The organism is Frigidibacter oleivorans (assembly GCF_003993775.1).
In the GTDB taxonomy this organism is placed as follows: domain Bacteria; phylum Pseudomonadota; class Alphaproteobacteria; order Rhodobacterales; family Rhodobacteraceae; genus Frigidibacter; species Frigidibacter oleivorans.
Genome location: NZ_RJRZ01000006.1, coordinates 1 through 55,565, shown reverse-complemented (window position 1 = coordinate 55,565; position 55,565 = coordinate 1). Strand labels below are relative to the sequence as shown.

Below are 55,565 nucleotides of genomic sequence, written 5' to 3'. Positions count from 1 at the left end.
GTCCTACGCGCTGTACCCGACGATGAGCGTGGCGAAGAACATCACCTTCGGCATGAAGGTGCGCGGCGTCGATCCCGCGACGCAGGAGCGCAAGCTGAAGGAAGTCGCGGCCCAGCTGCAGATCGAACATCTGCTGAACCGGCGTCCGGCACAGCTGTCGGGCGGGCAGCGGCAGCGGGTGGCGATGGGCCGCGCGCTGGTGCGCGATCCGGCGCTGTTCCTGTTCGACGAGCCGCTGTCGAACCTCGACGCCAAGCTGCGGGTCGAGATGCGGTCCGAGATCAAGAAGCTGCATGCGCGGCTCGGCACCTCGATGGTCTATGTCACCCATGACCAGATCGAGGCGATGACGCTCGCCTCGAAGATCGTGGTGATGAAGGGCGGGGTGATCCAGCAGATCGGCACGCCGTCGGAAATCTACAACCGGCCCGCCAATGTCTTCGTCGCCGATTTCATGGGCTCGCCCGCGATGAACCTGATCCCGGCCAAGGCGCGGGCCAATGGCGGCGAGACCCGGCTGGAAATCGCCCGCGCGGGCGAGCCGCCGCTGGTGCTGGACCATGCAGCGCCGGCCGGTTTGCCCGAGGACGTGATCTTGGGCCTGCGGCCCGAGGACATCGCCGAGGCGGGCTTCCGCAGCGGCCAGCAGGTGCAGACGGTCGATTGCCGCATCGACATGGTCGAACCCGCCGGCGCCGATACCTTCGTGGTGTCGGAAATGGGCGGCAAGCAGGTGACGGCGCGGCTGCATGCCGAAACCCGGGCGCGGGCGGGCGAACATCTGCCCTTGTCCTTCGATCTGGGCAAGGCGTCGTTTTTCGACCCGGCCAGCGGCGACCGGCTGAACTGATCCCCTCGCCCCCGGGGGCCGTCGCAGTTTTGTTGACAATTTTCCTAGGTCATAGGAAGGGGAGGCGATGGACATCGCCTTCCCCTCCCCCTTGCCCGATCCCGCGCGGCCGACCCGCAGGCGGGCCGTTGCGCTGGCCGGGGGCGCGCTGGCGGGCGCGGCGCTGGCACTGCCGGCCGTGGCGGCGGGGGCGGCGGGAGCGGCGGGCGATCGCCTCGTCTTCGACCATGCCTGGGGCCGGACGGTGCTGCCAGCCCCGGCACGGCGGGTCGTGTCGCTGGGCTATACCTCGCATGACACCCTGCTCGCGCTCGGCGTCGTGCCGGTGGCGCTGCGGCACTGGTATGGCGGCGACGACAGCGGCATCTGGCCTTGGGCGGAGCCGCTGCTTCACGGCGCCCGGCCCCCCGTGCTGCGGGGCGAGGTGTCGATGGAGCGTGTCGCGGCCGAGGCGCCCGACCTGATCGTCGCCATCGGTGCGGGGATCAGCCGGGCGGAATATGCGGTGCTCGACCGCATCGCGCCGACGCTGGTCCATTCCGCCGGGACATCGCCCTATGGCACCGGCTGGCGCGAGATGACCATGGTGCTGGGCCGCGCCACCGGGCGCGACGACCGGGCCGGGACCCTCGTCGCCGAGGTCGAGGCGCGGCTGGCCGCCGCCCGCGCCCGGCATCCGGGCTGGGCCGGGCAGACCGCCGCCGCCGCCTATCACTGGGCCGGAACCTCGGGCGCTTTCCTGCCGGGCGATGCGCGGGCGGATTTCCTGGCGGCGCTCGGCTTCGCGATCCCGCCCGCCATCGCCGCGCTGGCCGGGCGCGGCGATTTCTTCCGCGACCTGTCGCCCGAGGATCTGTCGCCGCTCGATGCCGGCGTGCTCGTCTGGGTCTCGGCGCTGGCGGCCGACCCGGACCTTGCCGCCCTGCCGATGCGCCGCACGCTCGCCGCCCACCGGCAGGGGCGCGAGGTCTTCGCCGGGCCGCTGGCCTCGGCCGCGATGGCCCATGCGAGCGTGCTGTCGATCCCCTTCGCGCTGCAGGCGCTGGAAGCCGACCTGGCCGCCGCCGCCGATGGCGACCCCGCGACGCCGGTGCCCTCGGCCGTGGCGGCGGGGCTGGTGGCGTCATGAGGGCCGCGCTGGCCCTGCTGGCGGCGGCGGTGCTGCTGGCGCTGCTGGTCGGGCCGCGGCCGGTCGGGCCGGGCACGGCCTGGGCCGCGCTGACCGCGCCCGACCTGACCGATCCCGCGCATGTGGTGCTGCTGACCCAGCGGCTGCCCCGGCTGGCGGCGGGGCTGATCGCGGGGGCGGCGCTCGGGCTGGCCGGGGTGATCCTGCGCGGGCTGACCCGCAACCCGCTGGCGGAGCCCGGGATCCTCGGCGTCAATGCCGGGGCGGCGCTGGCGGTGGTGGCCGGGGCCATGGCGACCGGGCGCGGCGATGGCGGGCTGGTGGTGGCGATGGCCTTTCCCGGCGCGCTGGCCGCGATGGTCGCGGTCTTCCTCATCGGCGGCGGGCTGCGCGGCGGGGCCGGGCCGATGCGGCTGGCGCTGGCGGGGGCGGTGCTGAACGCGCTCTTGATGTCGCTGGTGACCGGCATCGTGCTGTTGCGGGCCGAGTCGCTGGAGGTGCTGCGCTTCTGGAACACCGGCTCGCTGTCGCAAGCGGCAGGCCGCCCCCTGGGCGCGATGGCCGCGGTGGTGGCGGCGGCGGTGCTGGGCGCGCTGGCGGTGGCCCCGGCGCTGGACAATCTGGCACTGGGCGAGGCGATGGCGCGGGGCCTCGGCACCCGCACCGCCCGGGCGAAGGGCGTCGCGCTGGCGCTGGTGGCGGCGCTGGCCGGGGCGGCGGTGGCGGTGGCGGGACCGATCGCCTTCCTCGGGCTGATGGTGCCGGAACTGGCGCGGCGGCTGGCGGGCGGCGGCATGCGCGCGCAGATGGGCGCGGCGCTGTGCCTCGGCCCCGCGATCCTGCTGGCGGCCGATGTGGCGGGGCGCGTCGTGCTGCCGCCGGGCGAGGTGAAGGCGGGGGTGATGACCGCGCTGATCGGCGGCCCGGTCTTCATCTGGCTCGCCCGCCGCATCCGGCCCGGAGCGCTCGCATGAGGTGGGGGGCGCTGATCCTGGCGCTGGCCGCGCTCGCCGCGCTCGGCCTGACGATGGGCGAGGTCCGGCTGGGCCTGCCCGACCTGTGGCAGGGGCTGTGGGGCGGCGACGGTCCGGGGGCGCTGACCGTTCGCATCCTGCGCGCGCCGCGGATGCTGGTGGCGCTTGGCGCGGGGGCGTGCCTGGGCCTGGCGGGGACGGTGTTCCAGACGCTGATGCGCAACCCGCTCGCCTCGCCGGACCTGATGGGCTTCACCGCCGGCGCGGCACTGGCGGTGCTGGCGGCGCTGGCCGCGGGGCTGACCCTGCCGCCGCCGCTCCTGTCCGCGGCGGGCGGGCTGGCGGCGGCGGTCGCGGTGGCGGCGCTGGCGCATCGGCGGGGCGAGGGTCTGGCGCCGCTGCGGCTGGTGCTGGTGGGGCTGGGACTGGGCTTCACCTGCGCGGCGGCCTCGGCCTTCCTGTTGCAGCGTCTGCCGGGACCCGAGGCGACCGAGGCGCAGCGCTGGATCACCGGCTCGCTGGCGGCGCGGGGCTGGGGCCATGTGGCGCAGGTCTGGCTGCCGGGGCTGGCGCTGGCGGCGCTGCTGGCGGTGCAGGTGCGGGCGCTGACGCTGCTGGAACTGGGCGACGATCTGGCCAGCGGGCTGGGGCTGCGGGCCGGGCGCGCGCGGCTGCGGCTGGCCGCGACGGGCGTGGGGCTGATGGCGGCGGCGGTGGCGGTGGCGGGTCCGGTCGCTTTCGTCGCGCTGATGGCCGGGCCGCTCGGCTCCGCGCTGACCGGCGCGCGGGGCGCCGGGGCGCGGCTGGCGGCGGCGGCGCTGGCCGGCGCGCTGATCACGCTGGCCGCCGATCTGGCCGCGCGCAACGCGCTGCCGGGGGTGACGCTGCCCCTGGGCCTGCTGACCGGACTGCTGGGCGCGCCCTACCTGCTGTGGCGCCTGTCGCGCGAGATGGAAAGGGGAGAGCTGTGAGCGCTGCACCCGAGGAGCTGCGCGCCGAGGGGCTGAGCCTCGGCTATCCGGGCCGGATGGTGATCCGCGATCTGGACCTGACCCTGCCGCCGGGCCGGGTGACGGCGATCCTCGGCCCCAATGGCTGCGGCAAGTCCACGCTGCTGCGCGCCTGCGCCCGGCTGATCGCGCCGCTGGCGGGCCGGGTGACGCTGGGCGGGGCCGATCTGCGGCGGATCGACAGCCGGGCGCTGGCCCGACGGCTGGGCATCCTGCCGCAACAGCCGCTGGCACCCGAGGGCATCACCGTCGCCGATCTGGTGGCGCGGGGGCGCGCGCCGTGGCGGGGGCTGCTGGCGGGCTGGTCGGCGCGGGATGCCGAGGCCGTCGACCGCGCGCTGGCGGCGGTGGCGATGGCCGGGCTGCGCGACCGGCCCGTGGCCGAACTGTCGGGCGGTCAGCGGCAACGGGTGTGGATCGCGCTGGCCTTGGCGCAGGAAACCGACATGGTGCTGCTGGACGAGCCGACCACCTGGCTCGACCTGCCGCACCAGATCGAGGTGCTGCGCCTGCTGCAGCGCCTGAACCGGGAAAGGGGAACGACGGTGATCAGCGTCCTGCACGACCTGAACCTGGCCGCGCGGCACAGCGACCATCTGGTGCTGCTGGGGCCAGAGGGTCTGGTGGCCGAGGGCCCGCCCGCCGCGGTGCTGACCGAACCGGCGCTGCAGCGTGCGTTCGGCCTGGCCGCGCGGGTGCTGCCCGATCCGGTCAGCGCGACGCCGATGGTGGTGCCGCTGTGAGCGCGCTTGGCGAATATCGGGCCGCGGGCGAGATCCGGCAGGGCGCGGGCGCGGCGCTGGCGGCGCTGAAGGCCCGCGCGGCGGAATGGGATCTGGAACTGCACGAGGCGGACGGGCTGCTGACGCTGCTGCTGTGGGGGGGCGAGCTGACCTGCGCCGTCTCGCCCGCCGGGGCGCGGATGGCGATCCGCGCGCCCGAACGGCGGCTGGTGCAGGTGATCCGCGACGCGCTGGCCGAACTGCTGGCGGCCGAAGGCGTGGCCGTCGCCTGGGATGCGGTGGAGGAAGGGGCGCTGGCGCCGGGTCTGGCCCTGATGCGGGTGGTGTCGGTTCGGGCACGCTCACCCGGCTTCCTGCGGGTGCGCCTGCGGGGGGAAGAGGCGGCGCGCTTCGCCACCGGTGGCCTGCATTTCCGGCTGCTGCTGCCCCCGCGCGGGCGCGCCCCGGTCTGGCCCCGGATCGCCGCCACCGGCCGCACCGTCTGGCCCGAGGGCCGCGACGCCCTGCACCGCCCGGTTTACACGCTGGCCGGTCAGGCCGGCGACTGGCTCGAGTTCGACATCTTCCGCCATGCCGGCAGCCCGACCTGCCACTGGGCCGCCAGCACCGGCCCCGGCGATACGGTCGGCGTGATCGGCCCCGGCGGCGGCTGGCTGCCCGAGGCGGACCGGCTGATGCTGCTCGGCGATGCCACCGCCCTGCCCGCCATCGCGCGGATGCTGGCGCTGACGGACCGGCCGGCGCGGGCGGTGCTGCAGGTGGCGGCCGAGGATATGGGATCGCTCGCCGCCGATCCGCGGGTGACGCGGACCGATGACCTGACGGCGGCGCTGGAGGCGGCGCAGATCGCGCCGGGCACCCATGTCTGGTTCGCCGGGCACGAGGATGCGGCCCGCCGGGCGCGGGCACATCTGGCCGGGCGCGGGATGGGCAAGCGCGACTTCACCGCCGCCGCCTACTGGAGCTAGCTCAGGCCGCGCTCAGCCGCGCATAGCGCCCGCCGCGCACCGCCAGTTCGGCATGGGTGCCGGTCTCGACGATGCGGCCGCCTTCCATCACCACGATCCGGTCGGCATGGCGGATGGTGCCCAGCCGGTGCGCGATGATCAGCGTGGTGCGGCCCACCGCCAGCGCATCCAGCGCCGCCTGGATCTCGCGTTCCGTTTCCGTGTCGAGCGCCGAGGTCGCCTCGTCGAGGATCAGGATCGGCGGGTTCTTCAGGAAGGCGCGGGCGATGGCCACCCGCTGCTTCTGCCCGCCGGACAGCATCACGCCGCGTTCGCCCACCACGGTGTCCAGCCCCTCGGGCAGGGCCTCGATCATCGGGCCAAGCTGCGCCTTGGCGGCGGCGGCGACGATCTCGGGTTCGGTCGCGCCGAGCCGGCCATAGCCGATGTTTTCGCGCAGGGTGCCGCCGAACAGGAACACGTCCTGGCTGACGATGCCCACCTGCTGGCGCAGCGAGGCGAGCGTCAGGTCGCGCAGGTCGATGCCGTCCAGCGTGATCCTCCCCGCCGTCGGGTCGTAGAAGCGCGGCACCAGCGCCAGCAGCGTCGTCTTGCCCGCGCCCGAGGGGCCGACGAAGGCCAGCGTCTCGCCCGGGGTCACCGTCAGGTCGATATCGGCCAGCACCGGGCGGGCGGGGTCATAGCCGAAGCCCACACCCTCGAACCGCATGGCGCCGGTCAGGCTCGGCGCGGGCCGGGCATGGGGGGCATCCGCGATTTCGGGTTCGGTCTCCAGCAGTTCCAGATAGCGGCGAAAGCCGGCGATGCCCTTCGGATAGGTCTCGATCACCGAAGCGATCTTGTCGAGCGGCCGGAAGAACACGCCCACCAGCAGCAGGAAGCCCACGAAACCGCCCGCCGTCATCTCGCCTCGCAGCACGAAATAGGCGCCCGCGACCATGACCGCGACCTGCACCAGCCGCATGCCCATGTATTGCAGCGCCGAAGAGGCCGCCATCACCTTGTAGGCATCCAGCTTCGTCCGGCGGTAGCGGGCGTTGTCGACGGCGAACAGCGCCTTTTCATGCTCTTCGTTGGCGAAGGCCTGCACGACCCGGATCCCGCCGACATTCTCTTCCAGCCGCACGTTGAAATCGGCGACGCGGGAATAGATCGACCGCCAGGTCGCCGTCATCCGCCCGCCATAGACCGACACGAGGATCACCGCCGCCGGCACGATGACGGCGGTCATCAGCGCGAGCTGCGCGTTGATGCCCAGCATCAGCAGGAAAGCCCCCGCGAAGGTCATCACCGCGATGAACAGGTCTTCCGGCCCGTGATGCGCCACCTCGCCGATCTCTTCCAGGTCGCGGGTGACGCGGGCCACCAGCTTGCCGGTGCGGACCCGGTCGAAATAGCGCCAGCTCAGCTTCTGCAGATGCTCGAAGGCGCGGCGGCGCATCTCCGTCTCGATATTGATGCCCAGCTTGTGGCCCCAGTAGATCACCACCGCCATCAGCCCGGCATTCACCAGATAGATAACCAGCAGCCCCGCGGCCGCCGCCAGCGTCAGCCCCCAGTCGCCCCGCGGCAGCAGCCGGTCGATGAAGGCGGATACTGCCAGCGGAAAGGCCAGTTCCAGCAACCCCGACAGCACCGCGCAGCCGAAATCGAGCCAGAACAGACCCTGCCACGGGCGGTAATAGGCCAGGAACTGGCGAAGCATGGGTGTGTCCTGTCAGCGGGGGCGCGGGCCGCATCGGCCCGCGCGGGTCTTGTCGCAACCTCAGAAGCTGCGCGCAAGCGAAAGCGAGGCGCGCCGGCCGTCGCCGTAGAAGCAGTAGGAGGCGCCCTGGCAGGACGAGACATAGGTTTCGTCGGTCAGGTTGGTCACCGCCAGATTGGCCTTCCAGCCATCGGCGAAGTCATAGCTCGCCCCGGCGTCGTACAGCGTGACCGAGGGCACCTTCAGCGTGTTCTGGTTGTCGGCCCAGCTGTCGCCCAGCCAGCGCACGCCGCCGGTCAGCGTCAGCCCTTCGGCCTGCGGCACGTCCCATGTCAGCTTCAGCGAGGCGAAGCGGTCGATCACCGAGAACGGGGTCTTGCCCTCGGTCGTGGCGTCGTTGGTCTTCTCGATCTCGACATCCATGTCGGTGTAGGCGGCGGCCAGCGTCAGGCCGGGCGCGACCTCGCCCTTCGCCTCGATCTCGAACCCGCGAGAGCTGACGCGGCCCAGTTGTTCGGTAACGAAGATGCCGTTGGTCTGCACCACGTTGTCCCGGGTGATGTCGAACAGCGCCGCCGTCACCAGCAGGTTGCGGCCGGTGGGCTGCCATTTCACCCCGATCTCGTATTGCTCGCCGGTCTCTGCCTGCTGCGGATCGCCGTTCGTCAGGGTGCCGATCTGCGGATTGAAATAGGTGGCGTAGGACGCATAGGGCGTCAGCCCGTTGGCGAATTCCTTCGCGATGCCGGCGCGCCAGGTCGTTTCGCTGTCATCCGTCTCGAACTCCGGCAGGCCCTCGGACTCGGTCCAGACCCAGTCGTGGCGCAGGTTCAGCGTGGCGATCCAGCCGTCGCCCCAGCGGATCTGGTCCTGCGCATAAAGGCCCACGCCCTGCTGCGTCGTCGTGCCGTCGATATAGGGGGCGAACAGGTCGGGCTGCGGCTGACCGTAATCGGGGTCGTCGATCGACAGGTTGGTGCCGAAGTTGAAGGCCTGTTCCTGGTCCAGCTCGAAATAGCGGCTGTCGATGCCGAACATCAGCCGGTGTTCCGCCCCGCCCGCGGTCAGAGTGGTTTCGGCCCGGGTGTCGTTCAGCAGCGCGGTCGTCTCGCTCGTCTGCGCGAAGAGCAGCCGGAACAGCGAGTCGGTCGCGTCGTCCAGCCCGTTGCCGTAGGGCGCGCTTTCATCGACCTTGGACCATGCGGCGCGGGTGGTCGAGTTCAGCGTCCAGGCGCCGAAATCCTTGCTGATGATCCCCGTGACCATGAACTGTTCGCGCTCGTACCAGTCGAGCGAGGGTTCCGAGGTGTTGAAGTCGCGGTCGATCCGGCCGAAATCGCCCGCCTCGACGGTGCCGACATAGGGCAGCCACGATCCGCCGGCGTGATCCTCGTCCACCTTCGTATAGCTGGCGATCACGGTGATGTCGGTGCCGTCATCGGTGGTGAAGGACAGCGAGGGCGCCAGCACCCCGTGGAAGCCCGCGTCGAAGGCGCCGTTGCCGTCCACCCGCTCGACCTTGCCCGTCAGCCGGTAGGCGAGCCCGCCGTCGGTCACGCGGTTCATGTCGAGCCCGGTCCAGGCGCGGCCCTCTTCATCCACGCCGATCTCTGCCTCGGTCTCGTCGATGCCGGTCGGGGTCTTGGAGACGTAGTTCAGCAGGCCCCCGGGGCTCGATCCGCCATAGAGGACCGAGGCCGCGCCGCGCAGCACCTCGATCCGCTCGACGAGGAAGGGGTCGATGTAATAGCCGCCGAAGCCGTAGGAGTAGTGCTGCAGCCCGTCCTGATAGACGCCGGTCGCGGTGGTCTGGAAGCCGCGGATGAAATGCCAGTTGGTGTCGCTGTCAAAGCCGTAGGGCGCGCCCTGCACGCCCGCGACATAGCCCAGCACCGAGTCGATCTTGTTGGCGTTGGCCGCTTCCAGTTCCTCGGCGCCGATGATCGACACGGATTGCGGGATCTCGGTCACGGGCACCGCCGTCTTCGATCCGGTCAGGGTGGCCGCGTCGACCCGGCCGTTGACCGGCCCGGTGCCGCCGTCGCCGCGCTCGATCGTCAGCTCGTCCAGCAGGATCTCGCCCGAGGGCAGCACCGTGTCCTGGGCGCGGGCGGCGGTCAGCCCGGCGGGAAGAAGCAGCGCGACAAGCGCGGTTTGCCCGAGAATGCGGGCGGCAAGGGTGGATGGCATGGGTCTGTCCCGTCTGATGTCAGCCTTGCGGCAATTGTCGAGCAATTAACTCGGGAACAGGCCTCTGGCTTGTCTCATCCTGCTGTGCATTGGACGGTCCTGCGGAAAACGCAGCCGCCGTCGGCCCGCCGCGCCGCCATGCGGCCGGGGGCAGGCCATGTTCGGCACGGAAGGCGCGGGTCAGATGCGCCTGATCGGCGAAGCCTGTGGCCGCCGCGATCTCGGCCAGGCTGCGGCGCGGATCCGCCCGCATCAGGCTGGCCGCGGCGGCGACGCGGCGGCGCGTCAGCCAGCGTTGCGGGGTCTGCCCGGTGCTGCGCTTGAATGCGTGCGAGAACCAGCCTTCGGACAGGCCCGCCGCCCGCGCCAGTTCGGCGACGGCCAGCCGGCGATCCATCCGCTGATCCGCCAGCCGGGTGACGGCGGCCAGCTGATAGGGCGTGAGCCCTCCGCCGCGCGGATCGTCCTCGTTCGCCTCCTCCTGCGGGTCGGCGGCAAAGACCTCCGCCAGCGTGGCCAGCAGCAGCCCCTCCAGCAGCAGCCGCCCCCGGCGCGGGCGGTCGATTTCCGCCGCGAGCATCCGGGCCAGCTGCCGCAGCGGTTCGCCCGCCATGCGGAACATCGGCCGGTCCAGCGCCACGGGATGGCCGAGCCCCGACAGCCGCGCCGCCAGCGGTTCCGCCTGAAGATGCAGGTCGACATGCGCGAAGTCCCGCGTCGCCGCGATCCGCGACCGGATCGGCAGGCCCGGCGGCACATAGAGCGCCGAGGCCCGCCGCAGCGCACCCCCCGGCCCGGCGAGTTCGACCGCCTCCGCGCCCTCGTCGAGGAACAGCACGATCCGGGGATGGGGCGACAGGTAATGCCCGCCACCGCCCGCCGTGCCCTGCGCATGCCACAGGTCCGCGACCACGCCTTCCCATTCCCGGAACCGCAGGGGCCGGGTCGCGCGGATCCCCTGAAGGTCCGCCTGCATGGAGGGAAGAAACCCCATCTGCCGCGCTCCTTGACCCGGGGCAGTCGCCGCCTGACCCGGTCGCGTAATTCTGAGTATTTTACTTAGCTATACGCGAGCCGCCCTTGCCGCACAAGACGGGGCAAGGGGCGTCATGGGTCAGCCGGAACCCACATCCTCTTGCGCCACGGCGACGGCCTTCAACACCGCGAAGACCGGCCGCCCGGGCGCCAGCGCCAGCGCACCGGCCGACCGCCGGGTGATGCGGGACAGCAGCGTCGCCTCGCCCGCCGCCAGCCGCACCAGCACGCCCGGCCCCTCGCCCTGCCGGATCTCGGCCACCGTCGCGGGCAACACGTTCAGCGCCGAGATGCCCTCGGGCCGCGCCACGGCCAGCATCACGTCCTGCGCGAGGATGCGCAGGCGCAGCGCCGCCCCCGGCGGTGCCGCCACCTGCGGCAGCCATAATGGCCCCGCCGGGCTGTCGAGCCGGGTCAGCCCGTCCGCCTCATGCGCGGCGACCCGCGCGGTCAGGATCGCCCCCGTCTCGCGCAGGCCGATCATCGGGGCAAGCGCCGGGTCCGACAGCAGCGCCGTCGCCGGGCCGGCGGCGGTGACGCGGCCCGCCTCGATCAGCACCAGTGTCGCGGCCAGCCGCGCCACCTCGGACATGGCGTGGCTGACATAGAGCACCGGCAGGCCCAGCCCGTCGCGCAGCCGTTCCAGATAGGGCAGGATCTCGGCCTTGCGCGCATCGTCCAGCGCCGCGAGCGGTTCGTCCATCAGCAGCAGCCGCGGCCGGGACAGGATCGCCCGGCCGATGGCGACGCGCTGGCGTTCGCCCCCCGACAGCGCCCCGGGGCGGCGCGCGAGGATCGGGCCGATGCCCAGCAGATCCACCACCCGGGCCAGGTCCGGCCCCGGGCCGGGGGGCGCGAACCAGCGGCCATAGGTCAGGTTCTGCCGCACCGTCAGATGCGGGAACAGCCGCGCGTCCTGAAAGACATAGCCCATCCGCCGGCGATGCGGCGGCAGGTTCACGCCCGCCGCGCTGTCGAACAGCACCTGCCCGTCCAGCACGATCCGCCCCGCCTGCGGCCGCAGCAGCCCCGCCACCGCATTGACGACCGAGGTCTTGCCCGATCCCGACCGCCCGTGCAGCGCCGTCACCCCCGCCGGCGCCGTGAAGGCGATGTCGAGCGTCACGCCCGGAAAGCGGTGCTGCAGCGCCACCTCCAGCGTCATGCGCCGGCGATCCGGCGGGCGATGGCGCGGGCCACCCATTCCGACAGCAGCAGCGCGGCCATGGCGATGGCGATCGCCACCAGAACCAGCCGCGCCGCCTGCGCCTCGCCCCCCGGCACCTGCAGGAAGCTGTAGATCGCCGAGGGCAGCGTCTGGGTCTGGCCGGGAATGTTGGACACAAAGGTGATGGTGGCGCCGAATTCGCCCATCGCCTTGGCGAAGGCGAGGATCGTACCCGCGACGATGCCGGGCAGGATCAGCGGCAGCGTGACCGTGGCAAAGACCCAGGGCCGCGAGGCGCCGAGCGTGCCCGCCGCCTGTTCCAGCCGCGGGTCCACCGCCTCGATCGCCAGCCGGATCGCGCGCACCATCAGCGGGAAGGCCATCACCGCCGCCGCCAGCGCCGCCCCCGTCCAGCGGAAGGCCAGCACGATGCCGAACCACTGGTCGAGGATCTGGCCCACCGCGCCGCGCCGCCCGAAGGTCAGCAGCAGCAGATAGCCGGTGACGACCGGCGGCAGGATCAGCGGCAGATGCACCAGCCCGTTCAGCAGGCCCCGCCCCGGAAAGCGCCAGCGGGCCAGCGCATAGGCGACGAGAATGCCCAGGGGCAGGCTCGCCGCCACCGCCCAGGCCGAAACCCGCAGCGACAGCGCCACCGCCTGCCATTCCTCGGGGGAGAGCCAGTCCTGCATCCGGTTCCTGCCCTGTCCCCTGCCTCTCAGTCGAGGATGGTAAAGCCCTGCGCCGCGAAGATCGCATCCGCCGCATCCGAGGACAACGCCTCGTAGAACTGCCGGTCCGCCGCATCCGCCGCCCCGGCCAGCAGCGCGGCGGGATAGGTGATGGCGGGGTGGCTGTCGGCGGGGAAGGTGCCGATCACCGTCACCGCGTCATCCGCCGCGGCATCGGTCGCATAGACGATGCCCAGGGGCGCCTCGCCGGTCGAGACCAGCGCCAGCGCCGCGCGCACGTTGTCGGCCTGCGCCACCGAAGGCGCGACGGTCTCCCACAGGCCGAGGCCTTGCAGCGCCGCCTTGCCGTATTGCCCGGCCGGCACCGCATCGACCAGCGCCATCGCCAGCCGCCCGCCCTGCAGCAGGCCCGGCAGGTCGAGGCCCGGGGCGATGGTCACCGGCGGGACATCCCTGCCATGGGCAATCAGCACCAGGCTGTTGCCCAACAGGTCGCGGCGGCTGTCCTCGGCGACAAGGCCCGCCTGTTCCACCTCGTCCATCCACTCGACGGCAGCCGAGACGAAAATGTCGGCGGGCGCGCCCTGGATGATCTGCTGGGCCAGCGCGTTCGACCCGGCATAGCTGACGGTCACGTCATGGCCGGTCCCGGCCTCGAAACCGGCGGCCACCTCGTCCAGCGCGGTCTTCATCGAGGCGGCGGCGAAGACCACCACCTGTTCCGCGCGGGCGGGCGCCCCTCCGGCGGCGGCAAGGACAAGCGCGATGGCGGCAAGGCGGCGGGTCATGGGCGGTTTCCCGGATATGTCTTGCGGAACATATCACCCCGATCCGACCGCCCGCGCAACCGCTATTTCCCGCCGGACATATCCTCGCCCGCCGGCCCCAGCATCCGCTCCAGCGCGGCAAGTTCGGGCGCGGCGGCGGCGGCCGCCCGGTCCAGCACGGCGCGATACAGCCGCAGCACCTCGTGCCCGGCCTCGGTCAGCTGCGCCCCGCCGCCGCCCGGCCCGCCCCGCGCGCTGGCCACCAGCGGGACGCGCCAGGTGGCGTTCATCTCCTCGACCAGCGACCAGGCGCGCTTGTAGCTCATCCCCATCGCCCGCCCGGCGGCCGAGATCGAGCCGCTGTCGCGGATGCGCTCCAGCAGGTCGGCCTTGCCCGGCCCCAGCATCGCGCCCTCGAACAGCAGGCGCAGCTTCAGTTCCGTCACCGCGATCCCCCCTGCCCTGCGCGCCCCGCCGCGGCCCCGTCTGCGGCCCCGTCTTCCGCCCCGTCTGCGGCCAGCACAGCGCGCCCCCGGTGGAAGGTCAAGCGCGGTTCCGATTGCCAACAGGGCGCGAAGCCTGTTTACTCGCTCCCCAGACCGGATCGAGCCCGCGCGGCGGCAGGAGGGGCCCCCGCGCGCAGCCGATGCTTCGGAAGTCCGACTTCGGGGGGAGGGACCATGCCGACGCCGACATCCCTGCACGCGACCCGGATCGAGGCCGCGCTGTCGGGCGACCTCGCCGCGCGCTCTGCCATTGCCGCGTCATGGGCGCGGTCGGCGCGGCTGCACCGGCTGGATCCGGCGCAGCGCCGGGCCGACAGCCGGCTCGACGACCGCGGCCTCGCGCAGGCGCGCGACCGGCTTGGCCCCCTGCTGCCCGCCGCGCAGCCGCATCTCGACCGGCTGTTTCAGGCGGTGGGCGGGCTTGGCGCCTGCGTGGTGCTGGCCGATCCCGAGGGTGTGGCAGTGGACCGGCGCGGCCATGCCGGCGACGACCGCGATTTCGCCGAGTCCGGCCTCTGGACCGGCGCCGTCTGGTCCGAGGCCACGGCGGGCACCAACGGCATCGGCACCTGCCTGGCCGAGGGCCGCGCGGTGACGATCCACCGCGACCAGCACTTCCTGGCGCGGAACATCGGCCTCTCCTGCTCCTCCGCGCCCGTGCATGATCCGCAGGGGCGGCTCGCGGCGGTGATCGACGTGTCGACCGCCCGCGCCGACCTGCCCGAGGCGCTGGCGGCGCTGATCGGCCCGACCGTCACCGATGCCGCGCGCAGGGTCGAGGCCGACCTGTTCCAGGCGGCCTTCCCGCGGGCGCGCATCGTGCTGGTGCCGGGGGTGGACCGGGGCACCGGCGCGCTGCTCGCCGTCGATGCCGACGATCTGGTGGTGGGCGCGACCCGGGCGGCGCGGCTGCATCTGGGGCTGACGGGCGACATCGCGGCCAGTCCCCGCCCGCTGGGCGATCTCGTCGGGCTCGACAGCCACGACCGCATCGCCGATGCCGAACGCGCGGTGCTGGCGCGGGCGCTGGCGCGCGCCTCGGGCAACGTGTCGGCGGCGGCCCGCGCGCTCGGGCTCAGCCGGGCGACCCTGCACCGCAAGCTGGGCCGCGACTGACCGGGCGAGGCGGGCCCGCAATTTCCTCCGCCGCCTGTCGCAAATCTGCGACAGCTGCCCGCCGCCCGCCGCCCCGCCCCCGGTGACGGCCGCGACCGGTGCGCCCATCCTTCCCCCATGGCCGCGAGGAGGCGGCCGAGAGGGAGACCGAGATGAACCAGCAGTCCCACGCGGATTTCCGCACCGCTTCGCCCTTTGCGGCGCGCTATGACAACTTCATCGGCGGCGCCTTCGTGCCCCCCGCCGCCGGGCGCTACATGGACAACATCACGCCGATCACCGGCGCGAAGATCTGCGAGGTCGCGCGGTCCGACGCCGCCGATATCGACCGCGCGCTGGACGCCGCCCATGCCGCGCGCGAGGCCTGGGGCAAGACCTCGGCCGCGCACCGCTCGAACCTGCTGCTGAAGATCGCCGACGTGATGGAGGCGAATCTCGACCTGCTGGCCGCGGCCGAAACCTGGGACAACGGCAAGCCGATCCGCGAGACGGTGAATGCCGACATCCCGCTGTCCATCGACCATTTCCGCTATTTCGCCGGCGTCCTGCGCAGCCAGGAAGGCACGATGTCGGAAATCGACCATGACACCGTCGCCTACCACTTCCACGAACCCCTGGGCGTTGTCGGCCAGATCATCCCGTGGAACTTCTCGATCCTGATGGCGGCGTGGAAGCTGGCCCCGGCGCTGGCCGCCGGCAACTGCATCGTGATGAAGCCTGCCGAACAGACGCCCGCCGCGATCATGGTTCTGGCGGACCTGATCGGCGACCTGCTGCCGCCGGGCGTGCTGAACATCGTCAACGGCACCGGGGCCGAGGCGGGGAACGCGCTGGCACGGTCGAACCGCATCGCCAAGATCGCCTTCACCGGCTCGACGGCGACGGGGCGCAAGATCATGGAGGCCGCGACCGTCAACCTGATCCCGGTGACGCTGGAACTGGGCGGCAAGTCCCCGAACATCTTCTTTTCCGACGTGATGGCGCAGGACGACGCCTTTCTCGACAAGGCGGTCGAAGGCTTCGTGCTGTTCGCCTTCAACCAGGGCGAGGTCTGCACCTGCCCCAGCCGGGCGCTGATCCAGGAAGACATCTACGAGGCCTTCATCGAACGCTGCATCGCCCGGGTCCGCGCCATCAAGCAGGGCGACCCGCGCGAGATGGACACGATGGTGGGCGCGCAGGCCAGCCAGCAGCAGCACGACAAGATCATGTCCTACCTGCGCATCGGGGTCGAGGAAGGGGCCGAGGTGCTGGTGGGCGGCGATGCCGCGCGCTTCAACGGCGACCTGTCGCAGGGCTTCTACATCCAGCCGACGATCCTGAAGGGCCACAACAGGATGCGGGTCTTCCAGGAAGAGATCTTCGGCCCGGTCGTATCCGTCACCACCTTCAAGGACGAGGCCGAGGCGCTCGCCATCGCCAATGACACGATGTACGGGCTCGGCGCCGGCGTCTGGACCCGCGACGGCACCCGCGCCTACCGCTTCGGCCGCGCGATCGAGGCGGGGCGGGTCTGGGTGAACAACTACCACGCCTATCCGGCGCATGCGGCCTTCGGCGGCTACAAGCAGTCGGGGATCGGGCGCGAGACCCACAAGATGATGCTGGACCACTACCAGCAGACCAAGAACATGCTGGTCAGCTACAACCCGAACAAGCTGGGCTTCTTCTGATCCTCCCCAAGGCCGGAAGCCCGAAGCGGGGGCGCGGCACTGCCGCGCCCCCGACGACGTGATCGCTCAGCCCATCCGCTCGCTGGCATGGCTGCCGGGCGAGGCGGGGAAGACCACGGTCTTGTCGCCGTTCAGGAAGACGCGGCGATGGATATGGGCGTGGATGGCGCGGGACAGCACTGATGCCTCTACGTCCCGGCCGAGGCTGACATAATCCTCGGGCGACTGCGCATGGGTCACCCGCACCGTGTCCTGTTCGATGATCGGCCCCTCGTCCAGATCGGCGGTGACATAGTGGCTGGTGGCGCCGATCAGCTTCACCCCGCGCTCGAAGGCCTGCCGGTAGGGGTTGGCACCCTTGAAGCTGGGCAGGAAGCTGTGGTGGATATTGATGATCCGCCCCGACATCTCGCGGCACATCTCGTCGGACAGGACCTGCATGTAGCGGGCGAGCACGATCAGTTCTGCCCCCGTGTCCCGCACGATGCGCATCTGCGCCGCCTCGGCCTCGGGCTTGTTCTCCTTCGTCACCCGGATGCAGTGGAAGGGGATGTCGTGGTTCACGACGACCTTCTGATAGTCCATGTGGTTCGAGATCACGGCGACGATGTCGATGGGCAGCGCCCCGATCCGCCAGCGATACAGCAGGTCGTTCAGGCAATGGCCGAAGCGGCTGACCATGATCACGACCTTCATCTTCGCCGCCTCGTCATGGAAGGCGTGGACCATCCCGAAGGCGGCGGCGATGGGGGCAAAGCCCCGGTCCAGCGCCGCCAGCGTCGCGCCGTCCTCGGACACGACGCTGACCCGCATGAAGAAGCGGCCGGTGGCGAGGTCGTCGAACTGGGCGCTGTCGGTGATGTTGCAGCCCTGCTCGGCCAGGTAGGTGGCGATGGCCGCGACGATGCCGCGACGGCTGGGGCAGGTGACGGTCAGGCAGAAGCTGTTCATCGGGGTCTCCGTAACGGGTCGGACGGGCGGCGGGTGCCGGGACGGCCGGATCTCAGGCAGCCCTCCCCTCCGGCGGGGGCAGGCCATCGGCGCGGCAGGCGGCGGTCAGGCTGTCGGTCAGCAGGCGGGCGATGGTCATCGGGCCGCCTCGCGCGTCACGATCCGGGCCAGCGCGTGCCACAGCGAGCCCGCCGCCGACCGCATCCCGAGCATCGCCACCCGGTCCCCGGCGCGGCGGATCACGAAGACCGGCAGATGTTCGAACCCCGTCCGCTGTGCGCTGCCCGGGCGCAGGCGCGCGGGGTCGAGGTTCACCAGCCGCGCCAGCAGCCGGTCCATCGCCGCGCCGTCCGCGGCGGCAATCTCGAAACAGGCGAAGGCATCCGTCTGCTCGGTCACCGAACATCCGGGGCAGAGCGGGGCCAGCTCGGCCGCGATGTCGCTGTCGGCGCGGCCGGGCCGCTCGATCATCCATTGTCCCGGCCCGGTCCAGAAGGCCGCGACCTCCGCCCCCGCCTGCCACTGCCCCGGTCCGGGCAGGGCCAGTCCGAAGGGCGCGGGCTCCGCCGCCCCCTGCCGCAGCGCCAGCGAGGCGAGGCCCATGTCCCCGATCTCTCGCAGGGTATGGCCGCCCGCCTGCAGCCGGGCGGGGGTTTCGCCGCCAAGCGCGGTCACCGGTCGCAGGTCAGTCACGCAGGCGTCCTCCCTCGGGGTCGATGAAGGGCAGCGGCACCACGCGCAGCGCCACCTGCTGTCCTTCCAGCGGGTTGGCGGCGGTGACGACCTCGCCCAGCCGGTCGCGGCCGCAGGCGAGGAAGCCCAGACCGATCGCCGATCCCAGATGCGGCGAATGGCAGGCCGAGGTGATCCAGCCCTCGTCCGTCGCGGTGTCCTGCGCGCGGCCGGGGGTGAAGAGATGCGATCCCGCCACCACCGGATCGGCAGGATCGACCGGCTGCAGCCCCACCAGCACCCGATCCTCGGCCAGCAGACCCTCGCGCCGCGACATCACCGCCCCGACCGCGTCCTTCCTGGCCGACACCATCCGCCCCATGCCCAGCATCTGTGCCGTGGTCTGGCCGTTCAGTTCGTTCCCCGCGGCATGGCCCTTCTCGATCCGCAACACGCCGAGCGCCTCGGTCCCGTAGGGCGTGGCCCCCAGATCCGCGCCCGCCTGCAGCAACCGGTCCATCAGCGCCGCGCCATAACGCGCCGGCACCGCGAGTTCATAGGCCAGCTCGCCCGAGAAGGAGATGCGGAACAGCCGCGCGCGCAGCCCGCCGCAGACGGTGAGCGTGGCGCAGGCCATGAAGGGGAAGGCCGCGTTCGACAGGTCGAACCCGTCCACCACCCGCTCCAGCAGCCGGCGCGCTTGGGGGCCCGCCACCGAGATCTGCGCCCAGGCGTCGGTCGTCGAGATGATCTGCACGTCCAGTTCCGGCCACAGGCATTGCCGGGCGAATTCCATGTGGCGGTAGATCGGCCCCGCCTGCGCGGTGGTGGTGGTGACGACGTAGTGATCCCCGGCCAGCCGCGCGCAGGTGCCGTCGTCCCAGAGATGCCCGTCCTCGCGCAGCATCAGCCCATAGCGGACCATCCCCACCTTCAGGCTCGCCATCGGATTGGCATAGAGCCGGTCGAGGAAGGCGCCCGCATCCGCGCCCTGCACGTCGATCTTGCCCAGCGTGGTCACGTCGCACAGGCCCACGCCGGCGCGGGTGGCCAGCACCTCGCGGTCAACGGTCTGGCGCCAGTGCGTCTCGCCCGGCCGGGGGAAGTATTGCGCCCGCATCCAGGCGCCGACCTCGACGAAGACCGCGCCCTGCGCGGCGGCCCAGTGATGGGTGGGCGTCAGGCGGCGGGGGCGGAAGTCCGGCCCCGTATCGCCCCCGCCCAGCACCGAGATCGGCACCGGGGTATAAGGCGGGCGCCACATGGTCGTGCCGGTTTCGGCGATGCCGCGCCCGGTCAGTTCCGCCATCACCGCCAGCGCGGTCACGTTCGAGGTCTTGCCCTGGTCGGTGGCCATGCCGAGCGTGGTCCAGCGCTTCAGATGCTCGACGGAGCGCATGTTTTCCTGATGCGCCAGCCGGATGTCCTTCACCGTCACGTCGTTCTGGAAATCGACCCAGGCCCGGCCCCTGCCGGGCACATGCCAGATGGGCGAGGCTGCGGCGGGCGCATCCTCGGCCCGGGGCAGGTCGGGCAGCGGCGCCGCGATCCCCAGCGAGGCCAGCGCCCCGGCCGCCGCCGCTGCGCCCGAGCGCAGCGCGGCATGGGTGCTGCCCTGCCCCGCCGCCGCACCGGCGACGGTCAGCCCGGGCACCGCGCCATCGGGCGGAAGGAAGCATCCCGTCGCCGCGTCCCAGACCGGGCGGGCGCGATGCTGCGCGGCTAGGTTCAGGTTCGGGTTCCAGCCGCCGGTGACGCCCAGCGTCGCGGCCGCGATCCACTCCGTCCGCTTCGCTGTGGTCACGGCGATGCGGGTCAGGCCCAGCCGGCCCTGCGTATCGGTGACGACGGCGCCCGGGATCAGCCGGTAGGGGCCCTGCGCCCGTGCCCCGTCGCGCGGGTCGATGACCGCCGCCACCTCGACCCCGCGCGCCATCAGGTCCAGCGCGGTGCGGTGGCCGTCATCGGTCCCGGTGAACACCGCCACCGGCCCGGCGGGACAGGCGGCCCAGCGATTGGCATAGGCCCGCAGCGCACCGGCCAGCATGATCCCGGGCCGGTCGTTGTTGCGGAAGGGGATGTGCCGCTCGATGGCGCCGGCGGCCAGCACCGCCCGCCGCGCCGTGATCCGCCACAGGGTCTGGCGCACCCGCCCGCCCGGGTCGGGCAGGTGGTCCGCGACCCTCTCGACCGCGCCGAAGATGCCATGATCGAAGGCGCCCCAGACCGTCGTGCGCCGCAGCACCGTCAGGTTGGGAAGGCTCGCCAGTTCCCGCTCCACCCGGTCGATCCAGTCGGTCGCGGGCAGGTCGTCGAGCGTGTGGCTTTCCGCCAGCAGCCGTCCGCCCAGGCGCATGTCCTCGTCCGCGAGGATCACGCGGGCGCCGGTCCGGGCCGCGGTCAGCGCCGCCGCCAGACCCGCCGCACCGCCGCCGATCACCAGCAGGTCGCAATGCAGGAAGCCCTTGTCATAGGCATCCGGGTCCGGCTGCATCGACAGCCGCCCCAGCCCGGCGGCCCGGCGGATCAGGGGCTCGTAGAGCCGTTCCCAGAAGGCGCGCGGCCACATGAAGGTCTTGTAGTAGAACCCCGCCGCGAAGAGCGGCGACAGCAGGTCGTTGACCGCCATCAGGTCGCGGCCGAGCGAGCCGACATGGTTCTGGCTGGCGGCGGCGAGGCCGTCGCACAGTTCCACCACCGTGGCGCGGGTGTTGGGTTCGGCGCGCGCACCCGTGCCCAGCGTCACCAGCGCATTCGGCTCCTCCGGCCCGGCGGCGAGGACGCCGCGCGGGCGGTGATACTTGAAGCTGCGGCCCATCAGCCGCACGTCGTTCGCCAGCAGCGCCGAGGCGAGCGTGTCGCCCGGATGGCCGGTGAAGGCCCGGCCGTCGAAGCTGAAGCGCAGCGTGCGGCTGCGGTCGATCAGGCCGCCCGGCAGTCTCATGCCGCACCCCGGTTCCGCAGGACGAGGTCGCGGGCCAGTTCGGCGCCGAGGATCTCGTGGGTGACCGTGTCGCGCGTCACCACCAGCCAGGACCGGTCGCCCTGTTCGTGGAACCACAGTTCCCGATGCAGGCCCGCCGGGTTGTCGCGCAGATAGACATGGTCGAAGAAGGAAGCCTCGGCGTCCTCGGCCAGCCCGTCCGGACGGTCGAGCAGCCGCGCATCGCCCAGATAGGTGAACTCCTGCGCGTCGCGCGGGCCGAGCAGGGGATGGGGGATCAGCATCGCATCGCCTCAGTGAAGGTTCGGTTGGGCGCCCACGCCCTTTTCGTCGATCAGCCAGCCGCGCCGGAACCGGTCCAGCCGGTAGGCGGCGGCAGTGGGATGCGGTGTGTCGGTGGCCAGCAGATGCGCGAAGGCATGGCCCGAGGCGGGCGTGGCCTTGAACCCGCCATAGCACCAGCCCGCATTCAGATAGAGGCCTTCGACCGGGGTGCGGTCGATGATCGGCGAGCCGTCCATCGACATGTCCATGATCCCGCCCCAGATGCGCAGCAGCCGCGCCCGCCCGATCATCGGCATCAGCGCCATGCCGCCCTCGGCCACGTCCTCGATCACCGGCAGGTTGCCGCGCTGCGCATAGGAGTTGTAGCCGTCGATATCGCCGCCGAAGACCAGCCCGCCCTTGTCGGACTGGCTGACGTAGAAATGCCCGGCGCCGAAGGTGATGACCCCGTCGATGACGGGCTTCAGCCCTTCGCTGACGAAGGCCTGCAGCGCATGGCTTTCGATCGGCAGCCGCCCCAGGCCCGCCAGCGCCATCACCCGGCTGGTGGACCCGGCGACGGCCACGCCGACCTTGCCCGCGCCGATGAACCCGCGCGAGGTCTCGACCCCGCGGACCCGCCCGCCCTCGATGCGGAACCCCGTCACCTCGCAGTTCTGGATCAGATCGACGCCCGCCAGATCCGCCCCCCGCGCATAGCCCCAGGCGACGCCGTCATGCCGCGCGGTCCCGGCCCGGCGCTGCAGCAGCCCGCCCTTGATGGGAAAGCGCGCGTGGTCGAAGTTCAGCCAGGGATACATCGCCCTGACCCCGTCGCGGTCCAGCAGTTCCGCATCCGCCCCGGCCAGCCGCATCGCGTTGCCGCGCCGGCGATAGGCGTCGCGCTGTCCGTCGGAATGGATCAGGTTCAGGATCCCGCGCTGGCTGACCATCGCGTTGAAGTTGAATTCCTGTTCCAGCCCCTCCCACAGCTTCATCGAGAATTCGTAGAAGGGTTCGTTGCCGGGCAGCAGATAGTTCGACCGGATGATCGTGGTGTTGCGGCCGATATTGCCGGACCCGAGCCAGCTCTTTTCCAGCACCGCGATCCGCGCCTGCCGGAAGGTGGTGGCAAGGTAATAGGCCGTCGCCAGCCCGTGCCCGCCGCCGCCGACGATGACATAGTCGTAGCCCGGCTGCGGGTCGGGGTTGCGCCACAGCGGGCGCCAGCCGCGATGGCCGGTCGCGGCCTCGCGCAGGACGCGGAAGACGGAAAAGCGCATGTCAGATGTCCAGCGTGTTGTCCCGTTCCCATTGGGACAGATGCGAACAGTAGGACGTCCATTCCTGCGTCTTCAGCTTGACATAGGCGGCCGAAAACCCCTCGCCCATCGCCGCGCAGAGGTCCGCATCCGCCTCATAGGCGCGGATCGCGTCCAACAGGTTCAGCGGCAGCTTCGGCGCGTCGGTGACCTTGTGGCCTTCGGCATACATGTCGATGTCGTGGCGCGGCCCCGGATCGGCCTTCGACCTCAGCCCGGACAGGCCGGCGGCGATGATGACGGCCTGCAGCAGATAGGGGTTGGCGGCGCCGTCGGGCAGGCGCAGCTCGAACCGGCCGGGGCCTGGGACGCGCACCATATGGGTGCGGTTGTTGCCGGTCCAGGTTACGGTGTTGGGCGCCCATGTCGCGCCGGATACGGTGCGCGGCGCGTTGATCCGCTTGTAGCTGTTCACGGTCGGGTTGCAGATCGCGGCCAGCGCCGAGGCGTGCTGCATGATCCCGCCGAGGAAGTGGCGCCCCTCGTCGGACAGGCCCAGGTCCTTGCCGTCGTCGGCAAAGGCGTTCCGTCCCGTCGCCGTGTCCCAGACCGAGATATGGGCATGGCAGCCGTTGCCCGTCAGCCCCATGATCGGCTTCGGCATGAAGGTCGCGCGCAGCCCGTGCTTTTCGGCGATGGACCGCACCATGAACTTGAAGAAGCTGTGCTTGTCGGCGGTGGCCAACGCGGTGTCGAATTTCCAGTTCATCTCGAACTGGCCGTTCGCATCCTCGTGGTCGGCCTGATAGGGCTCCCAGCCCAGATCCAGCATGCAGTCGCAGATTTCCGCGATCACGTCATAGCGGCGCATCACCGCCTGCTGGTCGTAGCAGGGCTTGGAAGCGGTGTCGGCGGCGTCCGAGATCGCCTTGCCCTCGGGCGTCAGCAGGAAGAATTCCGGCTCGACCCCGGTCTTCACCTCCAGCCCCATCGCCGCCGCCTCGTCCACCAGCCGCGACAGCACCTGCCGCGGCATCTGGTCCAGCGGCCCGCCGCCCGCCATCACGCAGGTCGCCGGCACCCAGGCCACTTCGGGCTTCCAGGGCAGCTGGATCGCGGCGGGCGCATCGGGCACCGCCAGCATGTCGGGATGGGCGGGCGTCAGGTCCAGCCAGGTGGCGAAGCCGGCGAAGCCCGCGCCATCGGCCTGCATGTCGGCGATGGCGGCGGCGGGCACCATCTTGGCCCGCTGCCCGCCGAACAGGTCGGTGTAGGAGATCATGAAATACTTCACGCCCTTGTCGCGGGCGAATTGCGCCAGATCGGCCATCTTTTTTTATCCTGTCCCTGTTGGAGGGCCGGGCGCAGGGGAGGCCGCGCCCGGCCCCGGATCAGAAGCCGGGCTTGCCCGGGTACCAGTTGGTGCCGGCCAGCGGCACCTGCGCCATCGCCGCCGCCTCCATCGTCAGCGCACACAGATCCTCGGGTTCGAGGTTGTGGACATGGCTCTTGCCGCAGGCCCGGGCGATGGTCTGGCATTCCAGCGTCATCACGTTGAGGTAGTTGCGCAGCCGCCGCCCGCCCGCCACCGGGTCCAGCCGCGCCATCAGCGCGGGGTCCTGCGTAGTGATGCCTGCCGGGTCGCGCCCCTCGTGCCAGTCGTCATAGGCGCCATAGGTGCTGCCCAGCTTGCGGTATTCGTCTTCCCAATGCGGGTCGTTGTCGCCCAGCGCCACCAGCGCCGCCGTCCCGATGGAAACGGCATCGGCGCCCAGCGCCAGCGCCTTGGCCACATCGGCGCCGGTGCGGATGCCGCCCGACACGATCAGCTGCACCTCGCGGTGCAGGCCCAGATCCTGCAGCGCCTGCACCGCCGGACGGATGCAGGCCAGCGTCGGCTGGCCGACATTCTCGATGAACACGTCCTGGGTCGCGGCGGTGCCGCCCTGCATCCCGTCCAGCACCACGACATCCGCCCCGGCCTTCACCGCCAGCGCCGTGTCGAAATAGGGCCGCGCGCCGCCGACCTTGATGTAGATGGGTTTTTCCCAGCCGGTGATCTCGCGCAGTTCGAGGATCTTGATTTCCAGATCGTCCGGCCCGGTCCAGTCGGGATGGCGGCAGGCGGACCGCTGGTCGATGCCCACCGGCAGGTCGCGCATCCCGGCGACGCGTTCGGTGATCTTCTGGCCCAGCAGCATCCCGCCGCCGCCCGGCTTCGCCCCCTGCCCCACCACGATCTCGATCGCGTCGCAGCGGCGCAGGTCGTCGGGGTTCATGCCATAGCGGCTGGGCAGGTACTGGTAGACCAGCTTTTCGGAATGGCCGCGCTCTTCCTCGGTCATGCCGCCGTCGCCGGTGGTGGTAGAGGTTCCGGCCAGCGTCGCGCCCCGGCCCAGCGCCTCTTTCGCATGGGCCGACAGCGCGCCGAAGGACATGCCGGCGATGGTGATCGGGATCTTCAGCTCGATTGGCTTCTTGGCGAAGCGCGTGCCCAGCACCACCGAGGTGTCGCAGCGTTCGCGATAGCCCTCCAGCGGATAGCGGCTCATCGAGGCGCCGAGGAACAGCAGGTCGTCGAAATGCGGCACCCGCCGCTTCGCCCCGCCGCCGCGGATGTCATAGATGCCGGTCGCCGCCGCGCGCCGGATTTCGGCATTCACCTCGCGCGAGAAGGTCCAGGACTGGCGCGGGTCCGTCATCGGGGTTCTGTCCATGGCGGGCTCCTCAATAGGCGTCGGCGTGGTCGATGTGGAAGTTGTAGAGCCTGCGGGCCGAGCCATAGCGGCGGAACTCTTCGGGGCGGGCATCGGCGCCGGCGCGGGCCAGCAGGTCGCGCAGCAGGTCCAGATGCTCGGGGCGCATCTCCTTTTCCTCGCAATCCGCGCCGAGGCTCGCCACCCTTCCGCGCACGAACAGCTGCGCCTCGTAGATACTGTCGCCCAGCGCGTCGCCCGCATCGCCCAGCACCACCAGATTGCCGCGCTGCGCCATGAAGGCCGCCATATGGCCGATGCTGCCATGCACCACGATGTCGATGCCTTTCATCGAGATGCCGCAGCGCGAGGACGCATTGCCCTTGATCACCAGCAGCCCGCCGCGCCCGGTGGCGCCGGCATACTGGCTGGCATCGCCCTCGATGGTGACGGTGCCGGACATCATGTTCTCGGCCACGCCCGGCCCGGCCGATCCGGTGACGCGGATGCTGGCGGCCTTGTTCATGCCGGCGCAGTAATAGCCGGTCGAACCCTTCACCGTCACGTCCAGCGGTCCGTCCAGCCCCACCGCCAGCGCATGGGCGCCGCGGGGATTCTCGATGGTGTAGGCGGCATTGCCGCGTTCGCGCGCCGCCGCCTGCAGGGTGGCGTTCAGGTCGCGCAGCCCGGTCGTGGCAAGGTCGATCACTTCCATCTCAGCGCTCCCAGAAATAGACGGTGGCGGGCTCCGGCTCCCACACCCGGGCGGCGTCGATGCCCGGCAGGTCGGCGAAGGCGCGGTATTCGCTGGCGAAAGCCACATAATCGTCGGTCTCGGCCATCACCGCGGGCTTGCAGGCGATGGGGTCGCGCACCACGCCGAACCCGTTGCGGGTGCCGACGACGAAGGTGAAGAAGCCGTCGAGGTCGCTCAGCGTGCCTTCCAGCGCCTCGCCCAGATTGGCGCCCTCGGCCAGCCGGGACGAGATGTAGCAGGCCGCCACCTCGGTATCGTTCTGGGTCTTCGGGGCGAAGCCCTTCTGCGCCAGCCGCCGCCGCACCTGATTGTGGTTCGACAGCGAGCCGTTATGCACCAGGCACTGGTCCTCGCCGGTGGAGAAGGGATGCGCGCCCAGCGTCGTCACCGCGCTTTCGGTGGCCATGCGGGTATGGCCGATGCCATGGCTGCCCGACATGCCGCGCAGGCCGAAGCGGCGGGCCACGTCGCGCGGCAGGCCCACCTCCTTGAAGATTTCCATCCGCTCGCCCGCGCCCATGATCCGCAGCCCGTGGCGATCCAGGAAGGCCTCGGCCGCGGCACGGGCGCCAGCGGGCAGCTCGATCACGGCATGGGTGTCGAGAATGCGGACATCGACCGGCGCGCCCGTCGCCTCGGCCAGCTTCCCGGCCAGCCCGGCAAAGGCCGTATCGGGCGTGTCCGACTGCACGGTCAGCTTCAGCCGCGCCGCAGTCGTCGTCGCGTCAGCCCCCGGCGTGCCGTAAATGGCGATCCCGGCGCTGTCGGGGCCCCGGTCCGTCATGGTGATGAGCATGTCGGTCAGCATCGCCCCCAGCCGGGGGTTCAGCGACTCGTTCTTCAGGAACAGGCCCACAATCCCGCACATCGTCGTCTCCGTTTCCGGCGCCCTGATGCGCCGCAGAGACTGGATAGCAGGAAGCTGTCTTGCCCCTCAAGACATTTCTTTTCGTATTAGGAAAGTCTTCGCGGAGGAGCCGGGGAGGTTGGGGGGCCCGGATCAGCCCGGGATGCAGCACAGCACCGTCAGCACGCCGATCGCCGCGACCGCGGCCCAATCCAGCCACCAGCCGGCCGGCAGCGACGCGCGGCCTGCACCGGCCGCGTCCCCCGTCGGGGTCGGCGCCGCACATTGCCGCCAGACCGCCTCGAGACGCTGGAATTCGGCTTGCAGCGGGTCATGGCACGGCCGGCGGAAGCCGATCACGTTCTGCGGTGCGGCGGTTCCGGCTCCGGGCCGGCACAAGACGGGTTGGGCCTGCATCTGTCTCTCTTTTCGAATGTCCGGGGCCGCGCTCATGCCTGCAGCGCCTGCAGGGCGTGGCCGTTGGCGGCTGCACGCTCGGCCAGCTTGCGCGCCCGGGTGCCGCGCGCCTCGAACCGTGCCAGGGGGCGTTCCATCGCCCGTCCCAGCTCCGGCAGGATCGACAGCAGTTCCTCGCGCGTCCCGACCTCCAGCGAGGCGAGCGCCTGCGGCCCCGGGTGCAGGCTTTCCGTCAGCGCGCCGTTCGAGCGGACCAGTTCATGGCGGTCGAACATCAGGTGCCAGTATTCCAGCGCCTTTCCCGGCAGAACCTCGGTCACGCCGGGCAGGCCCAGCAGGTCCTTGGCCGGGACCAGAACCTCCGGCCGGTCGAACATGCGCAGCGCGATGCGCGACTGCACCAGCACGCGATGTTGCCGCGACAGCACCAGCGCCTGCTCCGGCAGCCCGTTGCCGAGCGCCCCGGCCTCGATCCGGATCGGGCGCAGCCGGGCCTGTGCCAGCAGTTCGACATGCGCGAGGCAGCGGTGCCCGATCCAGCGCAGCCGTTGCGGACCGCCGTCCTGGGTCATGACCATGTCGCCGGGACGCAGGAATTCGACCGCGATGCGACCGATCGCCGTCTCGATCAGGGTGCCGGTGGTGAAGCAGATGACCCCGGTGGTGGCGGTGGTCAGCAGGTCGGGCGCCACGGGCGCGCCGCCATCGGCCAAGACCACGCCCCCCGCCGCGTCCAGCACGCCATCCGCCTGATCCGCCTTCAGCCAGGCCAGCGGGTGCGTGTAGGTCCGGTCCGGATGCGCGGCGTTCCAGTCGGCCAGGCGCGCCTCGTTGTACCAGGAGCCGAGGCCCACGAAATCGTCGGCCGCGAAGTCGGTGACCGTCTCGCCCTCACCGTGGACGATGAAGACATCCGCCCCCTCGCCTCCGGTCAGCCGGTCGGCGCCCTGCGTGCCGTCCAGCCGGTCGTTGCCGGCACCGCCCAGCAGCGTGTCGTTGCCGGCGCCGCCGGTCAGCGTGTCATCCCCGGCGCCGCCGTCCAGCAGGTCGGCCCCCGCCCCGCCATCGACCAGATCGTTGCCCGCATCGGCGTGCACCGTGTCGGCCCCGCCATTGGCGAAGATCGTGTCAGTGCCGGCGGTGATCCTGTCGCCCTGCAGGTCGGTATAGCCGAGGCCCATGACCTGCCCCTGATCCAGCCCGTCCACCTGGCCGTTGGAGGCGGCGGGCAGGTTCAGCGGCGCATCGGGGTCGATGTCGAAGGTGACCGAGAGGCCGGACAGCAGCGGCAGGCCCGAGGGCGCGTAGAGGTAGATATGCCCGCCCGCGGAAAAGGCGCTGACCGGCCGCGCGTCAAGCTCGATCCCGATGAGAGAGAGGGTCGCCACCGTCCCGCTGCCGATATAGTCCAACGGCTGGGCCGCGCCGCCGCCGATCGACAGGCTGGCGACACCGTCATCGGCCTGGCTCAGCTGGCCGTCCGTGGCGGTGACCGTCCCCTGCAGCGGCCCGGTCATGCCGTTGATGACGCTCATGCCGACCAGGTCGCCCGAGGTCAGCGACAGCAGGCTGCCGTGGTAGAGGTAGAGCGAATTCAGCGGGGCGGTCACGGACATGGGATCATCCCTCGGGTTCGGGGCGGCAGAGCGATCGGGCGGCGATCGGGCGGCGATCAGCCGGCGAGCGGGGCGAAGGGGCGGGGCTGGCGGCGGACCTGCCGCGCCGGGCGGAACAGGCCGATGGGGCCGGCGGCCAAGGCGCGGTCGGTGCGGTCCGGCCGGCCGCCGGCCAGCCGGTCGAAGGCATCGGGCGATGCCGGCGCCGACGCGGCAGAGCGGTGCGGGTCGGCCAGAAGCTGCAGCAGGTCGATGGCGTAGGGCATGGTTCCTCCGATCCGTGCGGAGCCTGTCCGACGGTCAGTTGAGATCTGGGGGACGTGTTGAAACCGTCATGCGCCGCCGGGCGCCCGCCGGTCAACGCAGGCCCGTCGGCTCCATCCGCCAGTCGGGGACCGGGCCAGCCGAAGCTCTGGGGCATCCCATACCTTCGGCTGGTCCTTCCCGGCCCGGACGTCCGGTGTCCGGCCCGTCGGCGCCGCACAGCACGGCGCTGGACAGCACCATGCCGACCTCGCCCCCCGCCAGCAGCGCCACCCCGGTCAACCCGCGCAGCCGTGCCATCAGCCCCCGCAGCGGACGCAGCAACACCAGCTGCTGGCCGACGACCTCGTCCACCGGCACCGCGACCGAGCGGCCAAAATGCGCCAGCGTGACGATGACCCGCCCCGCCGCCTCGGGCCTGCCGTCGCGCCAGGGCGGCGCGATCCGGTGCAGGGGCAGGATCGCGCCCGAGGCGAGGCGCAGGATCTCGTCCCCGCCGCCGGCCGACAGCCGGCGGATCGCGCCCTCTTCGGGCTGCAGGATGCCGCTGATCGATTCGACCGGCAGCACGTAGCGGACCCCGCCGACGCCCACGACCATGCCCTGCATCACCACGAGGCTGATCGGCAGCGTCAGGTGCAGCCGCGTCCCGCCGCCGGGTAGGTCCACCTGCCGCAGGTCGCCGCCCGTGCGTTCCACCTCGCGCATCGCGGCATCGACCGCTGCGGCTGCGGTTCCCGCGCCGCCGCCGCTGTCATCGAGCGTCACCGCCAGCCGGTCTTCGCCGCGACGGGCGGACAGGTGCATCCGCCGCGCCGGGCTGCGCGGCGGCGTTCCCGCTGTCAGCGCCAGCACCAGGGGCCGCAGCACCCGCTTCAACGTCTCGAGCTGCGCCACGTCGACCGACAGTTCGCCGCCGCTGACGGTCAGGCGCACATCCGCACCCCGGTTGCGCGCCTCGGCCGACACCAGCGCCCCCAGCGGCCGCAGCACCACGTCCAGCGGCCGGGCGCGCCGGTCCGCCGCCATCTGCTGCAGCTCGCCCATCTGCCCCAGGATCTGGGTTTCGGGCAGCAGCAGCGCGCGCAGGCGCCGACCCAGATCCTCGGCATAGCGGCGCAGGCCCGCCGCCGCGGCGGCGGAGTCGCGCTGGCTGGCGCGCAGGAATTCGTCGATGCGGGCGGAAGGGTCCTCTTCGACAAGATCGCCGATCATGCCGTGCACCATCGCCTGTCCGGCGGCGATCTCGCCGATCCGCTCCAGCATCTCGATCGGGATGTCGCCGGCCAGCGCCACCGACTGCGCCGGATCGGCCGGACCGTCGCCCGCACCGCCGCCCGGATCTGCCTCCCCCCCGGCCGCCGGTGCGCCATCCTCCGGGCCGGCCGCGACCTCCAGCCGCCGCATCAGCGTCAGCCTGCCGCCGCCGGGGTCCATCAGCGCCAGCGCCTCGGCCAGGTCGGCCTCGGACAGCGCGGACGCGATCAGGAAGTCGAACAGCGTGTCCCGGCCGCGAAACACCGTCACGTTGGTGATGGCCCGGATCGCGCCGGCGCCGATGAAGCCGAACAGCCGCTCTGCAATCTGTTCGTCGTCGTTGACGTCGGCGCGGAGAATCCAGAAGCCCAGCCCCTCGGCCAGCGCCTGCGAGGCCGCGGCGACGCTGTCGGGGGACAGCACCCGGTGGAATTCGGGGGGCAGGCCCAGCCGCCGTTCCACCGCCGTCGCGGTCAGCAGGCCGCTGGCGGTGAAGCTGATCTCGCTCGCCTCGGCAAACAGCTGTTCCAGCCGCGTGGTGTCGGGCACCTCGCCCTCGCGCAGCGCGTCGAAGACCAGTTCCAGCGTGGTGACGAAGCCCTGCGCGATGCGCAGCAGGATGGCGTCGGCCGGGCGGCCGCTGGTCTGGCCGCGCTCGAACAGGTCCAGCAGCGACATCGCGAGCTGCGCCGCGGTGTCGAGCCCGTAGAAGCGGCAGGCGTGGTGGATCAGCCGCGTCAGCCGCGACAACGCGCGGGTGGCCGCATCGCCGCTTTCGGCCCGCTTCAGCCGGTCGAGCGTCGCGCCCATCTCGTCCAGCGTGTCGAAGACATGGTCCGCGCACCAGCCGGCAAGGATGGAGGCCGGACCCTGCGCCGAGGCGGCGCCCCGTTCGATCACCTCGACCGAGGCGAGTTCCTCGTAAAGCTGCAGTTCCGCGCGGCGCAGGGTCGCGGGCGTGCCGGCGGCAAGGATCAGGTCGCAGGTGTCGGCGATGCGCGGATAGCCGCGCGCGGCGGCCTCCGCCACCACCAGCGCCACGGCCTCGGCCAGCCGCTCGGGATCGGGACGTTCTGCCACCGACAGGTCGATGGCGTGGCGGGCGATTGCGGACAGCGGACCTTCGATCCGCGTCAGGAAATCGTCCGGCGCCGGCCCGCCTCCGGAACCGGGACGGCCGTCCGCGGCAAGGGCGGGGGCATCCGCCTCTGCCACGGCCGGGGCCGTCGGCGGCGGCGCGGCGTCGCCCCGGTCCAGCAGCGCGCGCATCGCCGCCGTCAGGGCGGCCAGGGCATCGGGCGACAGCGGCGAGGGAAGGGGGTCCAGCAGGGACAGCCACTCGGCAAGGCCCAGCTGGCGCGCGGCATGGGCCAGATCGGCCAGCGCGCGGCGGGAGGCCGCGTCATCGGCCGCCGCGCATGTGGCAAGCGCGGCTTCGGCCATGTCGTGAAAGATCGCCAGATAGGCCATGTCCACCGCCACCGGCGTGACGGCCTGGGACGGCGCGTCGGACACGGAAGCCGCCGCGTCAGGTGCCGCGGACTCCCCTCCCTCGGCATCCGGGGCGCGGGATCGATCCGGCGCGTCCGGGCCGGCGTCGCCTGCCCCGGCCTCGTCCACCGCGCCGCTGCGCGTCGTCTCCACCTTCTGCCGCAGCCGCGCCAGCAGATCGGCGCACAGCGCGGGATCGGCGTCCTGCCGGCTGGCGGCGCTGATCTCCAGCATCTGGCGCAGGGCGTCGCCGGTCTCGACCAGCAGCCGGTGCATCGCGCGGTCGAAGGGCTTGCCCTCGTCGCGCACCAGTCCGATCAGATCCTCGGCCAGATGCGCGCAGCTTTCGATCACGCCCAGACCGAGGACGCGGGCATTGCCCTTGAAGGTATGGATCGCCCGGAACAGCCCCGCGATCGTCGCGGCATCCGGGGCACCATCGTCTGAGGCGCCATCGTCGGGATCCAGCGCCAGCAGCGCCGTTTCCATCGCATCGAGCGCCTGCGCCCCGTCATCGGCATACAGCGACCAGATCTCGTCCATCTCGTCAGACATCGTCCACCCTTTCGTCCCGTCCCGCGCTTCCTCGTCCGGGCGCGGCCCCCGTCGCGCCCCCGGATCGGCCGGGGCCGCGGTCAGGCCGCCATCAGCACCCGCATGGTCCGGGCCAGTTCGTCGCCGATCTTTTCCTCGAGATCGTGAGAGACAGTGCCCGACGGTTTGGCCACCACCCCGTCGGCGCCCAGTTCGCGCGCCTTGGCGGCATGGGGCGAACCCGACACCACCACCGAGGACAGCATGCAGATCTTCGCCCGCGTCTTCAGCTTGGCGTGGCGCAGGAATTCGAGCCCGTCCATCACCGGCATCTCGATGTCGAGCAGGATGAGGTCGACCTCGGCGCCCTCGGCCAGCCGGTGCAGCGCCTCTTCGCCGTTCGAGGCCTGCGCCACGACCTTGAAGTCGGGCATCCCCTTGATGAAGCTGTTGATATAAAGCCGCATCATCGCGGCATCATCGACGATCATGACTCGATGTGGCATGGGTTCGCTCCGTCTGCATAAGCTTGTGGCGACGGCGGGGCGGCATCGCGCGCCCGCCGCCAGAAGTGTCAGAAATTGCCGAAGCCGCGTTCGTCATGGTCGGCGGACTTGCCGTTGACATGCGGCCGCCGGGCTGCCGGCTGTCCCGCAGGCAGGGGCGCCGGCGCGGTGGCCGCCGCGCCGCCCGCCCCCGCCAGCATCAGCCGCAGCTGCGCGAGCAGCTCGGGGCTCAGCTGGTCGAGCGTGGTGATGGCGGATTTCGGCGGTTCGATCCGGCGCAGGGTGAAGCGGTCGAAATCCCGCCGCATCGAATCCGTCGCGGTCGCCATCTCGGTCGTGCTGGCGGCCAGTTCCTCGGCCTGCTGGCTGGTGGCGAGCGCGGATTTCGCGATCTCGGCGATGGCCACGTTGATCTGGGTGACGCCGCGCGACTGTTCCTCGCTCGCCACGGCGATGTCGCCCACGAGCCTTTGCACCTCGGTGATGTCCTCGGCGATCCGGCTGAACGCGGCGCGGGTCTCGTCGGCGATGCGCACGCCGGCCTGCACGCGGGTCGAGGCGCCCTCGATCAGGTCCGAGGTTTCGCGCGCGGCCTTTGCCGAGCGTCCGGCAAGGTTGCGGACCTCCTGCGCCACCACGGCGAAGCCGCGGCCATGCTGGCCCGCGCGCGCCGCCTCGACCGCGGCGTTGAGCGCGAGGAGGTTGGTCTGGAAGGCGATCTCGTCGATGACCTTGATGATCTTGGCGATGTCGAGCGACGAGGCCCGGATCCCCTCCATCGCCTGCACCATCTCGAAGATCTTGTTGGTGCCGTCCTGCGCGACCGCGGCCGATCCGGCGACCAGCCGTGCCGCGGCCTCGGCCGCGGTGGCGTTGGATTTCACCTGGATGTTGGTCTGTTCGGCCGAGGCCGAGACCTCGTCGACCGAGGAGGACTGGATCTGCGAATTGGTGGCGAGCGTCTGGCTCGACTGCGCCATCTGCTCGACGGTGCCGGACACCTGCCGGACCTGCTGCGAGGCGTTCGAGATGGTCTCGTTCAGCTTGATGAACGCGTCTTCCATCATCTCGGCGATCCGGCGGTAGTCGCCGACGAAGGCCTTCACCTGCACCTGCGCCGACAGGTCGCCCGTCGCCACCGCCCGGCAGAATTTCTCGATCTCGAGCGTCACCGCCTTGAAGGCGGCGCGGATGTTCTCGATCGCCTCGTTGATGAAGCCGCGCTCGCCCGAGAACTCCTCGATCTCGGCGTCGAAGCGGCCCTGGGCGAATGCGCTGACGCAGGCGAGGATCTTCCGCTTGGTGTCCAGATGGCCGCTCACCATCCGGTTGGCACCGGCGACGACGCGGGAGAAATCCTCGTCGAACCCCTCGAGCGACATGAAATGACTGATGATGCCGGCGTCATGGGCCTCGACCATCGCCTTGATCTCGGAAAACAGCAGGTCGAACTGGCGCCGGCTGTGCAGCGACTGCGTCACGTCGCGCAGTTCCACGAGGATGGCCACCATCTCGCCTTCGACATGGGACATCGGCGTCGCCTTGAAGTCGATCGTCCGGCCGCCGACGGTGAACCTGCCGTCATGCGGGCGCGACAGCCCGTCGAGGATCCGGCGCTGGTGGGCCGGATCCTTGTGGAACAGGTCGACGCTCCGGCCCACGACCTGCCGCGCGGTGAAATGCGGCAGCTCGCTGCGGATCGCATCCTCGACCGCCTCGAACATCTGGTAGGCGGCCTCGTTGGCATAGCGGATGACATAGTCGGCATCGGCGATCATCAGCGGGGTCGACACGCTTTCGAGAGCCTGCAGCATCGGAACGCGGTCCCAGGCGGCCTTGACGGCGGCGTTGGCGGCAGTGGTGGGGGTCGTCACGGCGGTTGTCCTTTCTGATCTGGTGGCGGGGGTCCGGTCGTCTGCCGGGGCGGCCTTGCTCGGGGTTGGGTCATGGGGGGCGGGCGGCGTCGCCCGCGCGGTGGCGGGCTCGGCCGGGGTTCCGTCCGGCGGCGCGAGCGGGTCCTGCGTCAGCCGCACCCGCCGGCGCGGGGCCGTCCGGGCCGGGGGTGGCGTCGGGGTGCCGGTCATGCCGCCCTCCGTCCGCCGGGGGCCGCGTGCCCCGCGGGCATTGCGGCCAGCATCGCGGCCAGGGCGCGGAAGTCCCCGGCCCCGGCGCTGGCGGGCGCATGGCCGAAGATCGTCCGTCCCCGGCCCGCGGCCTCGGCCAGCTTGACCGAGCTGCGGATCGCGACGGGCAGAAGCCGGCTGCCGAACCGCTCGGCCAGCAGGCCCTGCACCTCGCGGTGCAGGGCGAGCCGCGGGTTGTGGCGGCACAGAAGGATGCGCAGCCGGTCCTGTCCGATCCCGGCCGGCGTCAGCCGCTCCAGCAACCGGCCCAGCCCCGACAGGCCCAGGAAATCCGGTTCCAGCGGGCAGATCACCAGATCGGCGCGCGCGGCGAGGTCGGCGATGCCCCCGGACCAGCCCGGGGCGCTGTCCGCGACCACCCAGGCGTCGGCGCCGAACGGGTCCCCGGCATCCCCGAGGTCCGTCCCGGCGACCAGCGACAGGCCGGGCTCGCCCGCGACGGCGAAGCGCCGGCCGGCGGGGGCCTGCGCCGCCTCGGGGGCAAGGCTGGCGGCGAGGTGCATCTGCGGGTCGAGATCGGCCAGCAGCAGCGTGGCGGCATGGCCGCCGCGCAACAGCGCCGCGCCCAGATTGGCCGCCACCGTGGTCTTTCCGACCCCGCCCTTCTGGTTGTGGATCAGGATCTTCATGCGCCCGCCTCCGCCCCCGGCATGGCCACAGGGGCCGGCACGGGTTCGGGCGGCAACATCTCGGCGGCCGGTATCCCGATCTCGGCATCCGACACCAGCACGGCGGGATCCAGCAGCACCGCCACCCGCTCGCCCACCCGGCCGACGCCCGCGATCACCGGCCGCTGCGTCACGCGGCCGAACTGCCCCGCGCGGTCGATCTGCGACGGCGGGATTTCCAGCACCTCGCGCACGCCGTCGACGATCAGGCCCACCGGCGCGTCGTCGAGCTCCATCACGATGATCACCGTGCGGTCGTCATAGGCGCGTTCCGGCATGCCGAAGCGCAGCCGCACGTCCATCAGCGGGATCACCTTGCCCCGCAGGTTGATGACCCCCCGGACATAGCGCGGCATGTCGGGGATCGGCATGATGCGCTGCATGCCGACGATCTCGGTCACCAGCGCGATGCCGACGCCGTATTCCTCGTCCGACAGGACGAAGGTCAGATACATGTCCGAGATGGTCTCCGCTTCGCCCTCGGGCGCGGAAAGCAGGTCGGTGGAAACGTCTTGCTGGGTCATTCCCCTATCCTTCATCTGTCTGTCCTTCCACGGCGGCGGGCCGGGCGGGCCGGGGCGGCGGCGATGCCGGGTCGCCCGCAAGCGCCCGCGCGATCCGGTCGAGCGGCAGCACCTGACAGGCCGCCCCCAGGTCCACGGCCGCGCCGGGCATCCCCCAGACGACCGAGCTCGCCTCGTCCTGTGCAATCGTCATGCCGCCGGCCCGCCGGATCGCGGCCAGCCCCCGCGCCCCGTCCGACCCCATGCCGGTCAGCAGCGCCGCACCGGCCAGACCGCCCGCCCGTTCCGCCAGCGAGGCGAACAGCACATCCACGGACGGGCGCGAGAAGCTGACCGGCGCGCCCTCGACCAGCGCCACCCGCCAGTGCGGCGCGCGGCCTTCGACGCGCATGTGGCGGCTGCCGCCCGGCGCGATCAGCACCCGGTTCGGCAGCAGCGGCTCGCCGTCCTGCGCCTCGGCCACCTCGAAGGGCAGCGCCGCGTCGAGCCGCCGCGCGAAGGCGGCGGTAAAGCCTTCCGGCATGTGCTGCACCACGACGACCGGCGGCACCGGCACCGTCAGATGCGCCAGCACCTCGAACAGCGCCTGCACGCCGCCCGTCGACGCCCCGATGCCCAGGATCTGCGGGACAGCGGCCGGCGGGCGCGGCCCCGGCGCGGCCGGGCGGACGGGACGGGGCGCCATCGCCGCCGCAAGCGGGCCGCGCGCGGCCCCGCCCCGCGCCACCCGGGCGCCCGCGGCCGCGCGCACCCGGTCGCACAGCTCCGGCAGGATGGCCCCCAGCCCGGTGCCGACGGACAGGCACGGCTTGCCGATGATGTCGACCGCCCCCGCCTCCATCGCCTCCAGCGTGATCGCCGCCCCCGACTGCGTCGCCGAGGAGACCACCACCACCGGCAGCCGCGGCCCGGCCATCAGCTGGCGCAGGAAGCTCAGCCCGTCGAGCTGCGGCATCTCGATGTCGAGCGTCATCACATCGACCGCCCGGTCCGACAGCATCTCGGCCGCCTGCGCCGCGCTGGCCGCGAGCCCCACCACCTCGATGCCGGGATCGCGCGACAGGCCCTGGCGCAGCACCTCGCGCATCATGGCGGAATCGTCGACGACCAGCACCCGGACCGGCCCGCCCCCGCCCGTCGGGGCGGCTGGTGTCGCGCGGCGCGTCATGACCGCTCCGCCCGGCGGGCGATGCCGCTGTCGAGGACCTTCCAGCGGTGCGACATGTCGCGCACGTTCTCGGTCACGCTGGTGAACAGCCACCCGCCCGGCTCGACCACGTCCGCGATGGCGTTGACGGTCGCGACCTGGTCCTCGTGCGCGAAGTAGTACAGCACGTTGCGGCAGAACGCGGCCTGGAAGGTGTTGCGGAAGGGGAAGGGCGTGACCTTCAGGTTCATCCGCCGGAAGGTGCAGGCCCGGCGCAGCGCCGGGATCACCTGGAACTGCTCGATCCCGACCGGCACGAGGTATTTGGCGCGCAGCGCGGCCGGCATGGATTGCAGCTGGCGCGCGGGGAAGATGCCGCTTTCGGCCCTGGAAATCACCGGCTCGCTGATATCGGTACCCAGGATCTGCGTCTGTTCCAGTGCCGCCATCCCCAGCGTCTCGGCGATCAGGATGGCAAGGGTGTAGACCTCGTCGCCGGTCGAACAGGCCGCGCTCCACAGCCGGATCTGCGGCCGCCGGGCGAGATCGGGCAGGACCGAGGCACGGAAGAATTCCAGCACCTCGTGCTCGCGCCAGAAATAGGTGTGGTTGGTCGAGGCGGCATGAATCACCGCCAGCTGCACCTCGTGCTGCTGGCTGTCGCCGACGGCCGCGGCCAGCGCGGCAAGCGAGGGGATGGCATAGGCGCGCTGCACCCGGCCCAGCCTCTGGGTCAGAAGATCGCGCTTCGCCTCGGGGTAATGGATCGCGCAGCGCCGCGACAGCCAGTCGCGGATCGTCTCGTAGCCGCTGCTTTCGGCGCGCTGGTCGATCATCGTGCGGATCCCCCCGGCGCCAGCCGTTCGCAGTCGAGCACCAGCGCGACCTCGCCACTGCCCAGAAGGGCGCAGCCGAAGCTCGCGCGCACCTGCGCCAGCCGTCCCAGCAGCGGTTTCATCACCACCTGCTGGCGGTCCAGCACCTCGTCGACGGGAACGGCGATCAGGCCCTCGCCCGACTGGCAGACGACGATCACCCCGGCGCCCGCCCCCGCGCCGCGACACCCGCCCGCATAGAATTCCTCCAGCCGGCGCACCGGGATGTTCCGGCCGCGCAGCCGGAACAGCTCGTCCCCGCCCGCGGCGCTGAGACGGATCATGTCGCCCGGGGCGGGGCGGGCGATTTCCGCCACCACCTCGATCGGAACGGCAAAGAGCTTGTCGCCCTGCCGCAGCACGACGCAGTCGAGAAAGGCCAGCGACACCGGGATGTGCAGACCGACCGACGTGCCCTGGCCGGCGCTGCTGTCGACGGTGATCCGCCCGCGCAACGCCGCCATCGTGGTCTGCAGCACGTCCATGCCGACGCCCCGGCCGGACAGGTTCGACACGTTCTCGGCGGTCGAGAAGCCGGGTTCGAAGATCACCTTCCACAGCGCGCCGTCGGCGGGTTCCTCGCCCGGCCCGATCAGGCCGCGCTGCCGGGCCTTGGCGAGGATGCGCCCCCTGTCGAGCCCGCGTCCGTCATCGGCGACGGTGATGCGCACCTCGCTGCCCGCCTGCGCCGCCGACACGCGGATGACGCCGGTCGCAGGCTTGCCCGCGGCGCGGCGCTCCTCGGGGCCTTCCAGCCCGTGATCGGCGGCATTGCGCAGCACGTGCAGCAGCGGGTCATACAGCCGGTCCGCCACCAGCTTGTCGATCTGGGTGTCGCCGCCGATGACCTTCACCTCGATCGACTTGCCGGTCTGGCGTTCGAGTTCGCGCACCATGCGGCGCAGGCGGCGGAACACGTCGTCCACCGGCACCAGCCGCATTTCCGTGGCGACGTCCTGCACCTCGCGCATGATCATCGTCAGCCGGTGGACGGCGGCGTCGAAATGGCCCAGGTCCAGCCCGTCGAGATCGGGCGAGCGCACGGTTTCCGCGACCGAGAGCGACAGTTCGGCGACGAGGTCCATCAGCCGGCCGATCCGCTGCGACGGAACCCGCATCAGGCCGATGTCGGGGCTGGCATCCGGGGTGGGCGAGGTCATCGGTCGGGTCTCGGGCTTTCGGGATCGGGGGGGGGGGGCGCGGCGCGGGCCGATTGTCGGATCGGGCGCCGGAGGATCAGGCGGCGTCTTCGGCCTCGCGGTCGAAATTGAAGATGCAGACGCCCTCGAAGCCGGTGGACCGGAACAGGAAGGTCTTCTTCATCGTGTCCAGGAACCCGCCATGCTTCTTCTCGAACCCCTTCAGGTCGTTGATCGAGGGGAAGAACAGGTTGATCGAGATGTCCCCTTCCTTGGAGATCACCACGTTCAGCCCGCTGAGGTTGCAGACCGGGATCGCGTTGCCCAGCGTCTCGACGACGAAGGGGGCGGCGATCTGCGCGGCGTCGAGGTTGGGAAACTTCAGGTGGTAGGTCTTGGAAAGCATGTCTCGCCCCGGGTCTTCAGCTGCGACAGGGGCAACGGCAGGATCGCACCGGGTTTGACCCAGACAGAGGCATGGCACCCCATCCGCAAGGGACCTTTCGCGTTCCAAAGTCGCGGTGCCGCTCCGCCGGATCCTTGACGCGGACACCGTCCTTCGGGCCGCGCGCGTCGGATTTCCGACAGCCCGGCCCGGCGTCCGGCGGCGGGACGGCGGGCAAGGGCCAGGATCCGCGCCCGCATGGCCCCGTCGCACGGCCCCAGGGCATGGCCCCGTGGCATGGCAGCCCCCGTCTTTGGCACCGGGCGCCGCTGCCATACGGATGGGTCAGGGGCCGGGACCCATCCGAGGCACGCTTTCTGCCTGTGCTTCCGGGCAATGACAGGAGGCAATGCCATGACGACCGTTCACCTGCCCGAGACCGGCCTTGCCTGCGCCGCCGCGCTGGCCGAACTGCTGCGCCGCCGCCGCGTGGCGGTGACCCGGGGCGCGGCGGAGGCTGCCGCGCCGGGCGCGATCCTCGTCGCGCCGGCACCGGATGGCGCGGCCGAACGCCGCCTGGTCGAGACGGCGCGGGGCTGCGCCGCGCGGATGATCGTCGCCCTGCGCTTCGGCGCGGCCCGGGCAGAGGTGACGACGGATCTGGGCGGCAGGCTTCTGCGCGTGGCGCTGGCCGGGCCGGACCCGGTGACCGACGGCGCCCGGGTCGCAACCGATCCGGTGCTGCTGTGGCTGGCCGATCTGGTGGCCCGGCCGCTGCGCCCGATGGTTGCGGCCGATGCGGCCACCGGCGACCTGATCGACCTGATGACCCGCGTCGCCCGCACCGAGGTCACGGTCTTCGTCAATGGCCCGAGCGGCACCGGCAAGGAGGTCATCGCCCGCGCCATCCACGCCGCCAGCCGCCGCGCCGACAGGCCCTTCATCGCGCTGAACTGCGCCGCGATCCCCGACAACATGCTGGAGGCGATGCTCTTCGGGCACGAGAAGGGGTCGTTCACCGGGGCCGCTACGGCCGGCCGCGGCCTGATCCGCGCGGCCGAGGGCGGCACGCTGATGCTGGACGAGATTTCGGAAATGCCGCTCGGCCTGCAGGCCAAGCTCCTGCGGGTGATCCAGGAACGGACGGTCACGCCGCTGGGGGCCACGGCCGAGCAGCCCGTCGATATCCGCATCGTCGCCACCTCGAACCGCGACATGGCGGCCGAGATCCGCGCCGGCCGCTTCCGCGAGGATTTGTTCTACCGGCTGAACGTCTTCCCGCTGGCGACCCAGCCGCTCGCGGCGCGGCGCGAGGACATCCCCGCGCTGGCCGTGGCGCTGCTGTCGCGCCATGCCGAAGGTCCGGTGCCGCCGCTGCCCGCGCCCGGCGCGCTGGCCGCGCTGATGGCGCATGACTGGCCCGGCAACGTGCGCGAACTGGAAAACGTCATCCAGCGCGCGCTGGTCCTGTGCGAGGGCGACCGGATCGAGGCAGAAGACATCCTGATCGACGCCGCGCCCCGCCCGGCGATGCCGCTGCCCGAGGCGCCGGGCCGCCCCGTTCTGGCCGTCGCGGTCTGAGGAGGCGCCGATGATCCCCCTGCTGCCTCACCTCGCCGCCGGACCGGCGACCGATATCGCGACGCCCGTGCCGGCGGCCCCGGCCGGAACCGGCGCGGCGCCCGGCTTCGGCGAGCGGCTGGCCGCGGCGCTGGACGATCTGGCCGCCGCGCAGGACCGGGCCGCAGGCTCGGCCCGTGCCTGGGAACTGGGCCAGACGCAGGACCTCGCCGCGGTGATGATCGACCAGCAGGTGTCCTCGCTGGGCTTCGAACTGACGATGACCATGCGCAACAAGGTGCTGGGCGCCTATCGCGACATCATGAACATGCCGGTCTGACCGGAGGACGGGGATGATGAACAGCCTGACCGCCTCTGCCCTCGGCCGTGCCGTGCCGCCCGGGATGCTGGCCCTGCTGGCCCGGACGCGCCGGGGGACGGACAGCCTGCTGTCCCAGCCCGCGATCCGCCGTGCCCTGCCCTCGATCCTGATCCTCGGGCTGGCGCTGGCCGGGGTGCTGGGCTGGTTCGCGCTGCGCGCCGCGCCGGCATCGGTGCTGTATCCCGGCCTGCCCGAGGCGGAGCGGGCCCAGATGCTGACCGTGCTGCAGGCGGCGGCGATCCCGGCCACGCTGTCGCCTGACACCGGCGACATCCGCGTCGCGACCGCCGACTATCACCGCGCGCGGATGGCGCTGGCGGCCGAGGGCCTGCCCGCCGGTCTGCCGGACGGCAACGCCCTGCTGTCCGACCTGCCGATGGGGGCCAGCCATGCCGTCGAGGGCGCCCGCCTGCGGCAGGCGCTGGAACTGGACCTGGCCCGCACCATCGGCGATATCGGCGCGGTCAGCGCGGCGCGAGTGCATCTGGCCCTGCCGGAACGGTCGGCCTTCCTGCGCGACAGCCATCCGCCCGCCGCGTCGGTGCTGCTGACGCTGGCGCCGGGACGGGTACTCGACAGCGGCCAGATCGCCGCAATCGTGCATCTGGTGGCCTCTTCCGTGCCCGGCATGGCCGGCGAGGCGGTGACGGTGGTGGATCAGCGCGGACGCATGCTGTCGGATGGCGGCGACGCGGCCAGCGCGATCAACGACCGCCAGCTGGCGCATCGCGTCGCGGTGGAGGATCTGCTGCGCCAGCGGATCGAGGCGGTGCTGGCCCCCGTCGTCGGCGTGGACAACCTGTCGGTGCAGGTCACCGCCGCGCTGGATTTCAGCCAGCATGAGGTGACGGAGGAACGGATGGATCCGTCCGGCACCGCGCTGCGCAGCGAAACGCTGAGCGAAAGCCGCAATGCCGACCCGCCCGCGGGCGGCATCCCAGGCGCGGTGTCGAACAATCCGCCCCCCGCCGCGACCCTGACGGAACAGTCCCCCGCCGCAGCGGGCGATACGCCCGGCGTCGCAGCGGACGGGTCCGGGGCCGGCACCGTCCAGTCCGCCTCGACCCGCAATTTCGAGGTCAGCCGCACCGTGGCCAGCACAAGGGCCGAGGTCGGCCGCCTGACGCGGATCTCCGCCGCGATCGTGTTGCGTGCGGCCGAGGGCGACCCGGCGGCGCAGGAGGCGCGGCTGTCCGACCTGCGCCGGCTGGCCGAGCAGGCGGTCGGGCTCGACCCGGCGCGCGGCGACAGCCTGACCATCGTCAGCCAGCCCTTCGCCCCGCCGCCCGCCACCGTCGACGCGCCGCGGACCCCGGGCTGGCTGCCGGGATTGCTGCGGCAGCTGGCCGTGATCGCGGCCATCGTGGTGACGGCCATCGCGGTGCTGCGTCCGCTGGCGCAGCGGCTGGCCCCGGCGGCGAACCAGGCCGCGACCACGGCCCCTGCATTGGGGCTGGATGCGGGCGGGGCGGACGGGGCGGGCGATCTTGGGGGCAGCCTCGGGGGCGGGTCCGCCCGGCAGCGGCTGCTGGCGGCGAGCGTGCTCGGCAGTCTCGCGGATCGCGACGCCAAGCGCGAGGCGCTGCGCCGGCTGGCCGCCGAGGATCCCCAGCGTATCGCGATCGTCCTGCACCGGATGATCCATGCCGAAATCGACCAGGTTCAATAGGCACGAGGCCCGACCATGCCGATCACCATGACCGCCCCCTCGCTGCGCCCCGGGCCGCTGTCCACCGACGCCGCCGTGCTGATGTTCCTGTTCGGCGATGCGGTGGCGACGCGCGTGCTGCGCCATCTGTCGCCGGTCGAGATCCAGAAGCTGGGGGCGGCGATGTATGCCATCGACGCGGTGGACGAAACCGAGGTGGACCGCATCGTCGAGGAATTCCTCGGCCGGCTGGCCGAGGAGACGGGCATCGGCCACGGCACGCCGCGCTTCGTGCAGCGGGTGATGACCGAGGCGCTCGGCCCCGACCGCGCGCAATCCGTCATCGGCCGGATCAACCCGAAGGCCTCGGACCGGCGGGTCGAGATCCTCGACTGGATGGACGAGATGGCGATCCACGAACTGATCGTGGACGAACATCCCCAGATCATCGCGCTGGTGCTGGCCTGCCTGCCGCACCGGCAGGCCGCCGACGTGCTGGGCCGCCTGCCCGAGGACAGCCAGTCCGACATCGTGCGCCGGATCGCCCAGATCGGGCCGGTCTCGCCCGAGGCGCTGCAGGATCTGGAAACCGTGCTGCAGCGCAAGTTCACCGCGCAAAGCGGCTCGAGCGCGTCGCAGATCGGCGGCATGCGGGCGGCGGCGCGGATCATGAACTTCGCCCGCGGCGATGCCGAGGGCCGGATCCTGCGGGACATCCGCAAGGACGACAAGGATCTGATGACCGCGATCCAGGACAACATGTTCACCTTCGACAATCTCGGCCGGTCCGACGACCGGAGCCTGCAGACGCTGCTGCGCGCCATCGAGCCGGACCGGCTGGCGCTGGCGCTGAAGGGCGCGGACGAGACGCTGCGCGACCGGCTGCTGTCCTGCCTGTCGGCCCGCGCCGCCGCCGGCCTGCGCGACGAGATGGAGGCGATGGGTCCCGTCCGGCTGAAAGAGGTCATCGACGCGCAGAAGCAGATCGTCGCCATCGCCCGCGGCATGGCCGACGAGGGCACGATCGTCCTGGCGGGACGCGGCGGCGAGGAGATGGTCTGACATGCCCGACGGTTCCGGCACGCCCGAGATGCGGCGGGCGCAGTTCACGCCGCTGCCGCGCCCGACCGCGGCGGGCGGCGCCCCTGCCGGCTTCATCCCCGCCGCCTTCGGCCTGCCCGGGCTCGCCGCCGCCGCAGGGGCGCCGCGCGGCGGCCCGGCGGGGTTTCGCGCGGTGCGCCCGGCGGCGATGGTGACCGACCGCCTTCCGGTCCCCGGCCGGATGACGGCCGCGAGCCTAGCCGGCCGGTTCGACCCCGCGCCGCTTGCGGATGCGCCGCAGGATGCGGCGGCGCCGACGGTGGCGGACGTTTTGGCGGAGCTGCCGTCAGCTGCGGCGAACGAGGGGCCGGGCGACGCGGCGGGCGCGCGGAGGGACCAGGATCGCGACGGCTCCGCCGAGCCGGACATCGGGATCGCGGCCGAGTCCGCAACCCCTGCGGCAGAGGCGGCCGCCGCGGATGCCCGCGCCGCGGCCTATGCCGAGGGTCATGCGGCGGGACGGCTCGACGGCCTCCGCCAAGCGCGGGACGACATGGCCGAACAGGCGCAGGACGTGGCGGCGACCGCCCGGGCGCTGGCCGCCGCGCTCGCCGCGCTGGACCGGCCCGATGCCGGCGCGACGGCGCAACTGACCGCGGCGCTGGACCGGGCGGTGGCCCGGCTCGCCGCGGACCGGGCGGGGATGGCGATCGACAGCCACCCCGCCGCCTTCCTCGACCGGATCGCGGCGCTGGCCGAGCGGATCGACCGCCAGCGCCGCGGGCTGGTGCTGCACCTCAACCCCCGCGACCTCGCGGCCGTGCGGGCCGCGCTGCCTGCGGGGGCCGAGGCGGAGCCCGCCTTCGCCGCGACCCGGATGCGGGCCGACCCGGCGCTCGCGCGCGGCGATGTGGAGTTGCGCGCCCCCGGGGCGCATCTGCGCGACCTGCTGGCGGAGGTCCCGGAGGCCGAGGCGGATGGCATGGGCGTGCCGGACACGGTGAGGGCCGGCATGGCCGGGGCTTTCGCGGACAGCCCCCGATGACCCCGCGGCCGCGCTTCCCCGAGGTGACGGGTCCGCTGCTGTCGGCGCTGATCGACCGGCTGGACCGCGCCGCGCCGCCGCCGCCGCAAGTCAGCGGCTTCGTGCTGCGCTTCGACGGGCTGACGGTCGAGACGACGGGCTTTCCCGCCAGCCCCGGCACGCTCTGCCGCATCGACACCGCCTGCGGCCGCAGCGTCGAGGCCGAGACGGTGGGCTTCCGCGAGGATCGCAACCTGATGTTCCTGACCGAGCCGCAGGCGCCCATCGTCGCCGGGGCCCGGGTCCGCGCCATCGCCGGCGGCGCGGAGGTCGAGGTGGGCGACGCCCTTCTCGGCCGGGTGATCGACGCGCGCGGCGATCCGCTCGACGGCGGGCCGCGCCCCGAAGGATCGGGGCGCTGGCCGCTGGCCGGGCGGCTGCTGAACCCGCTGGCCCGCCAGCCGGTCGACCGCGCGATGGGCAGCGGGCTGAGGGTGGTGGATGCCGCGCTGACGCTGGGCGAGGGCCAGCGCATCGGCATCGTCGCCGGATCGGGCGTGGGCAAGTCGGTGCTGATCGAGATGATGGCGCGCCATTCCGATGCCGAGGTGGTGGTGATCGCCCTGATCGGCGAGCGGGCGCGCGAGGTCGGCCATTTCGCCCGCAGCCTGATGTCGGGCGCGGCGCGCGACCGCACCTGCCTGCTCGCCGTGCCGGCGGACCGCTCGCCCCTGCTGCGGCTGCGGGGGGTGCGGCGCGCGATGTCGATCGCCGAATCCTTCCGCGCCGAGGGGCGCAGGGTGCTGCTGGTCATCGACAGCCTGACCCGCGTCGCCCATGCGCAGCGCGAGATCGGGCTGGCGCTCGGCGAACAGCCGACGGCGAAGGGCTATCCGCCCTCGGTGGTGGCGATGATCCCCGCCCTGCTGGAACGCGCGGGGCCGGGTCTGGCAGGTCAGGGGTCGATCACCGCGATCTGCACCGTGCTGGCCGATGGCGACGACACGGTCGGCGACCCGGTGGTCGACACGGCGCGGGCGATCCTCGACGGGCATGTGGTGCTGTCGCGCCGGATGACCCAGATGGGCCTCTACCCCGCCGTCGACCTGCCGCAATCGGTCAGCCGGGTGATGCCCGACGTCACCGATACCGGCCACCGGCAGGCGGCGCTGCGGCTGAAGACGCTGGTATCGAGCTATATGGACAACCGCGACCTGGTGATGATGGGCGGCTATGTCACCGGGCAGGACGCCACGCTGGACGAGGCGCTGCGCCTGTGGCCGCGGATCCGGGCGCTGATCGCGCAGGACCGTGACGAGGTCTCGACCCTGTCCGGGGCGCAGGCGGCGCTGGCCGCGCTCTTTGCCGGGGAGGCGGCGCCGTGACCTCGGCCTCGGGATCGCCCCATGCCCGCCGCGCCCGGCTTCTGGACCTGATGGCGCGGGGCCACGGCGCGGCGGCCGCGCGCAGCGGGCGCGACCTTGCGCAGGCGGTGCAGCAGGCCGACCGGGCGCGGGCGCTGTGCGACAGGATGCAGGCCCTGCGCCCCGCCGCCCCGCAGGGCGTGCTGGCGGCATGGGATCTGGCGGCGCGGCAGGATCTGGCGGACCGGTTGCTGGGGGCGGTCGCCCGGCAGGAGGCGGTGATCGCCGGGGCGCTGGCCGAGGCCGAGGCCGCGCGGGCCCGGCTGACCTGCTTCGAGGCGCGCCGCAGCGCCTGCGCCGCCGCAGCGGAAGACGCGCGCGACGCGGCCCGCGCCGAGGCCGACCAACGGGCCGAGGCGCTGCGCCCTGCCCGGCGTATCGGGGCGACCGACTGAGCGGCACGGCTGGCACGGGCCTTGCACCTGTTTCGTGAAACCGGATGGACCCGCCATGACCGCCCCTGCCACCCTCTCCCCTGCCACCGTCACCGGTCTGGCCGCCGCCATTGCGCCCGGCGCTGCGGCCGGTCTTCCGCAGGCGCCGTCTCTCCCTGCTGCCGGTCTGGCGGGGGAAGCGGGGGGGCGGGGAGCGGCCGGCGGGGGGATCTTCCTGCGCTGCCTCGCGGCCGCCACGGGCGAGACGGGCGGTGCGGGCGGCTTGGGAGGCGCGCCGTCATCGGCCGCGACCGCAATCCGCGCGGAACCCGGCATGGATGCTGCGGAGGTGGGCGCATCGGTCGTTACCATGACGGCACCGGAAGCGGCGGGGGATTCCCCGGTGGCGGCGGAGCGGGCGGCCCTCGATATCCCCGGGGCCGGCGCGGGAGAGATGCCCGCTGCGCCGTCCCCCGCTGCGCCGCCCCAAGGCGGGGTCCCCCTTCCGTCCCCGCCGATCCCGGCGGCGGCGGACCTGCGCCTTCCGGACGCCGCGCAGCAACCGCCCGCCGGATCGCCGGATGACGCGGCCGATGCCGGGGGGCCGGCGGCGGACGTTCCGCCGCTGCCCGCTCCGACACATGTTCCGACGCCCTTCCCCCCACCCGCCGCCATGCCGGGCGTGGCGGATACCCCCGCCCCGGCAACACCGGGCGAGACGCAGGAGGCGACCGATCCGCCCCCCGAGGACAAGCCCGGTGCGGAGCGGACCGGGTCTGCCGGCGCGAGTCCCGTGCCGGTCTCCCCCGGCCTGGCCGATCCGCGCCTGCCCGATCCGCCCCTTCCGGCCCCCGCGCCGCAGCCGCCTGCCGGATCGGCGGCCGCCGGATCGCCGGCCACCATGTCAGCCGCCGCATCGCCCGTCGGTTCGACCGGGAGCGACGGCGCATCTGCATCTGCGCCACCGGGGGCAGCCGCCCCGGCGGGACCGCCCGCACGTCCCGCGGCGCAGGGCCGGCATGGCTTGAGCGCCGGTTCGGCCGCCGAGGCATCCGTTCTAGGCCACCCCGCCCGGACCCCGGCGGCCCCCGGCCATGTCGCGCCGGTGCCGCCCTCCGACACCGCCATCGCCGCGCCGCCGGCCGCCGCCATCGCCGCGCCCACGCTCCCGCTCGCGGCCGGGTCCACCGCCCCGGCGACGGGCCTGTCCGCCGCGCCACCCGCACCCCCCGCCGCCAGCCTCGACCTGTCGCAGGGCGGCTGGACCGGCGCCCTGTCGGGGCTGATGCTCGACCAGGTGGCGGCGGGCGACGGGCGGCTGGTGATCGCCCTGCGGCCCGAAGGGCTGGGCCGGCTGGAAATCAGCCTCTCGACCGAGGACGGGCTGACCCGGATCGAGATCCGCGCCGAGACCGAGGCCGCGGCCGAACTGCTGCGCGACACCAGCCCGGAACTGTCGGCAGAGCTGGACCGCGCCGGGATCCGGGCCGAGTTGCGCAGCGAACCGCGCAGTGACATGCGCAGCGACCCGCGCAGCGACATGCGCGCCGATCCGCAGGGCGGCAGCCCCGCCCAGGGCGGGGGGGAGGGTCCGTCCCGGCGCGACGATGCCGGAGAGGGCCGGTCCGGACCAAGGGCAGCCGGACCCGATCCTGCCGCCGCGCCCCCCGGCGGACCGAGACCGACCGCCCGCCCGCGCCACATCGTGAACCTGCTTGCCTGAGAACCCCGACATGCCCGCAACCGCAACCGCCGCCACTCCCTCCGCCGCCCCCGCCGATGCGCCGCCCCGGCCGGGCTTGGTCGCCCGCCTGCTGAAACCGCTGCTGCGGCTCGTGCTGCTGCTGGTCGGCGCCGCGGCCCTGGCCGGGGCGGGCTTTGCCGCCGGCTGGTTCTATTTCGCCCGCCCGGGTTCGCCGGTGATCGAGGCGCTGCGGGCGCTGCAAGCCCCCGCCGCCGCCCCCGGCGACGGTTCCGCCGCGATGCCGGCCGAGACACCCGCGGACGGACCCGCCGAAATGCCCGATGCACCGCAGAAGATGCCCAAGCCGCTGCCCGAGGCCGACAGGTTCGCCACCACCTACTACACCTTCGCCGAGCCGCTGACCTCGAACCTTGCGGCGGGGCGGCGCTTCCTGCAGGTGACGGTGGCGCTGTCGACGCAATACGACGCGCAGGTGATGACCAATGTCGAGACGAACAAGGTCGCGCTGCAATCCGACATGCTGGCCGTCATCGCCACCCATACGCAGGAGGACCTCGCCGGGATCGAGGGGCGCGAAAAACTGGCGGCGGCGCTGCGCGACGCGATCAACGCACGGCTGGAATCGCTCGAAGGCTTCGGCGGCGTCGACGCGGTCTGGTTCCCCAGCTTCGTGATGCAGTGAAGCGCCTTTCCTGCGGACAGTGACACCATCATGCGCAGCCCCAAGAAACTCTCCTCCTCCGAAGTCGCGGCGCTGGTCGGCGGGCTGCTCGGCGACGCGCCCGAGTCGCAGGCCGCGGCCGAGGATGCCCGGGTCCGCCCCTACAGCTTTGGCGTCGACGACCTGTCGAACTTCGGCGACTTTCACGGCCTGCGGATGATCAACGAACGCTATTGCCGCACCGCGCGCGCCGCCTTCCAGTCGATGCTGCGCTTCCATCCCCGGATTTCCAGCTTTCCGCCGGAACTGCGCAGCTTCGACGACTACCGCGACACCCAGGACAACTTCCTCTCGCTGTCCGTCAGCCAGATCGAGGAGCTGCGCGGCACGATGCTGATGGTGCTGCCCGCCAGTTTCGTGTCGATCCTGACCAACGCCTATTTCGGCGGCGGGCTGGCGCCGCCCGGCCCGTTGCGGGGCGAATTCACCGTGACCGAGCACAAGGTGATCGAGCTGATCGGCGAACGGCTGACGGCCGCGCTGGAACTCGCCTGGCGCGACATGACCGAGATCCGCCTGACCGCGACCACGCGCGAAGAGAACATGCAGTTCGCCACCTTCGCCGATGGCGACGAGATGGTGGTGGTCAATTCCTTCATCGTCCAGCTGCCGGGGCAGGAACCCGAAGGCTTCGACATCCTCTATCCGGTGCAGACGCTGAAGCCGGTCGCGGCACTGCTGCGCTCGCGGGTGCAGTCCGACCGGCTGGGCGAGGATCGCAGCTGGCGCGAACAGCTGGAACAGGCGCTGCTGTCGGTGCCGCTGGACGTCTCGGCCCGGCTTTGCGCGCCGGAACTGCCGCTGTCGCGGCTGATGTCGCTGGCGGATGGCGAGGTGATCCCGGTCAGCCTGCCCGAGCGGGCGGACGTGATGCTGGACGGGCGCGCGCTGTTCGAGGCGCAGCCCGGCGAACAGTCCGGCCAGGCCGCCATCGCCATCATCCGCAGGCTGACGGCCTGATCGCCTGTCCAGAACAACCCGAGAGGTAAGCCATGTCCGAATCCGCTCTTCGCCTGCAGGGCGACAGCCTGCGCCTGCTGGAAAACGTCTCCGTCTCGCTGACGGTCGAGGTGGGACGCACCCGCCTGACGATCCGCGAGCTGCTGCGGCTGGCCGAAGGCTCGGTCGTCGAACTCGACCGGCTGGCGGGCGATCCGCTCGACGTGCTGGTGAACGGCACCGCCGTGGCCCGGGGCGAGGTGGTGATGGTGGGCGACCGGTTCGGCATCCGGCTGGGCCAGATCGTCACGCCCGAGGAACGCGCGGGCGCCGTCTGACCCCGCCCGCCGGGCGGCACGCGACTTGCATCCGAAGGGCGACACGCCCCTGCAAGGAAACCGCCATGTCTGCCGCCGCGTCTGCCGCCGCCGCCGGTCCGCTCGACCCCGGACGCCTTGTCGTCCTGACCGTCTTCCTCGCCCTCTTGGGGCTGGCCTGGCTTCTGGCACGCCGGATCGGGGCGGCGGGCCGCGCCCGGCCCCGCGAGGTCGTGCCCGGGGAATGGCGCCCCGCCGCGTGGCTCGCCCGCGCGCCGCGCGGCGTTGAGGCAGAGGGCGGACGCCTGCGCCTGACCGGCAGCCTGTCGATCGGCCCGGGCGAGCGGGTGGCGCTGATCTCGGCCGACGGGCGGGACGTGCTGGTCGTCATCACCCGCAACGCCGGCGCGGTCGTGCATCCGCTGGCGGCCCCGGCATGAGCGCGGTTCCGACCCGGCACCTGCGGATTCCGGGGGCGCTGGCGGCGCTGGCGACCGGGGTCGTCCTGCCCCTGCCGGCGCCGGCCCAGTCCCTGCTGCCCGCGCTGTCCGGCCCGGCGGGCGACGCGTCCCTTCGCGACTGGTCGCTGCCGCTCGACATCCTCGTGCTGATGACGGCGCTGACGGTGCTGCCCTCGATCCTGCTGGGGATGACCGCCTTTACCCGCATCATCATCGTGCTGTCGATCCTGCGTCAGGCGCTCGGCACCCAGCAGACCCCCCCGAACCAGGTGATGGTGGCGCTTGCGCTGTTCCTGACCGCCTTCGTCATGGGGCCGACGCTCGACCGGCTGAACACCCGTGCGCTCGACCCCTGGCTGTCCGGCGGCATCTCGCAGGCCGAGGCGCTGGACCGCGCCAGCGACGAGATGCGCGGCTTCATGCTGGAAAACACCCGCGCGGCGGACCTGACGATGTTCGCCGACCTCGCCGGCGACGCGCCCTATGCGGGGCGCGAGGCCGTGCCCTTCCGGGTGCTGCTGCCCGCCTTCATGACCTCCGAGATCAAGACCGCTTTCGAGATCGGCTTCCTGCTGTTCCTGCCGTTCCTGGTGATCGACATCGTCATCGCCTCGATCCTGATGGCCCTGGGCATGATGATGGTCTCGCCGATGCTGGTGGCGCTGCCGGTGAAGCTTCTGCTGTTCGTGATGGTCGACGGCTGGGCGATGACGCTCGGCTCGATCGCCGCCGGCTACGGGGTCGGCGGCTGATGGAACTCGCACAGGCGGTCGAGCAGCTGCGGCTGGCATGGTGGACGATCCTCGTGGCCTCGGGGCCGATCCTCGGGGTGGCGCTGGCGGTCGGGCTGGCGGTGGGGATCGTGCAGGCCGCGACCTCGATCAACGAAAGCACGCTCAGCTTCGTGCCGAAGCTGGCGGTGGTGCTGGTGACGCTGGCGCTGGCGGGCGACTGGCTGCTGGGGCGGATCGCGGATCACTTCGCCACCGTGTTCCAGACCATCGCGACGCTGCACTAGGGGCCGGGGATGGAGGCCGTCGTCACCTTGCCCGCCATCGACCTGGCGCCGCTGCTGGCCGAGGCGCAGGGCATCGTCGTCGCCCTGCCGCGGATCGGCGCCTTCCTGATGGCCGCCCCGGCCTTCGGCGCCCGCTTCGTGCCCTTGCCGGTGCGGATCGTGGCGGGCGTGGTCCTGGCGCTGCCGGTGATGGGAAATCCCGCCCTGCCACCGGTCGCGACGATGGCCACGCTGGCCGCCCTGCCGCTGATACTGGGCGAGGTGGCCTTCGGCCTGACGGCGGGGCTGGTGATGCAGATCCTGTTCGCCGCCGCGGCCATGGCGGGGGACCGCATCGCCAATGCGGCGGGGCTGGGCTTCGCCGCGCAGCTGGACCCGGCCGGCGGCGGCCAGAACCCGGTGATCGCGCAGGTCTTCGGCATGGCCCAGTTGATGGTGCTCTTCGCCAGCGACGGCCACCTGACGGTGCTGCGGCTGATCCTCGACAGCTTCTGGACACTGCCGCCGGGAACGGTGCCGCCCCTGGCCGAACTGGCCCGCGCCGGCATCGGCGCCGGGTCGGCGATGTTCGCGCTGGCCGTCACGCTGATGCTGCCGGCCGTCGCCGGACTGATCCTGCTGAACCTCGCGGTCGGCGTGCTGACCCGGTCGGCGCCGCAGCTGAACCTCTTTTCCGTGGGCTTCCCGCTGACCCTGCTGGGCGGGGTGCTGCTGCTGTGGCTGACCGCGCCCGAAACGGGGCGCGGCATGGCGGGCGTCGTCGCCGCGGCCGCCGCGCAGGTCGCGGGGCTCGCCGGGGCCGGGGCCGGAGAGTGACATGTCCGACGACGGCGGCGAACGCAGCCATGCGCCGACGCAGAAGCGGCGCGACGCCGCCCGGCGCGAGGGGCAGATCCTCGTGTCGCGCGACCTCGGCACCTTCGTGGCGATGGCCGCGGTGCTGCTGGCCGTGGCCGGGCTGCGGCCGCTGGTGCCGGGCGCGGTCGCGGTCTGGTCGCGCGGCCTGCGGATCGACCCCGGGGCCGATCCCGCGGCGATGATCGACGCGGCGCTGGCGCAGGCGGGGCTGGCGCTGGCCGCCGCGGGACTGGCGGCGGCGCTGCCGGTCGCGCTGGCGGCGGTGCTGGCGCAGGCGGCGACCGGCGGGCTGGTCTGGGTGACGCGCAACCACGGCTTCCGGCTGGACCGGATCGACCCTCTGGCGGGGCTGGGGCGGATGGCCTCGGCGCAGGCGCTGATCGGGCTGGGGCAATCCTTCGCCAAGGTGGCGCTGCTTGGCGCGATGGCCGGCTGGCACCTGTGGTCGTCGCGCGCCACGCTGGCGGGTCTGGGCAACCTGCCGCTGGCCGATGCGCTGGCGCTGACGGTCGATCTGGGCCTGCGGCTGCTCGGATGGCTGACGCTGGCGCTGGCCGTGCTGGCCGCGATCGATCTGGCCGCGCAGTGGCGCCGCCAGTCGCGGTCGCTGATGATGACGCTGGAGGAGGTGCGCCGCGAAGCGCGCGAGGACAATGGCTCGCCCGAACTCAAGGCCCGCCAGCGGCGGATGCAGGCCGAGGCCAGCCGCCGGCGCCTGCGCGAGGCGGCCTCGGTCGCCGAGGTGCCGCAGGCTACCGCCATCCTGCGCAACCCCACCCGCTTTGCCGTGGCGATCCGCTTCGTCCCCGGCGAGACGGCGGCGCCGCTGGTCGTGGCGATGGGCCGGGACCGGACGGCCCGGCGGATCCTCGACCGGGGGGCGCGTCTGGACATCCCGACGGTGGAATGCCCGGGCCTGACCCGCGCGATCTATTTCACCGGCAGCATCGGCGCGCCGATCCCGGAACGGTTGTACACCGCCGCCGCGCTGGTCCTCGCGCATGTCTGGCGGGTGGAACGCGGCCTGCGCGAACGGGCGCCGGACCCGGACCTGCCCGAGGACATGCGCTTCGACGCCGCCGGACGGCGGACGGGCGGGCGGCCCGGATCGCGAAGGGCGTAAGGCCGGGCCAGCCGCGGCACGGCGCTTGCAGGCGCGGACCGTCAACCGCAGCCGAGGATGCGATGCTGCCTGCCCTCTTCCGCCGCGCCCCGCCGGGCGGCGGCACCCGCCGATGCCCCCGATGCGCCGCTCTGCGCCGCGGGGCGATGCTGTCGCTCGCCCTGGTGGCGCTGCTGGCGACGGTCGCGCCGCAGCGCGCCGGTCTGCCCGATGGCGCCGCGCTCGCGCTGGTGCTGGCGCTGCTGGCGCCGGCGGTGGCGCAGGCCGGCATCCGCCTCGATCTGTTCCGCCATCGGCGCCGGTCCCGGCCGGCGGGCCGACGCAGCCACAAGGATATCCGCCGATGAAGAAGACGCGCGACAAGCCCGCCCCCGACAGCGACGCGCCCGGGATGGCCGTGCCGGACATGGGCGCGCCCGCGGACGCCGGCGAGGCGGTGGGCCCGCCGGCGGATGGCGACATCCCCGCCGATCCCGTCCAGGCGGCAATCGACCTGGCCCTTGCCGCCGCCGCCGCCGCCACCGATGCTGCGCACGAGGCGGAAGCGGTGCTGGCGGCGCGCGATGCGATGCTGCGTTCCGGCGCGCGCGCGGCGCGGCGGGCGGGCCTGATCGCCGCCACCGCCGCCGGACTGGCCCTGCTCGGGATCGGGATGGGGGGCGTCCTGTGGCTGCGCAGCGCGGCCGACCTGCGCGATGCCGCCCGCGTGTCGGCGGAAAGCGCGGCGGTCTTCCTGTCCCAGCTCCAGGAACTCGACCGCATCGCCACGGCATTGGCGGGGGTGGCGGAAACGGCACAGACGCTGGGCCCGGACCTCAGCCGCGCGGCGACCGATGCCGAGGACCGGCTGGGCGGCAAGCTCGACCGGCTGGTGACCGAACTGGTGGAAACCGGGCAGGCGCTGCCCGCGCGGGTGGCGGCGGCGACCGGCCCCGACATCGCGGCCCTGCGCGCCGACCTGATGGCGGCGCTGGCTGAACTGCAGCTGTCCCGGCCCGCCGGCGGGGCGGCCGGACCGGCACCCGCAGGCTTCGACGCCGCGCTGTCGCGGCTCGAGGCGCTGGCCACGCGGCTGGAGGCCGCG

At 72.4% G+C, this 55,565-nt stretch carries 54 protein-coding genes (1 of these 54 running past the window's edge); 26 read left to right on the top strand and 28 right to left on the bottom strand.

Annotated features, from left to right (window positions below):
* The 6 genes from EEY80_RS09905 to EEY80_RS09880 all read left to right on the top strand — a co-directional run.
* Positions 1–850, top strand: the 3' portion of a protein-coding gene (locus EEY80_RS09905; RefSeq protein WP_126976411.1) for an ABC transporter ATP-binding protein. 248 nt of this gene lie to the left of the window's left edge; only the last 850 of its 1,098 coding nucleotides appear in the window; its start codon lies off the left edge, out of view; the stop codon is at positions 848–850.
* A 67-nt stretch (positions 851–917) separates the two neighbouring features.
* On the top strand, positions 918–1,979 hold the full coding sequence (locus EEY80_RS09900; protein ID WP_205749079.1) for an ABC transporter substrate-binding protein: 1,062 nt from the start codon (positions 918–920) through the stop codon (positions 1,977–1,979).
* Positions 1,976–2,953 (top strand): FecCD family ABC transporter permease, encoded by a 978-nt coding sequence (locus tag EEY80_RS09895; RefSeq protein ID WP_126976410.1) that lies wholly within the window; start codon positions 1,976–1,978, stop codon positions 2,951–2,953. Before EEY80_RS09900 ends, EEY80_RS09895 begins: the two co-directional genes overlap by 4 nt.
* A complete protein-coding gene (locus tag EEY80_RS09890; protein ID WP_126976409.1) occupies positions 2,950–3,924 on the top strand; it encodes an iron chelate uptake ABC transporter family permease subunit in 975 nt (324 codons plus the stop codon). The genes EEY80_RS09895 and EEY80_RS09890 overlap by 4 nt, the downstream gene beginning before the upstream one ends.
* A 56-nt stretch (positions 3,925–3,980) precedes the next feature.
* The gene (locus tag EEY80_RS09885) at positions 3,981–4,706 is read left to right on the top strand and encodes an ABC transporter ATP-binding protein (protein ID WP_205749084.1); all 726 of its coding nucleotides are present in this window, start codon (positions 3,981–3,983) and stop codon (positions 4,704–4,706) included.
* Positions 4,703–5,674, top strand: a complete 972-nt coding sequence (locus EEY80_RS09880) for a siderophore-interacting protein (RefSeq protein ID WP_126976407.1) — start codon at positions 4,703–4,705, stop codon at positions 5,672–5,674. The genes EEY80_RS09885 and EEY80_RS09880 overlap by 4 nt, the downstream gene beginning before the upstream one ends.
* Position 5,675: 1 nt before the next feature.
* On the opposite strand, the gene EEY80_RS09875 is transcribed toward EEY80_RS09880, so the two are convergent.
* From EEY80_RS09875 to EEY80_RS09845, 7 genes are all read right to left on the bottom strand, one after another.
* Entirely contained in the window at positions 5,676–7,379 is a 1,704-nt protein-coding gene (locus EEY80_RS09875) for an ABC transporter ATP-binding protein (protein WP_126976406.1), read from the bottom strand.
* A 60-nt stretch (positions 7,380–7,439) separates the two neighbouring features.
* A complete protein-coding gene (locus tag EEY80_RS09870) occupies positions 7,440–9,569 on the bottom strand; it encodes a TonB-dependent siderophore receptor (protein WP_126976405.1) in 2,130 nt (709 codons plus the stop codon).
* Between the two features lie 19 nt (positions 9,570–9,588).
* Positions 9,589–10,563 (bottom strand): AraC family transcriptional regulator, encoded by a 975-nt coding sequence (locus EEY80_RS09865; RefSeq protein ID WP_126976404.1) that lies wholly within the window; start codon positions 10,561–10,563, stop codon positions 9,589–9,591.
* A 120-nt stretch (positions 10,564–10,683) separates the two neighbouring features.
* On the bottom strand, positions 10,684–11,769 hold the full coding sequence (gene modC, locus EEY80_RS09860; RefSeq protein ID WP_126976403.1) for a molybdenum ABC transporter ATP-binding protein: 1,086 nt from the start codon (positions 11,767–11,769) through the stop codon (positions 10,684–10,686).
* A complete protein-coding gene (gene modB, locus EEY80_RS09855; RefSeq protein WP_126976402.1) occupies positions 11,766–12,464 on the bottom strand; it encodes a molybdate ABC transporter permease subunit in 699 nt (232 codons plus the stop codon). Before modB ends, modC begins: the two co-directional genes overlap by 4 nt.
* 26 nt (positions 12,465–12,490) lie before the next feature.
* Positions 12,491–13,252 (bottom strand): molybdate ABC transporter substrate-binding protein, encoded by a 762-nt coding sequence (modA, locus tag EEY80_RS09850; protein WP_126976401.1) that lies wholly within the window; start codon positions 13,250–13,252, stop codon positions 12,491–12,493.
* A 62-nt stretch (positions 13,253–13,314) separates the two neighbouring features.
* Complete coding sequence (locus EEY80_RS09845; protein ID WP_126976514.1) at positions 13,315–13,638, bottom strand: winged helix-turn-helix domain-containing protein; 324 nt, start codon at positions 13,636–13,638, stop codon at positions 13,315–13,317.
* Between the two features lie 273 nt (positions 13,639–13,911).
* On the opposite strand from EEY80_RS09845, the gene EEY80_RS09840 reads away from it, so the two are divergent.
* Complete coding sequence (locus EEY80_RS09840) at positions 13,912–14,853, top strand: GAF domain-containing protein (protein WP_126976400.1); 942 nt, start codon at positions 13,912–13,914, stop codon at positions 14,851–14,853.
* Positions 14,854–15,005: 152 nt separating this feature from the next.
* Positions 15,006–16,526, top strand: a complete 1,521-nt coding sequence (gene adh, locus EEY80_RS09835; RefSeq protein WP_126976399.1) for an aldehyde dehydrogenase — start codon at positions 15,006–15,008, stop codon at positions 16,524–16,526.
* Positions 16,527–16,592: 66 nt separating this feature from the next.
* Here the strand turns inward: adh and purU are convergent, their stop codons facing one another.
* The 21 genes from purU to EEY80_RS09730 all read right to left on the bottom strand — a co-directional run bounded on the left by purU (position 16,593) and on the right by EEY80_RS09730 (position 39,907).
* The gene (gene purU / locus EEY80_RS09830) at positions 16,593–17,477 is read right to left on the bottom strand and encodes a formyltetrahydrofolate deformylase (RefSeq protein ID WP_126976398.1); all 885 of its coding nucleotides are present in this window, start codon (positions 17,475–17,477) and stop codon (positions 16,593–16,595) included.
* Positions 17,478–17,612: 135 nt separating this feature from the next.
* Positions 17,613–18,170: a sarcosine oxidase subunit gamma gene (locus tag EEY80_RS09825; RefSeq protein WP_126976397.1), complete on the bottom strand. Its 558-nt coding sequence runs from the start codon at positions 18,168–18,170 to the stop codon at positions 17,613–17,615.
* On the bottom strand, positions 18,163–21,093 hold the full coding sequence (locus tag EEY80_RS09820; RefSeq protein WP_126976396.1) for a sarcosine oxidase subunit alpha family protein: 2,931 nt from the start codon (positions 21,091–21,093) through the stop codon (positions 18,163–18,165). The genes EEY80_RS09825 and EEY80_RS09820 overlap by 8 nt, the downstream gene beginning before the upstream one ends.
* Positions 21,090–21,377, bottom strand: a complete 288-nt coding sequence (locus EEY80_RS09815; RefSeq protein WP_126976395.1) for a sarcosine oxidase subunit delta — start codon at positions 21,375–21,377, stop codon at positions 21,090–21,092. The genes EEY80_RS09820 and EEY80_RS09815 overlap by 4 nt, the downstream gene beginning before the upstream one ends.
* Before the next feature lie 9 nt (positions 21,378–21,386).
* A complete protein-coding gene (locus EEY80_RS09810) occupies positions 21,387–22,640 on the bottom strand; it encodes a sarcosine oxidase subunit beta family protein (RefSeq protein WP_126976394.1) in 1,254 nt (417 codons plus the stop codon).
* A 1-nt stretch (position 22,641) separates the two neighbouring features.
* The gene (glnT, locus tag EEY80_RS09805) at positions 22,642–23,949 is read right to left on the bottom strand and encodes a type III glutamate--ammonia ligase (RefSeq protein ID WP_126976393.1); all 1,308 of its coding nucleotides are present in this window, start codon (positions 23,947–23,949) and stop codon (positions 22,642–22,644) included.
* A 61-nt stretch (positions 23,950–24,010) separates the two neighbouring features.
* On the bottom strand, positions 24,011–25,336 hold the full coding sequence (locus EEY80_RS09800) for an FMN-binding glutamate synthase family protein (RefSeq protein WP_126976392.1): 1,326 nt from the start codon (positions 25,334–25,336) through the stop codon (positions 24,011–24,013).
* A gap of 10 nt (positions 25,337–25,346) precedes the next feature.
* Positions 25,347–26,030, bottom strand: a complete 684-nt coding sequence (locus EEY80_RS09795; protein WP_126976391.1) for a GltB/FmdC/FwdC-like GXGXG domain-containing protein — start codon at positions 26,028–26,030, stop codon at positions 25,347–25,349.
* Between the two features lies 1 nt (position 26,031).
* Positions 26,032–26,940: a class II glutamine amidotransferase gene (locus tag EEY80_RS09790; protein ID WP_126976390.1), complete on the bottom strand. Its 909-nt coding sequence runs from the start codon at positions 26,938–26,940 to the stop codon at positions 26,032–26,034.
* Between the two features lie 132 nt (positions 26,941–27,072).
* Positions 27,073–27,336 (bottom strand): hypothetical protein, encoded by a 264-nt coding sequence (locus EEY80_RS09785; protein WP_126976389.1) that lies wholly within the window; start codon positions 27,334–27,336, stop codon positions 27,073–27,075.
* Between the two features lie 32 nt (positions 27,337–27,368).
* Positions 27,369–28,952 carry a Hint domain-containing protein gene (locus tag EEY80_RS09780; protein ID WP_126976388.1) on the bottom strand — a complete coding sequence of 528 codons (1,584 nt, stop codon included), beginning with the start codon at positions 28,950–28,952 and terminating at the stop codon, positions 27,369–27,371.
* Positions 28,953–29,008: 56 nt separating this feature from the next.
* Positions 29,009–29,218: a hypothetical protein gene (locus EEY80_RS09775; RefSeq protein ID WP_126976387.1), complete on the bottom strand. Its 210-nt coding sequence runs from the start codon at positions 29,216–29,218 to the stop codon at positions 29,009–29,011.
* Between the two features lie 91 nt (positions 29,219–29,309).
* The gene (locus EEY80_RS09770) at positions 29,310–32,519 is read right to left on the bottom strand and encodes an Hpt domain-containing protein (RefSeq protein ID WP_126976386.1); all 3,210 of its coding nucleotides are present in this window, start codon (positions 32,517–32,519) and stop codon (positions 29,310–29,312) included.
* Positions 32,520–32,599: 80 nt separating this feature from the next.
* The gene (locus EEY80_RS09765) at positions 32,600–33,004 is read right to left on the bottom strand and encodes a response regulator (protein ID WP_126976385.1); all 405 of its coding nucleotides are present in this window, start codon (positions 33,002–33,004) and stop codon (positions 32,600–32,602) included.
* A 68-nt stretch (positions 33,005–33,072) separates the two neighbouring features.
* Positions 33,073–34,878: a methyl-accepting chemotaxis protein gene (locus EEY80_RS09760; RefSeq protein WP_126976384.1), complete on the bottom strand. Its 1,806-nt coding sequence runs from the start codon at positions 34,876–34,878 to the stop codon at positions 33,073–33,075.
* A gap of 206 nt (positions 34,879–35,084) precedes the next feature.
* Positions 35,085–35,777 carry a ParA family protein gene (locus EEY80_RS09755; RefSeq protein ID WP_126976383.1) on the bottom strand — a complete coding sequence of 231 codons (693 nt, stop codon included), beginning with the start codon at positions 35,775–35,777 and terminating at the stop codon, positions 35,085–35,087.
* On the bottom strand, positions 35,774–36,340 hold the full coding sequence (locus tag EEY80_RS09750; protein ID WP_126976382.1) for a chemotaxis protein CheW: 567 nt from the start codon (positions 36,338–36,340) through the stop codon (positions 35,774–35,776). Before EEY80_RS09750 ends, EEY80_RS09755 begins: the two co-directional genes overlap by 4 nt.
* A gap of 4 nt (positions 36,341–36,344) precedes the next feature.
* Positions 36,345–37,508: a chemotaxis-specific protein-glutamate methyltransferase CheB gene (gene cheB, locus EEY80_RS09745; protein ID WP_126976381.1), complete on the bottom strand. Its 1,164-nt coding sequence runs from the start codon at positions 37,506–37,508 to the stop codon at positions 36,345–36,347.
* Positions 37,505–38,323, bottom strand: coding sequence for a CheR family methyltransferase (locus EEY80_RS09740; protein ID WP_126976380.1), 819 nt, complete (start codon positions 38,321–38,323; stop codon positions 37,505–37,507). The genes cheB and EEY80_RS09740 overlap by 4 nt, the downstream gene beginning before the upstream one ends.
* On the bottom strand, positions 38,320–39,522 hold the full coding sequence (locus EEY80_RS09735) for a chemotaxis protein CheA (RefSeq protein WP_126976379.1): 1,203 nt from the start codon (positions 39,520–39,522) through the stop codon (positions 38,320–38,322). Before EEY80_RS09735 ends, EEY80_RS09740 begins: the two co-directional genes overlap by 4 nt.
* A gap of 76 nt (positions 39,523–39,598) precedes the next feature.
* Positions 39,599–39,907, bottom strand: coding sequence for a hypothetical protein (locus EEY80_RS09730; protein WP_126976378.1), 309 nt, complete (start codon positions 39,905–39,907; stop codon positions 39,599–39,601).
* 393 nt (positions 39,908–40,300) lie between these two features.
* On the opposite strand from EEY80_RS09730, the gene EEY80_RS09725 reads away from it, so the two are divergent.
* The 18 genes from EEY80_RS09725 to EEY80_RS09640 form a co-directional block, all read left to right on the top strand.
* The gene (locus tag EEY80_RS09725) at positions 40,301–41,467 is read left to right on the top strand and encodes a sigma-54 interaction domain-containing protein (RefSeq protein WP_126976377.1); all 1,167 of its coding nucleotides are present in this window, start codon (positions 40,301–40,303) and stop codon (positions 41,465–41,467) included.
* 10 nt (positions 41,468–41,477) lie between these two features.
* Positions 41,478–41,786: a flagellar hook-basal body complex protein FliE gene (locus EEY80_RS09720; RefSeq protein WP_126976376.1), complete on the top strand. Its 309-nt coding sequence runs from the start codon at positions 41,478–41,480 to the stop codon at positions 41,784–41,786.
* A 13-nt stretch (positions 41,787–41,799) separates the two neighbouring features.
* A complete protein-coding gene (gene fliF, locus EEY80_RS09715; protein WP_235829779.1) occupies positions 41,800–43,497 on the top strand; it encodes a flagellar basal-body MS-ring/collar protein FliF in 1,698 nt (565 codons plus the stop codon).
* A gap of 15 nt (positions 43,498–43,512) precedes the next feature.
* Positions 43,513–44,538 (top strand): flagellar motor switch protein FliG, encoded by a 1,026-nt coding sequence (gene fliG / locus EEY80_RS09710; RefSeq protein ID WP_126976375.1) that lies wholly within the window; start codon positions 43,513–43,515, stop codon positions 44,536–44,538.
* Position 44,539: 1 nt separating this feature from the next.
* Positions 44,540–45,562 carry a FliH/SctL family protein gene (locus EEY80_RS09705; protein ID WP_126976374.1) on the top strand — a complete coding sequence of 341 codons (1,023 nt, stop codon included), beginning with the start codon at positions 44,540–44,542 and terminating at the stop codon, positions 45,560–45,562.
* Positions 45,559–46,926 (top strand): FliI/YscN family ATPase, encoded by a 1,368-nt coding sequence (locus EEY80_RS09700; RefSeq protein WP_126976373.1) that lies wholly within the window; start codon positions 45,559–45,561, stop codon positions 46,924–46,926. Before EEY80_RS09705 ends, EEY80_RS09700 begins: the two co-directional genes overlap by 4 nt.
* Positions 46,923–47,360: a hypothetical protein gene (locus EEY80_RS09695; RefSeq protein WP_126976372.1), complete on the top strand. Its 438-nt coding sequence runs from the start codon at positions 46,923–46,925 to the stop codon at positions 47,358–47,360. Before EEY80_RS09700 ends, EEY80_RS09695 begins: the two co-directional genes overlap by 4 nt.
* A gap of 1,003 nt (positions 47,361–48,363) precedes the next feature.
* Complete coding sequence (locus tag EEY80_RS09690; RefSeq protein WP_126976371.1) at positions 48,364–49,062, top strand: flagellar hook-length control protein FliK; 699 nt, start codon at positions 48,364–48,366, stop codon at positions 49,060–49,062.
* Between the two features lie 10 nt (positions 49,063–49,072).
* The gene (locus tag EEY80_RS09685; protein ID WP_126976370.1) at positions 49,073–49,726 is read left to right on the top strand and encodes a flagellar basal body-associated FliL family protein; all 654 of its coding nucleotides are present in this window, start codon (positions 49,073–49,075) and stop codon (positions 49,724–49,726) included.
* A gap of 30 nt (positions 49,727–49,756) precedes the next feature.
* A complete protein-coding gene (gene fliM, locus EEY80_RS09680) occupies positions 49,757–50,725 on the top strand; it encodes a flagellar motor switch protein FliM (RefSeq protein ID WP_235829778.1) in 969 nt (322 codons plus the stop codon).
* 32 nt (positions 50,726–50,757) lie between these two features.
* Positions 50,758–51,042 (top strand): flagellar motor switch protein FliN, encoded by a 285-nt coding sequence (fliN, locus tag EEY80_RS09675; protein WP_126976368.1) that lies wholly within the window; start codon positions 50,758–50,760, stop codon positions 51,040–51,042.
* Between the two features lie 65 nt (positions 51,043–51,107).
* Positions 51,108–51,461 (top strand): flagellar biosynthetic protein FliO, encoded by a 354-nt coding sequence (locus EEY80_RS09670; RefSeq protein ID WP_126976367.1) that lies wholly within the window; start codon positions 51,108–51,110, stop codon positions 51,459–51,461.
* Entirely contained in the window at positions 51,458–52,234 is a 777-nt protein-coding gene (gene fliP / locus EEY80_RS09665; RefSeq protein WP_126976366.1) for a flagellar type III secretion system pore protein FliP, read from the top strand. Before EEY80_RS09670 ends, fliP begins: the two co-directional genes overlap by 4 nt.
* Entirely contained in the window at positions 52,234–52,500 is a 267-nt protein-coding gene (gene fliQ, locus EEY80_RS09660) for a flagellar biosynthesis protein FliQ (RefSeq protein ID WP_126976365.1), read from the top strand. The genes fliP and fliQ overlap by 1 nt, the downstream gene beginning before the upstream one ends.
* Before the next feature lie 9 nt (positions 52,501–52,509).
* Entirely contained in the window at positions 52,510–53,316 is an 807-nt protein-coding gene (gene fliR / locus EEY80_RS09655) for a flagellar biosynthetic protein FliR (RefSeq protein WP_126976364.1), read from the top strand.
* Between the two features lies 1 nt (position 53,317).
* On the top strand, positions 53,318–54,481 hold the full coding sequence (locus EEY80_RS09650) for an EscU/YscU/HrcU family type III secretion system export apparatus switch protein (RefSeq protein WP_126976363.1): 1,164 nt from the start codon (positions 53,318–53,320) through the stop codon (positions 54,479–54,481).
* A gap of 146 nt (positions 54,482–54,627) precedes the next feature.
* Positions 54,628–54,828, top strand: a complete 201-nt coding sequence (locus EEY80_RS09645) for a hypothetical protein (protein WP_126976362.1) — start codon at positions 54,628–54,630, stop codon at positions 54,826–54,828.
* On the top strand, positions 54,825–55,565 hold a 741-nt coding region (locus EEY80_RS09640; RefSeq protein ID WP_126976361.1), incomplete at its 3' end, for a hypothetical protein. The genes EEY80_RS09645 and EEY80_RS09640, both read left to right, overlap by 4 nt.

What these genes read in the sequence shown, in the direction of transcription:
- EEY80_RS09900 (WP_205749079.1), top strand. Translation starts at nt 918, where the DNA reads ATGGACATCGCCTTCCCCTCCCCCTTGCCCGATCCCGCGCGGCCGACC.
- EEY80_RS09895 (WP_126976410.1), top strand. Translation starts at nt 1,976, where the DNA reads ATGAGGGCCGCGCTGGCCCTGCTGGCGGCGGCGGTGCTGCTGGCGCTG.
- EEY80_RS09890 (WP_126976409.1), top strand. Translation starts at nt 2,950, where the DNA reads ATGAGGTGGGGGGCGCTGATCCTGGCGCTGGCCGCGCTCGCCGCGCTC.
- EEY80_RS09885 (WP_205749084.1), top strand. Translation starts at nt 3,981, where the DNA reads ATGGTGATCCGCGATCTGGACCTGACCCTGCCGCCGGGCCGGGTGACG.
- EEY80_RS09875 (WP_126976406.1), bottom strand. Translation starts at nt 7,379, where the DNA reads ATGCTTCGCCAGTTCCTGGCCTATTACCGCCCGTGGCAGGGTCTGTTC.
- EEY80_RS09870 (WP_126976405.1), bottom strand. Translation starts at nt 9,569, where the DNA reads ATGCCATCCACCCTTGCCGCCCGCATTCTCGGGCAAACCGCGCTTGTC.
- EEY80_RS09865 (WP_126976404.1), bottom strand. Translation starts at nt 10,563, where the DNA reads ATGGGGTTTCTTCCCTCCATGCAGGCGGACCTTCAGGGGATCCGCGCG.
- modC (WP_126976403.1), bottom strand. Translation starts at nt 11,769, where the DNA reads ATGACGCTGGAGGTGGCGCTGCAGCACCGCTTTCCGGGCGTGACGCTC.
- modB (WP_126976402.1), bottom strand. Translation starts at nt 12,464, where the DNA reads ATGCAGGACTGGCTCTCCCCCGAGGAATGGCAGGCGGTGGCGCTGTCG.
- modA (WP_126976401.1), bottom strand. Translation starts at nt 13,252, where the DNA reads ATGACCCGCCGCCTTGCCGCCATCGCGCTTGTCCTTGCCGCCGCCGGA.
- EEY80_RS09845 (WP_126976514.1), bottom strand. Translation starts at nt 13,638, where the DNA reads ATGCTGGGGCCGGGCAAGGCCGACCTGCTGGAGCGCATCCGCGACAGC.
- EEY80_RS09840 (WP_126976400.1), top strand. Translation starts at nt 13,912, where the DNA reads ATGCCGACGCCGACATCCCTGCACGCGACCCGGATCGAGGCCGCGCTG.
- adh (WP_126976399.1), top strand. Translation starts at nt 15,006, where the DNA reads ATGAACCAGCAGTCCCACGCGGATTTCCGCACCGCTTCGCCCTTTGCG.
- purU (WP_126976398.1), bottom strand. Translation starts at nt 17,477, where the DNA reads ATGAACAGCTTCTGCCTGACCGTCACCTGCCCCAGCCGTCGCGGCATC.
- EEY80_RS09820 (WP_126976396.1), bottom strand. Translation starts at nt 21,093, where the DNA reads ATGAGACTGCCGGGCGGCCTGATCGACCGCAGCCGCACGCTGCGCTTC.
- EEY80_RS09815 (WP_126976395.1), bottom strand. Translation starts at nt 21,377, where the DNA reads ATGCTGATCCCCCATCCCCTGCTCGGCCCGCGCGACGCGCAGGAGTTC.
- EEY80_RS09810 (WP_126976394.1), bottom strand. Translation starts at nt 22,640, where the DNA reads ATGCGCTTTTCCGTCTTCCGCGTCCTGCGCGAGGCCGCGACCGGCCAT.
- glnT (WP_126976393.1), bottom strand. Translation starts at nt 23,949, where the DNA reads ATGGCCGATCTGGCGCAATTCGCCCGCGACAAGGGCGTGAAGTATTTC.
- EEY80_RS09800 (WP_126976392.1), bottom strand. Translation starts at nt 25,336, where the DNA reads ATGGACAGAACCCCGATGACGGACCCGCGCCAGTCCTGGACCTTCTCG.
- EEY80_RS09795 (WP_126976391.1), bottom strand. Translation starts at nt 26,030, where the DNA reads ATGGAAGTGATCGACCTTGCCACGACCGGGCTGCGCGACCTGAACGCC.
- EEY80_RS09790 (WP_126976390.1), bottom strand. Translation starts at nt 26,940, where the DNA reads ATGTGCGGGATTGTGGGCCTGTTCCTGAAGAACGAGTCGCTGAACCCC.
- EEY80_RS09785 (WP_126976389.1), bottom strand. Translation starts at nt 27,336, where the DNA reads ATGCAGGCCCAACCCGTCTTGTGCCGGCCCGGAGCCGGAACCGCCGCA.
- EEY80_RS09780 (WP_126976388.1), bottom strand. Translation starts at nt 28,952, where the DNA reads ATGTCCGTGACCGCCCCGCTGAATTCGCTCTACCTCTACCACGGCAGC.
- EEY80_RS09775 (WP_126976387.1), bottom strand. Translation starts at nt 29,218, where the DNA reads ATGCCCTACGCCATCGACCTGCTGCAGCTTCTGGCCGACCCGCACCGC.
- EEY80_RS09770 (WP_126976386.1), bottom strand. Translation starts at nt 32,519, where the DNA reads ATGTCTGACGAGATGGACGAGATCTGGTCGCTGTATGCCGATGACGGG.
- EEY80_RS09765 (WP_126976385.1), bottom strand. Translation starts at nt 33,004, where the DNA reads ATGCCACATCGAGTCATGATCGTCGATGATGCCGCGATGATGCGGCTT.
- EEY80_RS09755 (WP_126976383.1), bottom strand. Translation starts at nt 35,777, where the DNA reads ATGAAGATCCTGATCCACAACCAGAAGGGCGGGGTCGGAAAGACCACG.
- EEY80_RS09750 (WP_126976382.1), bottom strand. Translation starts at nt 36,340, where the DNA reads ATGACCCAGCAAGACGTTTCCACCGACCTGCTTTCCGCGCCCGAGGGC.
- cheB (WP_126976381.1), bottom strand. Translation starts at nt 37,508, where the DNA reads ATGACGCGCCGCGCGACACCAGCCGCCCCGACGGGCGGGGGCGGGCCG.
- EEY80_RS09740 (WP_126976380.1), bottom strand. Translation starts at nt 38,323, where the DNA reads ATGATCGACCAGCGCGCCGAAAGCAGCGGCTACGAGACGATCCGCGAC.
- EEY80_RS09735 (WP_126976379.1), bottom strand. Translation starts at nt 39,522, where the DNA reads ATGACCTCGCCCACCCCGGATGCCAGCCCCGACATCGGCCTGATGCGG.
- EEY80_RS09730 (WP_126976378.1), bottom strand. Translation starts at nt 39,907, where the DNA reads ATGCTTTCCAAGACCTACCACCTGAAGTTTCCCAACCTCGACGCCGCG.
- EEY80_RS09725 (WP_126976377.1), top strand. Translation starts at nt 40,301, where the DNA reads ATGACGACCGTTCACCTGCCCGAGACCGGCCTTGCCTGCGCCGCCGCG.
- EEY80_RS09720 (WP_126976376.1), top strand. Translation starts at nt 41,478, where the DNA reads ATGATCCCCCTGCTGCCTCACCTCGCCGCCGGACCGGCGACCGATATC.
- fliF (WP_235829779.1), top strand. Translation starts at nt 41,800, where the DNA reads ATGATGAACAGCCTGACCGCCTCTGCCCTCGGCCGTGCCGTGCCGCCC.
- fliG (WP_126976375.1), top strand. Translation starts at nt 43,513, where the DNA reads ATGCCGATCACCATGACCGCCCCCTCGCTGCGCCCCGGGCCGCTGTCC.
- EEY80_RS09705 (WP_126976374.1), top strand. Translation starts at nt 44,540, where the DNA reads ATGCCCGACGGTTCCGGCACGCCCGAGATGCGGCGGGCGCAGTTCACG.
- EEY80_RS09700 (WP_126976373.1), top strand. Translation starts at nt 45,559, where the DNA reads ATGACCCCGCGGCCGCGCTTCCCCGAGGTGACGGGTCCGCTGCTGTCG.
- EEY80_RS09685 (WP_126976370.1), top strand. Translation starts at nt 49,073, where the DNA reads ATGCCCGCAACCGCAACCGCCGCCACTCCCTCCGCCGCCCCCGCCGAT.
- fliM (WP_235829778.1), top strand. Translation starts at nt 49,757, where the DNA reads ATGCGCAGCCCCAAGAAACTCTCCTCCTCCGAAGTCGCGGCGCTGGTC.
- fliN (WP_126976368.1), top strand. Translation starts at nt 50,758, where the DNA reads ATGTCCGAATCCGCTCTTCGCCTGCAGGGCGACAGCCTGCGCCTGCTG.
- EEY80_RS09670 (WP_126976367.1), top strand. Translation starts at nt 51,108, where the DNA reads ATGTCTGCCGCCGCGTCTGCCGCCGCCGCCGGTCCGCTCGACCCCGGA.
- fliP (WP_126976366.1), top strand. Translation starts at nt 51,458, where the DNA reads ATGAGCGCGGTTCCGACCCGGCACCTGCGGATTCCGGGGGCGCTGGCG.
- fliQ (WP_126976365.1), top strand. Translation starts at nt 52,234, where the DNA reads ATGGAACTCGCACAGGCGGTCGAGCAGCTGCGGCTGGCATGGTGGACG.
- fliR (WP_126976364.1), top strand. Translation starts at nt 52,510, where the DNA reads ATGGAGGCCGTCGTCACCTTGCCCGCCATCGACCTGGCGCCGCTGCTG.
- EEY80_RS09650 (WP_126976363.1), top strand. Translation starts at nt 53,318, where the DNA reads ATGTCCGACGACGGCGGCGAACGCAGCCATGCGCCGACGCAGAAGCGG.
- EEY80_RS09645 (WP_126976362.1), top strand. Translation starts at nt 54,628, where the DNA reads ATGCTGTCGCTCGCCCTGGTGGCGCTGCTGGCGACGGTCGCGCCGCAG.